The sequence below is a fragment of the Leifsonia sp. EB34 genome, from assembly GCF_041260585.1.
GTDB lineage: Bacteria > Actinomycetota > Actinomycetes > Actinomycetales > Microbacteriaceae > Leifsonia.
In genome coordinates this window covers 1,179,816-1,234,944 of sequence record NZ_JBGCCV010000001.1, presented here as the reverse complement: position 1 = coordinate 1,234,944, position 55,129 = coordinate 1,179,816, and the positions used below count along the sequence as shown (strand labels likewise).

Below are 55,129 nucleotides of genomic sequence, written 5' to 3'. Positions count from 1 at the left end.
CGCGCGACGGCCGGGTGGAGGTCGACGGGGTCACCTTCGGCTACCCTGGCGCCGAGAAGCCGGTGCTCAGCGACGTGAGCTTCACGGCCGAGCCCGGACGGGTGACCGCGATCGTGGGCTCGACCGGATCGGGCAAGTCGACCCTCGTCTCCGTCATCGCCGACCTGTTCACCCCGCAGAGCGGGCGGGTGCGCATCGGCGGCGTCCCGGTCGACTCGCTGAGCCGGGAGCAGCTCTCCGGCGTGCTGGGCCTCGTGCCGCAGAAGCCCTACCTCTTCTCGGGCACGGTCGCCAGCAACCTGCGGTTCGGTCGGCCCGACGCCACGGACGACGAGCTCTGGGAGGCCCTGCGGGTCGCCCAGGCCGAGGACTTCGTCCGGGCCAAGGAGCACGGCCTCGACGAGCGCATCGCCCAGGGCGGCACCAACGTCTCCGGCGGACAGCGCCAGCGGCTCTGCATCGCCCGGGCACTCGTGGCAGAGCCGCGGGTGCTGCTGTTCGACGACTCCTTCTCGGCACTCGACGTCGCGACCGACGCCCGGCTGCGCAGCGCCCTGGCGCAGTCCACGGGCGACGCCACCGTGATCGTCGTGGCGCAGCGCGTCTCCACGATCCGGGAGGCCGACCAGATCATCGTGCTCGACGACGGCAGAGTCGTCGGGCACGGCACCCATGACGAGTTGCTGGAGACGAGCGAGACGTATCGCGAGATCGTCGAGTCCCAGCTCAGCCTGGAGGTGGCCTGAGATGGCGCGCCAGAAGAAGAACCGCACCGCCGCCGGCCGCGCAGCCGCCGCGGAGCAGGACGGCGTTCTCACCGAGGCCGGCGTCCAGACGGCGATCGACGAGCTCGAGCTCGAATACGAGTACGAGTACGAGCCCACCGAGGGCGACGGCGACATGTTCGGCGGCACGCCCGCCAAGAAGGCCGAGCACTTCTGGCCGTCGTTCAAGCGACTGATGGGGCTGCTCAAGCCCGAGTGGCTCGCCATGTCGTTCGTGACCCTGCTGGTCGTGATCTCGGTGGCGCTCATCGTGATCGCGCCGAAGATCCTCGGCAACGCGACCGATGTCATCTTCAAGGGGGCCGTCGGCACGATCACCTCCCACGGCCTTGTTCCCGGCCACGGGATCGACTTCGTCGCGCTCGGCCGTCTGCTCATGATCGTGCTCGCGATGTACGTCGCCGCATCGCTGCTGCAATGGTGGCAGGGCTACCTCCTGAACGCGCTCGTGATGCGCGTCATCTACCGCCTGCGCGCCGACGTGGAGAGCAAGCTCAACCGGCTGCCGCTCAGCTACTTCGACACCCGCCAGCGCGGCGACCTCATGTCGCGCGTGACCAACGACGTCGACAACATCCAGACGGCGCTGCAGCAGGCGTTCTCGCAGCTCATCCAGTCGGTGCTGACGGTGATCGGCATCGGCATCATGATGTTCATCGTCTCGTGGCAGCTCGCGCTCATCGCGCTCATCTCGATCCCGCTCTCCGGAGTGATCGCAGGGGTGATCGGCACCCGGTCGCAGAAGCTGTTCAAGCAGCAGTGGAACTCGACCGGCGCGCTCAACGGGCACATCGAGGAGTCCTACTCGGGCCTCGACCTGGTGCGCGCCTTCGGCCGTGACGCCGTGATGCTCGAGGAGTTCGACCAGCGCAACGAGAAGCTCTGGAAGTCGACGGTCGGCGCCCAGTTCGTGTCCGGGATGATCATGCCGGCCATGAACTTCGTCTCCTACCTGTCGTACGTCCTGATCGCGGTCGTCGGCGGCCTCCGGGTCGCCTCCGGTCAGATGACGATCGGCGACGCGACGGCGTTCATCCAGTACTCGCGCGAGTTCTCGCAGCCGATCGGCCAGATCGCGGGCATGGCGAACATGCTGCAATCCGGTGTCGCCTCGGCGGAGCGCACCTTCGAGTTCCTCGACGCGGAGGAGCAGTCGGCCGACACCGCGTCTCAGCACCTGCCCGAGCGGGCCGACGGCCGCGTCGAGCTGGAGGGCGTGGAGTTCTCCTACGACCCGCAGACCGAGCTGATCCGCGACCTGTCGCTGTCGGTCGCGCCGGGCCACACGGTCGCGATCGTCGGGCCGACCGGCGCGGGCAAGACGACGCTGGTCAACCTGATCATGCGGTTCTACGAGCTGAACGGCGGCAGCATCCGCCTCGACGGCATCGACACGACGGACCTGTCGCGCGCAGAGCTGCGCGGCCAGGTCGGCATGGTGCTCCAGGACGCCTGGCTGTTCTCGGGCACGATCCGCGAGAACATCCGCTACGGCCGGCTCGACGCGACGGACGAGGAGGTCGTGGCGGCCGCCAAGGCGACGATGGTCGACCGGTTCGTCCGCCAGCTTCCGGACGGCTACGACACGAAGATCGAGGCCGACGGCAGCAATGTCTCCGCCGGAGAGCGCCAGCTCCTGACGATCGCCCGCGCGTTCATCGCGAACCCCTCGCTGCTCATCCTCGACGAGGCGACCTCGTCGGTGGACACCCGCACCGAGCTGTTGGTGCAGCACGCGATGGCCGCGCTGCGGAGCGACCGCACGTCGTTCGTCATCGCGCACCGGCTCTCCACGATCCGGGATGCGCACACCATCCTGGTGATGGAGCACGGCCGCATCGTGGAGCAGGGCGACCACGCGACCCTCCTCGCGCGGAAGGGCGCGTACTACGAGCTGTACATGACCCAGTTCCGGGGCGCGGCCGCCGAGCAGGAGACCGAGGCCGGCTCGGAGTCCGCGGAGGTCCCGACCGCGTAGTCCGCCGACGCATACTCCGGATCGTTCGAAAAGTGAACGAGTTGAGGCGGCGGGGGAGCAGGACGTACAACAGCAGTATGACGATCGACTCCCGCGCCGCGCTCCCGCCCGGTCCGACCTACGATTACGGCGGCCACAGCGTGTGGATCGTCCCCGAGCCGGACTCCACCACACGCTGGCGGGTGATGGAGGATGAGGGCTACTTGGGGACCATCACCACGGCCGATCCGGTGAAGGGCGAGCCGGAGGTCCACTTCGCTGTGCACTTCGCGGGCGAGGAGGACATCCCGCCCACCAAGATCGTCCCGCTGTGGACGACAGCCGTCGAGTTCCTCATCGACGCGGGCGAGCCGCACGAGCCGCCCGAGGCCTGACGCCGTCGCGGCGCCCTGACTCCCCTCAGAGCTGACTCCCCCCGGAGGGTGGGTGTGCGGGCGGCATTCGGGGTTGAAACCGCCGCCCGCACCTCATCCACGAAAACACGGGGCACGAAATCGGTCGACGCGATTGACAACCGCGCTCCGGTGTGCCGGTTGCGCGCACGACTCGGCCCCGGCGCGTAACGCACCGGGGCCGGGGAAACGGGCGTCGATGGGACGCCGGCTTCGGGTAGTCGCTCGTCGGCTCTCGCTAGGCGAGCGCACCGATCGCGAAGCTCACTGCGCCCTGGTCGTCGACCTGGGCGTCGAGCACCTTGTCGTCGAGCGCGACAGCGGCTCCCTGCTCGAGGAAGAGCCGTGCCCCGGCGGACTCGACCACCTGGTCCGCGGGCTCCGGAGCGGGCGTGACGGCAGCGGCGAACGCGGTGTTCTGCGGGTTGCTGCTGCTGATGCGCAGGCCGGCGTCGTCCTCCGGCGCCTGGTCCGTGAGGGTCTTGACGATCGTGCTGGCGTTCTCGGTCAGGGTGAGCACGTGCTCTCCTTTCGTTGTTCCTCCAGGAGTCGCCTACGTTCCCGCGGTCCGCGCCGGAGTGCAACCCCGCTCTCCGCCATTGCCAGGAAACGTCCACGCAGCGCGGAGGCGGGGCGCAGCCGCGCTCAGGCGATGAGCTTCAGGAGCTCGCGGTTGAATGCGGGGAGGTCGTCCGGCTTGCGGGAGGACACCAGCGCGAACGGGCCCGAATCCACCACGACCTCCTCGTCGACCCAGGTCGCGCCGGCGTTCCGGTAGTCGGTCTGCAGGCTCGGCCAGCTCGTCAGCGTGCGCCCGTCGACGACGCCCGCTTCGATGAGCACCCACCCGCCGTGGCAGATCACCGCGATCGGCTTTCCGGCGTCCGCGAACGCCTTCGTGAGCGCGACCGCCTCCGGGAACGTGCGCACCTGGTCGCCGTTCGCGACGCCGCCGGGCAGCACCAGCACGTCGAAGTCGTCCGCCGAGGCGGCGTCGAATGTGAGGTCCACCGGGAACTCGTCCGCCGGGGTCAGGTGATTGAACGCCTGCACGGTCCCGGAGTCCTTCGAGATCAGTTTCGCGGTCGCACCCGCATCGGTGACCGCCTTCCACGGGTCCGCCAGCTCCGCTTGCTCGATCCCCTCGGGACCCACCAGGAATGCCACCCGCTTGTCGTCATAGGCCATTTCGGCTCCTTTCGTCTTCCTCATCTCTACGCCTGGCCCGGGGGAGAATGAACCCATGGCGAACATCCCCGAGGTCTCCCTCAACGACGGCAACCGCATCCCGCAGCTCGGTTTCGGCGTCTACAAGATCCCGGAGGCCGAGACGGTGGACGCTGTGCTGACCGCTCTCGAGGCCGGATACCGCCACATCGACACCGCGACCTTCTACGAGAACGAGCGCGCCGTCGGCGAGGCCGTGCGGCGCAGCGGGCTGCCGCGCGACGAGGTGTTCGTGACGACGAAGGTGTGGTGGACGGACAATGGCTACGACTCGACGCTGCGCTCGTTCGACGCCAGCCTCGAGCGGCTGGGTTTCGAGGCGGTCGACCTGTACCTCATCCATTGGCCGGCGCCCAAGCACGACAAGTACGTGGAGACGTGGCGCGCACTGGAGCGCCTGAAGGCCGAGGGCCGCGCCCACTCGATCGGCGTCGCCAACTTCCACATCCACCATCTCGATCGCCTCGCCGCCGAGACCGGGACGGTGCCCGCCGTGAACCAGATCGAGCTGCACCCGTGGCTGCCGCAGCGCGAGGTCCGTGCGTACGACGAGGCGCATGGCATCGTGACCGAGGCCTGGTCGCCCCTCGCCCGCGGCCGCGTGCTGGACGACCCGGTGCTCGCCGGGCTCGCCGCGAAGCACGGGGTGACGCCGGCGCAGGTGGTCATCCGCTGGCAGCTCCAGCTCGGCAACGTGGTCATCCCCAAGTCGTCCACACCGGAGCGCATCCGCGCCAACCTCGACGTCTTCGACTTCACCCTCGACGCCACCGACCTCGCCGCCATCGCGGCCCTCGAGTCCGGCGAGCGCACCGGCAAAGACCCCGACGACCTGGGCTGACCGCGCCCGCGTCGGCGCGGATCTCCTCCGCTACCGCCGCGTCACTCCCCGGTCGGGTGCGCCCCCACCACGTCGAGCAGCCACGCCAGGGAGAACGCCCGTTCGCGCCAGGCCGCGTACCGCCCGGACACCCCGCCGTGGCCCGCCGCCATCTCCGTCTTCAGCAGCGCGTCGGCGCCCACCTCCCGCAGCTTCGCCACCCACTTCGCCGGCTCGACGTACAGCACGCGGGTGTCGTTGAGGCTCGTGACGGCGAGGATGCGCGGGTACACGCTGTGGTGGACGTTCTCCACCGGCGCGTACGACTTCATGTAGAAGTACACGTCCTCGTCGTGCAGCGGGTCGCCCCACTCGTCCCACTCGATCACCGTCAGCGGGAGCGACGGGTCCAGGATCGTCGTCAGCGGGTCCACGAACGGCACCTCCGCCAGCACACCGGCGAACAGGCGCGGCGCGAGGTTGGCGACGGCGCCCATCAGGAGGCCTCCCGCACTGCCACCCTGGGCGGCGAGCTGCGCGGGCGTGGTCCAGCCCTGGTCGACGAGGTGCTCCGCCGCGGCCACGAAGTCGCTGAAGGTGTTCTTCTTGTGCAGCTTCTTGCCGTGCTCGTACCAGAGCCTCCCGAGCTCGCCGCCGCCGCGCACGTGCGCGATCGCGAACACCACGCCGCGGTCGAGGAGGCTGAGGCGTGCGATGCCGAACGACGGGTCCATGCTCGCCTCGTATGAGCCGTACCCGTACAGCACGAGCGGCGCCGGCTCACCGGGCGTCACGAGGTCGCGCCGGTAGACGAGCGAGATCGGGACGCGCGTGCCGTCCGCGGCGGTCGCCCACTCCCTGCGCTGCTCGAACAGCTCCGGCTCGAACTCCCCGAGGACCGGCTGCTGCTTGCGCAGGGTGAGTTCGCGAGTGCGTACGTCGTAGTCGTACACGCTCGACGGGGTGACGAAGCTGCCGTAGCCGAGCCGCAGGAAGGGCTGCGTCCACTCGGGGTTGCCGCCCGCGCCGACGGTGAACAGCTCCTCGTCGAACTGCAGCTCGTGGAGGATGTCGTCCACCTCGCCGACGACGCTGCCCTCGGTCGGCGACGGGAGGCACGCGACCGCGAGCCGGGTCATCCCCTCGCGGCGGTACTCCAGCGCGACGAAGTCGCGGAACGCGTCCACCCCCTCGATCCGCACAGCCGGGTCGTGGGGGAGCAGGGTCCGTCGCGGCCCCTGCGGGTCGTCGGCCGCGACGCTGACCAGCTCGAAGTTGACCGCGCCGTCGTTGTGCACGATGAGCAGCCGGTCGCGGCCTCCCGCGACGACGTGCTCGATGTCGTACTCGACGCCCTCCTTGCGCGGCCAGACGACACGGAACTCGCCCGTGGGGTCACCCGCGTCCAGCAGCCAGCTCTCGCTGGTGATGTTGGAGCCCGCCTCGATGACCAGGTACCGGCGGCTGCGGGTGAGGCCGACGCCGATCCAGTACTTCTCGTCGGGCTCGTGGAAGACCTGCGCGTCGGGCTCGCCGTCCGGCCCCTGACCGACCCGGTGCCGCCACACGGTGTCCGGTCGCCAGGCGTCGTCCACCGTCGTGTAGAAGAGGTACTCTCCGCTCGGGTCGAAGAGCGCGCCGGCGCCGGTCCCCGCGATCTCGTCGGGGAAGGCGGCGCCGTCGCCGGTCAGCGACCGCACCCGGATCGTGTACCGTTCGTCGCCCTCGGTGTCGACGGCGTAGAGCAGCCGGCTGCCGTCGGCGCTGACGTCGAAGCTGCCGAGCGCGTAGAAGTCGTGCCCCTCGGCCTCCGCGTTGTCGTCCAGCAGGATCTGCTCGCCCGGGAGGCCGTGCTGCTGCGCGTGCTCGTCCAGCGCCGGCGGCTCCCAGTCGTCGGGGCCGTCGATGGGGGCGCGGCAGTGGATGCCGTACTGCTTCCCCTCGACGGTGCGGGTGTAGTACCACCAGTCGCCCTCGCGGGTGGGGACGCTCAGGTCGGTCTCCCGGGTGCGGGACTTGATCTCGTCGAAGATCTGCTCGCGCAGCACGGCGAGCTTCTCGGTGCGCGCGTTCGTGTAGGCGTTCTCCTCGTGGAGGTGCGCGATGACCGCCGGATCGTCCTTGTCGCGCAGCCACTCGTAGTCGTCGACGACGACGTCCCCGTGGTGCGTGCGCTCGGTCGGCTTCTTCGCGGTGATCGGCGGCGTGAGCATCCCACCAGGCTACCCAACGCGGGTGCGCGGCGGGGCTGTGTGCGCGGCCCCCGCCGGTAAGGTGGGCCCGTGAACGAGACATGGTGGAAGTCGGCGGTCGTGTATCAGGTCTACCCGCGCAGCTTCGCGGACAGCGACGGCGACGGCATCGGCGACCTCCGGGGGATCATCCAGCATCTCGACTATCTGCAGGAGCTCGGCGTCGACGTCGTCTGGCTCTCGCCCATCTACGCCTCCCCGCACGACGACAACGGCTACGACATCAGCGACTACCGGGCGATCGACCCGCTGTTCGGCACCTTCGACGACTTCGACGAACTGCTCGCCGGCCTCCACTCCCGCGGCATCAAGCTGGTCATGGACCTCGTGGTCAACCACACCTCCGACGAGCACCCGTGGTTCGTGGAGTCCGCCTCCTCGCTCGACAACCCGAAGCGCGACTGGTACTGGTGGCGGAAGCCGCGCGACGGCCGTCAGCCCGGCGAGCACGGCGCCGAGCCCAACAACTGGGGGTCGGCCTTCTCCGGCCCCGCCTGGCAGCTCGATCCGGCCACCGGCGAGTACTACCTCCACCTGTTCTCGCGCAAGCAGCCCGACCTCAACTGGGAGAACCCGGAGGTGCGCGAGGCCGTCTACGACATGATGAACTGGTGGCTCGACCGCGGCGTCGACGGCTTCCGCATGGACGTCATCAACTTCATCTCGAAGGTGGTGGAGCTCCCCGACGGCGAGGTCCCTCCCGGGCGGCTGTACGGCGACGGCTACCCGTTCTACGCTCAGGGTCCGCGCCTCCACGAGTTCCTGCAGGAGATGCACGAACGGGTGTTCGCCGGGCGCTCCGGCGACTTCCTCACCGTCGGCGAGATGCCGGGGGTGACGATCGAGGAGGCGCAGCTGTTCACCGACCCCGCACGCGCGGAGGTCGACATGGTCTTCCAGTTCGAGCACGTCGACCTCGACCACGGTCCCGGCGGCAAGTGGGACGACCGGCCGGTGAGCGTGCTCGACCTCAAGCGCAACCTCGCCAAGTGGCAGGAGGGCCTGGCCCGGACCGGCTGGAACAGCCTGTACTGGAACAACCACGACCAGCCGCGCGTCGTCAGCCGGTTCGGCGACGACCGGCCGGAGCACCGCGCCGCGTCGGCGAAGGCGCTCGGCACGGTGCTCCACCTGATGCGCGGCACGCCGTACGTCTACCAGGGCGAGGAGCTCGGCATGGCCAACGTGCCCTTCGAGTCCATCGACGACTTCCGCGACATCGAGACCCTCAACCACTACGCGGAGGCCGTCGACATCCAGGGCCAGGACGCCGCGGCGGTCATGGCGGCGCTGCGCCGCACGAGCCGGGACAACGCCCGCACGCCGATGCAGTGGTCGGCCGCGCCCGCCGCCGGGTTCACCACGGGCACGCCGTGGATCGAGGCCAACCCGGACTATGTGCTGGTGAACGCGGAGGCCGAGATCCATGCCCCCGACTCGGTGTTCGCCCACTACCGCCGGCTCATCGACGTCCGGCACCGGTCGGAGGTGGTCGCCGACGGCGACTTCACCCTGGTGCTCGCTGACCATCCCCAGCTCTTCGCGTACGTGCGCGCGCACAACGGCCGCCGGTTGCTGGTCCTCGCCAACCTCTCCGGCGAGCCTGCCCGCTACGACGCGTCGGAGCTCGCGGGCTGGGAGGACGCGGCCCTCGTGCTCGGCAACCTCGACGACTCGGTGGACCGTGGCGTGTCCGGCTCCGTGGAGCCCTGGGAGGCGCTGGTCTTCGAGCAGGCCTGAGCGCCGGGGTTGTGCTCCCCGCTCCCCGGGGTGTGTGATGGGCGTCGAACGTCGCCCGAGGCGGCGACGGGAGCGGGAGTGGCGCGTCATGGGCAACTACGTCGCGAGGGCCGAGGCCGACATCCGTGCGCCTCGACGGGAGGTCTGGAACCTGCTGACGTCGAGCGGTTCCCATCCCGAGATCCTGTTCGGCGCGGAGATCGTCTCCGACTGGCGGCTCGGCTCGCGCATCGTGTGGCGCGGCGAGTGGCAGGGGAAGACCTTCGAGGATCACGGCCGGGTGATCGAGCTGGACGACCGTGACGAGCCGTGGCGGATCGTGCTCACGCACTTCAGTCCGCTGAGCGGCCTGCCCGACGTCCCGGAGAACTACCACGCGCTGCACTTCGAGCTCGACGCGACATCCGAGGGCACTCACGTCACGCTCGATCAGGACAACAACCCCACGGTCGAGGCGGCCCGGCACTCCCGGGACAACTGGATCGCCATGCTGGAGGGCGTCAAGGCGGTCGCCGAGCGCTCAGCGGCTCGACGCCCGGCCTGACCGAGGCTGGCGGAGCCGGAACGGGTCCGGTCGATCAGGCCATCGGCTGATCAGCCGTGGCCCTTGCCCTTGCCCGCGGGCGGTCCCGGGGCCGGGGCCGGGGCCGGAGGCGCGGCCGGGGCTCCGGGCTTCGCCGGCGTGGCCGCTTTCGGCGGTGCGGAGACGCCGAGGAACTTCGGGAGCGGAGCGGGGAAGGCCGTGCCGCCGTACGCGGCGTCGAGCGCGGTCTGGATGCGCTTGACGATCGAGAACTTGACGTTGCCGCCGCCGACGCCCTGGAAGGTCTGGCTGCGGAGGGCGACGCCGCCCGAGATGTTGCCCACCCAGGTGGCCTGCGCGACCTTCGTCGTGGAGGTCACCAGCCAGTTCTCCACCGAGTTGTCCGTCGTTCCGGTCTTGCCGAAGATCGGGACCCCGTCGTTCGGGTTCGCGGAGGCCGCAGTGCCGCCCCCGCGCAGCACGCCCTGCAGGGCGTAGATCGCGGCGGCCGCGACGCCCGGGTCGATGGGTGTCGTCGAGCACTGGGTCTTGGGCACGGCGTGCGGGACGCCGTCGTTGGTGACGATCTTGTCGATGGCGATCGGGGTGCAGGCCTGGCCGTGGTTGGCGATCCCGGCGTACGCCGTCGCCATCGTGAGCGGGGCGATATAGTTCGTGCCGAGCACGGACGACGGGTTCGCGCGGAACGGGTTGGTCGCCTCGTCGGCGCCGTGCACCCCGAGGGCCTGGGCGCCTTCCTTGATGCCGCAGAGGTCGATCTTGGTGGCCATCATGGCGAAGATCGAGTTGATGGACGCTGCCGTCGCGTTCATCACCGACGTCGACGTCACCGTCTCGCCCTCGTCGTTCGCGACGTTCCACGGTGAACCGCCGATGTCGTTGCAGGGGTCGCTCTCGTGGAACGCGGTCTGCGGGAAGACGTGCTGCGTCCCGTTCACCACCTCGTTGAGGGTGTGGCCCTCCTTCAGCCATTCGAGCAGGTCGAACGCCTTGTACGACGAACCGGTCTGGAAGCCCTCCGAGCCCCCGTAGTCGTAGTCGGTGTTGTAGTTGACCGCCGTGGTGCCGGCGGCGGGCGCGGCCGTGTTGTCGTACGGCCTGTTCTGCACCATCGTGACGATCCGCCCGGTGCCGACCTCAACGGCGACGTTGGACGACCCGAGGTCGAGTGCGGGGCTGGTCGGCGGGATGTACGACGACACCGCCTGCTGCGCCTGCGATTGGAGGTCGAGGTTGAGCGTCGTGTAGATCTTGAGGCCGCCGCGCGTCAGGAAGCTGGACCGCTCGTCGGCGGTCTTGCCGAAGATCGGGTCCTGCTCGATGGTGCGCTCGACGTAGTCGCAGAAGAACGCCGCGTTGAACTGCTGCGCCGTCATGCAGCCGTTCGACATCTGGCTGATCTTAGGCTCCACCTTGGTCGCCTTCGCGGCGTCGTGCTCCGCTTTGGTGATCTTGCCGTTCACCAGCATGCGGTCGAGCACGTAGTTGCGCCGGGCGAGGGTCTGCGCGTAGCCGTTCGCCGCGCCGTTGTCCTTGTTGGCCGGCTGATCGATGCGCAGGTTGTCCGGGTTGTTCAGGATGGCGATGAGGGTCGCGGCCTGGGGGAGCGAGATGGCCGCAGCCGAGACCCCGAAGTAGTACTCGGCCGCCGACTGGACACCGTAGACCCGGCCTCCGAACAGAGCGATGTTGAGGTAGCTCTGCAGGATGTTGTTCTTCGAGTACTCCTTCTCGAGCCCGATCGCGTAGCGCATCTCCTTGAGCTTGCGCACCGGGTCGACCGCGGTCGCGTCGTTGTAGCACGCCTGGTAGGCCTTGTACTGCTTCTTCTGGACGGCGTCCGTCGCGGTCGGGTCGGGCTGCTTGTTCTCGCAGCGCTGCACCAGGATGTTCTTGACGTACTGCTGCGTGATGGACGAGCCGCCCTGCACCGACTTGTGCAGCGCGGTCAGCACCGCACCGCGGAGGGTGCCGGTGACGTCGACGCCGCCGTGTTCGTAGAAGCGCGGGTCCTCGGTCGCGATGGCCGCGTCTTTGAGGTTCTGGGAGATGGCGTCCCAGCCGACCTCGACGCGGTTCTGCGAGTAGAACGAGGCGATCGGCACCGGCTTGCCGCCGGCGGTCGCGTACATGGTGGACGCCTGTGCCAGCGGCTCCACCTTCATGTACTCCGGGAGGCCGTCGAAGACGCTGATGGTCGAGTCAGCGGCCGTCCCGGTGAGGGCGACGGCGGGTGTGACGGCGGCGGCGGCGAGGAGTCCGGCGACAGCGCTCAGTGCCACGAATCCGAGCAGCGCGGGCGCCCACTTCCATCTTCTGCGTCCGTCAGCCGTCATGCGCGCAATGATACGCGTGCCCGATGTCGGGTCCCCGAGGGTACGCCCGCGTTGTGGAGAACTTATTCAGGAACGGGAATGTGGAGGAGTTGCCGTCAGTCCTCGCCGCGCAGCTTGTCGCAGAGAGTGGCGAGCAGCTCCAGCTCCTCCGTGTCGAGCCGGGTGCCGACACGCTCGGCGATCGAGCGCATGTGGTCGAGAGCGACGCGACGGAACATCTCGAACCCGGTGTCGGTCATCGTGATGATCGTCCCGCGCGCGTCGGACGGCTCCGGGCCTTTGACGACGAGCCCGCGGTCGACCAGCCGGTCGACGAGCCGGCTCACGCTCGGCTGGGTGAGGAGGACGTGCTTGTTGAGGTCGCGGAGCCGCAGCGAGCGATCGGGCTGGCGGGAGAGGTTGAAGAGGACGTCGTACTCGTTGAAGGAGATGTCCCTGGTCGGGAACTCTGCGGCAAGCGTCCGCATCACGGCGACCTGCGCGCGGAACAGCGATTCCCACGCCGAGACCGCGGTCGCCCTGGATCGCTTGACCGGACCGGCCGCAGTCGTGCCCGTGCTCATGACGCCACCCCTTCGCGCTCGAGTAGTCGATGCGTTCGCATCTTCTCATCATGCGCCGACAGCGCTCATCCGTGCCAGCACGGCATCCGGGGGAGGGCAGCGATTTCAGGGGCGCGTTAAAAAGATTGAGGGCCGGCCGCAGAGGCTAGCGGCCGGCCCTCTCCCTTGCACCAAGAGTGTCCTGCAATCACATTCCGCGATGGCTGCCACAGCAAACAACCATTGCTCTTGAACTATATAACGAAGAGGTAACGGGTGCTAGTTATCAAGTCGTTATTTTTGCTGCGAATTGGCTATGGACCGGTTATCCCCCCGCTGAGGGTGGACAAATCGGTCTGAAAACGGTGGGGCGAGGGTCGACTCGGAATAGGGCGGACGCGAACGCTGTTCGCCTCAAGGGCCGCCCCTGGCGGCACAGTGGTCTGCGTCCCCGACCGGACGCATCCCTCCCAGCTACCGAAAGGCATCCCCTCGATGGATCTGTTCTCCCCCGTCTCACTCGGCGACCTGCACCTTCCCAACCGCGTCGTGATGGCGCCGCTCACCCGCACGCGTTCGGGCGAGGCCGGCATCCCGGGGCCGCTGGTGGTGGAACACTACGCGCAGCGGGCGAGCGTCGGCCTGATCATCTCCGAGGGCACCTACCCGAGCCACGAGTCGCGTGCGTACCCCGGCCAGCCGGGCATCGTCACGGAGGAGCAGATCGCCGGCTGGCGCGCCGTCGCCGACGCCGTGCACGCCGAGGGCGGCCGCATCGTGATGCAGCTCATGCACAGCGGTCGCGTCTCGCACCCGCTGATCACCGGGACGGACCGGATCGTCGCCCCGAGCGCCGTCGCGATCGACGGCGAGACGCGCACCACCACCGGCAAGGTCGCCTACCCGGTGCCGCACGCGCTCACCGCCGACGAGCTCGCGACGGTGCGCGACGAGTTCGTCACGGCGGCGAAGAACGCCATCGCGGCCGGCCTCGACGGGGTGGAGGTGCACGGTGCCAACGGGTACCTGTTGCACCAGTTCCTCTCGCCTGTCTCCAACGTCCGTGACGACCAGTACGGCGGCTCCCCGGAGGCGCGGGCGCGTTTCGTCGTCGAGGTGACCACGGCGATCGCCGAGGCCGTGGGCTCCGGGCGGGTGGGCATCCGGCTGTCGCCGATGCACAACATCCAGGACGTCTTCGAGACCGACCTGGCCGACGCGACCGCGACCTACCAGGCCGTGGTCGACGGCCTCGCGCCGCTCGGCCTCGCCTATGTGAGCGTGCTGCACAGCGACCCCACGGGCCCGCTCGTCCAGGACCTGCGTCAGCGCTTCGGCGGCCCGTTCATCGTGAACAGCGGATTCGCTTCGGTCACGACGCGCGACGAGGCGATCACGCTGGTCGAGGACGCGCACGCAGACGCGGTGGCCGTGGGGCGTCTCGTCATCGCGAACCCCGACCTGGTCGAGCGCTGGAAGGGCGAGCACCCGGAGAACGAGCCCAACGCGGCGACCTTCTACGGGCCCGGCGCAGAGGGCTACACGGACTACCCGCGCCTGAGCGCCTAGTCGCAACAACATCAAGCCTCCCGGTCTTCGGCCGGGAGGCTTGACTTTTGCGTATCCGAAGCCGAATACTCTAATCAGAGTATTCGGAGGTGAGCGATGGTCAAGCGAGCGGTGTCCAACCCCCTGGCGCTGGCCGTCCTGGCCTGCCTCTGGGAGAAGCCGATGTACCCGTACGAGATGACGACCACGATGCGGGAGCGCGGCAAAGAGGACAGCATCCGCCTCAACTTCGGCTCCCTCTACGCCGTCATCAAGTCCCTCGAGAAGCACGGTTTCATCCGGGTGGCGCAGACCGAGCGCGAGGGCAACCGGCCGGAGCGCGTCGTCTACGAGATCACGGAGACCGGCCGCGCGGAGGCCGACGACTGGATGCGGGAGCTCATCGCCGTCCCGGTCAAGGAGTACCCCGCCATCGAGACCGGGCTGTCGCTGCTGCCCATGCTCGCCCCCGAGGTCGCCGCCGAGCTGCTGGAGCGCCGGCGCGACCTGCTGGACGCCGAACTGGTCGAGCGGGCCGGCTTGTACGAACGCGCGCTCGCCCTCCCGCTGCCCGAGCTGTTCATGATCGAGTCGCGCTACCGCGTCGCGATCATGGAGGCGGAGCGCGCCTTCGTCGCCGACCTCGCCGCGCGCATCCGCGACCGGTCCCTCGGCGGCGTCGACTGGTGGGAGCGGCTCTGGGAGCTGTTCGGCCAGGGCCACGACATGGCGGAGATCCGCGACCGGATCGCCGCAGGAGACTTCGGACAGGAGGTGGCCGACCTGTTCGGCCCGGCGGAAGCGCCGAGCCCGGCGGGAACCTGAGCGCCGCACAGCAAGAACGATGGCCGGAGAGCGGCAACTCTCCGGCCATCCACACCTTCGATTCGTTCCTTGCGGAACCTGCGTCAACAGTCACCGAGGGCTTTCTCCATGATATGCCCGCGCCGGTGGCTGCCCGAGATGAAAGGAAGCCACCCGTGGCACCACACACCGGCTCGGCGATCGCCGCCGAGCACCTCGTCAAGTCCTACAGCGGAGGCCGGGGCAAGCCCGCCGTCCGCGCCGTCGACGACCTCGGCTTCGAGGTCGCCGCCGGCACCGTCTTCGGACTCCTCGGCCCCAACGGCGCCGGTAAGTCCACCACCATGAAGATCCTGTCCACGCTGACGCGCGCCGACGCCGGCGCCGCCTTCGTCGCTGGCATCGACGTGAGCCGCAACCCCGGCCGGGTGCGGCGGGCGATCGGCTTCGTGGCCCAGAAGCCGGTCTCCGACCCCAACGACACCGGAGCCGAGAACCTCGTCCTCGCCGGGCGCCTCCAGGGGATGACCGGCCGGGACGCCAAGGCCCGCGCCCGGGAGCTCCTCGACCGGTTCGGGCTCACCGACCACGCCAAACGTCAGGTGAAGGCCTACTCCGGCGGCATGGCGCGCAAGCTGGATGTCGCCATCGGGCTCATGCACCGCCCCGAGGTGCTCTTCCTGGACGAGCCGACCACGGGCCTCGATCCGGAGGCCCGCGCCGAGCTGTGGGCGGAGCTGGAGCGGATGACCGGCGCAGAGAAACTCACCGTGCTGCTGACGACGCACTACCTGGACGAAGCCGACCGCCTCGCCGACCGGCTCGCGATCGTCGACCACGGCCGCATCGTCACGGGCGGGACGCCGGAGGAGCTGAAGAACGGCCTCCGCGGCGACGCCGTGATCGTGGAGCTGGCTCCCGACGCCGACCCGTTCGCCGCCCTCACGGCGCTCGAGCGCGTGGAGGCCCTGCGCGAGGTCGGCGGGGACGGCCGGACGCTCCGGGCCCGCGCGGACAACGGCGCGGCGACTCTCCCCGCCGCGCTCGCCGCCCTGGAGGCCGCGGCCGTCGCCGTCGCCTCCGCCACGGTCGCCCGGCCGAGCCTGGACGACGTCTACCTGCGGCACACCGGCCGCACTTTCACGCGGGCGCAGGAGTCCGCCGAGCATGTTCTGGAGACCGCATCATGACCGCCATCGCGACCGTCCCGCCGCGTGCTACGCGCCGCCCGGGCCCGACCTTCCTCACCCACACGCTGCTGCTCACAGGGCGGCAGCTTCGCTGGGCGATGCGGATGCCTGCCTTCCTGGTGATGAACCTGGTGCAGCCGGTGATCTGGCTTCTGCTCTTCGGGCAGCTCTTCAAGTCCGTCATCGAGATCCCCGGCTTCGGCGTCGGCCAGAGCTACCTGGAGTACCTGACGCCGGGCGTCGTGATGATGCTCGCGCTGTTCGGGAGCGCGTGGTCGGGCACCGTGTACATCCAGGACATGGACCGCGGCGTGATGGACCGGTTCCTCACCTCGCCGACCAACCGCGGCGCGATGATCGTGGCCACGCTGGTCTACCAGTCGATCCTCGCCGTCGTGCAGTCGCTGATCGTGGTCGGGATCGCCTTCTGGGCGGGCGCGCGCTTCGACGGCGGACCGGGCGGGATGCTGCTCCTGCTGCTCGGGGTGGTGCTGCTCACTGCGGTGTTCTGCTCGTTCTCGAATGCTGTGGCGCTGCTCGCCCGGGATCAGACCGCGCTGATCGGCATCTCGCAGCTCATCACGCTGCCGCTGATGTTCCTCAGCTCGGCGATCATGAACACGACGCTGTCGCCGGAGTGGGTGCGGAACGTCGCCGCCTACAACCCGTTCGAGTGGGCCGTGATCGTCGGCCGCGAGGCCCTGAGCGCGACCCCCGACTGGGCGTCCCTCTGGGGCCACGCCGGCCTCTTGGCCGCGCTGGCCGTCCTCATGGCCGCCCTCGCCACCAGCGCCTTCCGCAGCTACCAGCGCTCCGCCTGACGCCCAGCCATCGCTTCCTCAGTTTCTCCCGCCTCCGCTCGGCGTGTCGCGGGAGAAACTGAGGAACAGACAGCTGCCCAGCGGCTCAGAAGAGGTCGGGGGAGGGGGCGCTGGCGTGGCGGATGGAGACGTCCGCGTGGCGGTCGAAGCGGTAGCCGACGCCGCGCACGGTGCGCACGATGTCCTCGTAACGGCCCAGCTTGGCGCGCAGGCGGCGGACGTGGACATCGATGGTGCGCTCGTTCGGGATCTCGTCCTCGTCGGCGTTCGACCAGAGCGACGAGATGAGCTCGGCGCGCTCGATGGTGCGGCCTTCGCGCAGCACCAGGTACTGCAGCAGCTCGAACTCCTTGTAGGTGAGGGAGACCGTCTGGTTGTCGAGGATGAGGCGCTTGCGCGAGATGTCGACCACGACACCGGAGGCGGCGCGGTCCTCGTCCTCATCGACCGCCGGTGCGTGGCGGTGCTTCGCGATGGCGGCCGGGTCCTGGAGGGCGAGGCGCACGACGTCCACGTCGCGTCCGCCGGCGCCGGCCGGGGCCAGGGCGACGGCGGCGTAGGTCTCGGAGGCCGGGGCCAGCTCGGCGGTGAGTTGCTTGAGCGCCTCGACGATGCGGCCGAGGTCGGTGCCGGCGGCGGCGGCCTTCAGCTCGTCGATGCCGACGTAGAGGACGAAGCCGCGGGCCTCGGTCCCCTCGGGGACGGCGCGGAGGCGGGGCGCCGGCGTGGCGGCGACGATGGGGGCGGCGGGGCGGAGGGTGTCGACGGTTGCAAGAGACATGGGAGGGAGAGCCCTTCGGTGATGATGATGCGTCCGGACCCGGGTGCGGCTGTTCTCCTGCGGTGAGCTCCGGTCGGAGCGGCTGCGGAGGTGCGCCGGATGGCGGGTTTTCCGGTGTGACGAGGTGTCCCTGTTCAGAAAGGGACTGATGCACGGGTGCGTTCGTGTGGCGCGCCCGGGGAGCTGTGCCCGGAGCCGACGCTCGTCTGCGTCGGAGGGCGACCGCTCGGCGAAAGGGTCGTCAGATTAGCGACACATTCGGCAACACATGACCGAGTCGCGGCCGGGCATCATCATGCCGGCATCCCCAGGGGCCTCGAAGGAGGTCAGGGTGCGCGAGTTGTCAGTCATGTTGAGAAGTAAACCGCCCCGTGACACGTCGTGTCAAATCGTTACGGAATGTTGCAGGGGTGCTCGACACCCTACACAGTGCCGTACAAACGGTCCCCAGCGTCGCCGAGACCGGGCACAATGTATCCGTTCTCGTTCAGCCGCTCGTCCAGCGCGCCGAGCACGATGGTGACGTCGCGGCCCTCCGTCGCCTTCTCCAGGGCCGCCAGACCCTCGGGCGCGGCGAGCAGGCAGATCGCGGTGACATCCACCGCGTTGCGGGTGAACAGGAACTCGATCGCGGCGCCCAGCGAGCCTCCGGTGGCGAGCATCGGGTCGAGCACGAAGCACTGGCGGTCGGAGAGGTCCATCGGCAGGCGCTCGGCGTACGTGGTCGGCTCGAGGGTCTCCTCGTTGCGCACCATGCCCAGGAAGCCGACCTCGGCGGTCGGCATCAGCTTGACCATGCCCTCCAGCATCCCGAGTCCGGCACGCAGGATCGGCACGACCAGCGGCCGCGGCTGGCTGAGGGTGACGCCCATCGTGGTGGTCACCGGCGTCTGGATCTCCACCGGCTCCACACGCACGGCGCGGGTGGCCTCGTAGGCCAGCAGGGTGACGAGCTCCTCCGTGAGCGCCCGGAACACGGGCGACGGGGTCTCCTTGTTGCGGAGCACGGAGAGCTTGTGGGTGATCAGGGGGTGGTTCGCTACGTGCACTCGCATAGGCTCAAGGCTAGCCGAACGCGCCCCCGCCGGGGGTCGACCCAGGAGCCGCTGTGACCCTTCCCGTGCCCGCCGACTACGAGCGGTGGATGCGCCGCGCCGTCGCGGACGCCCGGCTCGCGTTCGACACCGGAGACGTGCCGGTCGCGGCGCTCGTGCTGGACGCGAACGGCACGGTCATCGGCACGGGACGCAACGAGCGCGAGCTGCACCGGGACCCGACCGCGCACGCCGAGGTCCTGGCGCTGCGGGCGGCCGCTGCGACGCGCAGCGACTGGCACCTGGAGGGCTGCACCCTGGTCGTGACGCTGGAGCCGTGCGTGATGTGCGCCGGCGCGGTGCTGGCGGCGCGGGTGCCGACCGTCGTGTTCGGGGCGTGGGACGAGAAGGCCGGCGCGGCGGGGTCGGTGTACGACGTCCTCCGCGACCGGCGGCTCAATCACCAAGTCGCCGTCTATCCCGGCGTCCTCGCCGAGGAGTGCGCAGACCTGTTGCTCGACTTCTTCCGCGCGAAGCGCTGACCGCTCAGCGGGGGAGCGCCTGCAGCCACTCGGAGAAGGCGGCGTGGGAGGCCCGCTGCATCTGCGCGGAGTACAGCGTGCGGTCCTCGCGCATGGCCTCCGGGTCGATGGCGTGCTCGTCCAGCTCGTTGTAGCCGTCGGCGACCCAGTGTTCGTGCATCTCGTCCGTCACCTCGGGGTGGAACTGCACCGCCAGCGCGAAGTCGCCGATCGCGAACGCCTCGTTGGAGTAGTCGCTGGAGGACGCCAGCCGGGTCGCCCGCTCCGGCAGCTCGAACGTGTCGCCGTGCCACTCCACCACGGGCACGCCGTCGAAGTGCCGGATCGGCGAGTTCGCGCCCTCCTCGGTCGGCTCGACGCGCCGGAAACCGATCTGCATGGTGTCGCCCCGGTAGACGCGCTCGCCGAGGGCGCCGGCCATGAGCTGCGCGCCCAGGCACACGCCGAGCGTCGGACGCTCGGCCTCGAGGCGGCTGCGCAGGAGGTCCCGCTCGGCGGCCAGGAACGGGAACTCCTCGGTCTGGTAGGCGCCCATCTCGCCGCCGAGCACGACGACGAGGTCGGCCTCGTGCGGGTCGAGGGCAGAGACGTCCTCCGTGGTCACGTCGACGATGCGCAGGTCGTAGCCGTGCTCCACGAGGACCGGGCCGATGTTGCCGAGGTGGATGGACGGGTCGTGCTGCAGGATCAGCGCGGTGCGGGTCACTCGAGTCCTTTGACGATGATGGTGTCGGTGGCGGGGTGCTGCTCGTTCGGGTCGACCCAGACGTCGGGCTCGATGTAGATGACCCGGGCGACGGGGACGGCGGCGCGGATACGGCGTTCGATCGCGTCGATCGTGGCCGAGACCTCCAGCATGGTCTGCTGACCGGCGACGGCGAGCTTGGCGCCGACGAGCAGCTCGTCCGGCCCCAGGTAGAGCGTGCGCATGTGGATGATGCGCTCGACCTCGTCGCCGGCCAGGATGGCCCGCTCGATCGCGGCGACATCCGCGTCCGAAGCGCCCTCGCCGACCAGGAGGCTCTTGGTCTCGATGCCGAGCACAATCGCGACCGCGACCAGCAGCAAGCCGATCAGCACGGTGCCGACGCCGTCCCAGACGCCGTTGCCGGTGATGATCGTGAGCCCTACGCCGATGAGGGCGAAGACCAGGCCGGTGAGCGCGGCGACGTCCTCCAGCAGCACGACCGGCAGCTCCGGCGCCTTCGCGCGCCGGATGAACTGCGGCCACGACATCCCCTTGCGGAGCGGGTTCGACTCGTGCACCGCGGTCCGCAGCGAGAACGACTCCAACCCGATCGCGATGAAGAGCACCAGCAGCGGCAGCCACCAGTTCTCCAGCGGGTGCGGATGGGTCAGCTTCTCCACGCCCTCGTACAGTGAGAACACGCCGCCGACCGAGAACAGGATGATCGAGACGACGAACGCGTACACGTACCGCTCGCGTCCGTAGCCGAACGGGTGCTCCTTGTCGGCCTTCTTCCTGGCCTGGCGTCCGCCGAGCAGCAGCAGAAGCTGATTGCCCGAGTCCGCGACCGAGTGCACGCCCTCAGCGAGCATCGAGGAGGAGCCCGAGAACGCCCACGCGATGAACTTCGTCAGGGCGATCCCCAGGTTGGCGGCGAAGGCCGCGACGATCGCCCTTGTGCCGCCTTCTGCGCTCATGACCTCATCCTAGGATGGGCCCATGAGCGACACGCAGAACGTCACGCTGCCCACCATCGCGATGCTCGGGGCGGGCTCGATGGGGCGCGCCATCCTCTCTGGGCTGACCGCGCCGGGAGTGACCGTGTCCGGCGGCATCCGGGTGACCAACCGATCCAAGGCGCGGGCGTTCGAGCTCGCCGGCATCCCCGGCGTGACCGCGTACGCGACCGAGCACGACGGGGACGCGAACCGGCTCGCTGTGGACGGCGCCGAGCTCGTCATCGTCGCCGTGAAGCCCGGGATGGTGCCCGACCTCCTGCGCGAGATCGCCGACTCCCTGACGCCCGGCGCCGTCGTCGTGAGCGTGGCGGCCGGCGTCACCATCGCGACCTTCGAGTCGCTGCTGCCCTCGTCGGTGGTCGTGGTCCGCTCGATGCCGAACACCCCCGCGGTCGTCCGCAAGGCCGTCACCGGGATCAGCCCCGGCACCCGCACCGAGCCCGACGACCTGGCGCTCGTCCGCGCGCTGTTCGAGACCGTCGGGGAGGTCGTGGAGGTGCCCGAGTCGCAGCTCGACGCGCTCAGTACCATCTCCGGCTCTGGCCCGGCCTACGTGTTCCTGCTGGTCGAGGCGCTGACCGCGGCGGCCATCGAGAAGGGCTTCACCCCTGAGCAGGCGCGCACACTCGTCAACGGAACGTTCCTCGGCGCGTCCGAGCTCCTGGTCTCCTCCGGCGAGGACCCCGCCGAGCTCCGCCGCCGCGTCACCAGCCCCAACGGCACCACCGAGCGCGCCATCGCGGTGCTCGCCGACGCCGACCTCCCGGCCCTCTTCACCCGCGCCACCGACGCCGCCCTCGCCCGAGCCCGCGAACTCGCCGCCCACTGACCCGCCGCCGCCATCCATCCCGGAGTTCTGTACGCAACACGCCGATGCGGCGCGTGCATTACTCCGGAACGGATCGATGGAGGGCCCGGCGGACGGCGAGCAGCGCTCGGGGGACAGGGGGCCTGAGGTCGTCGGCGGTGAGGAAGATGACGTCCCAACCGCACTCGGTAAGTCTTTCGCGGCGCGCGACGTCGTCGCGGAACGCCTTCTGATCGGTGCGGTGAAGGTCGCCGAGGTACTCGATGGCGATCCGCCTGGCGGGATAGGCCAGGTCGACCATTGCGATCAGGCGTCCGTCGCGGTGCACTCGATAGTTGAGTTCGGGTTCGGGTAGCCCAGCGTCCACGAGAAGAAGTCTCAAGCGCGTCTCCTGCGGTGAGAGCGGGCCGTAGCGGACCGCTTCGAACGCCAGCCGCAGGCGTCGTATCCCAGGTCGTCTCGCGTGATGGCGCACCGCTCGATCCAGGTCTGAGCGCGTCCAGGCGGACGGAACGCGCGAATAGGGCTCGTCGCCGGTGATGAGCCAGTCGCCGATCACGATGAGGTCGTCGACGGACAGTACGGATGACATCTGGGCCCACGCGTCCTCCGCAGCGATCACGCGAAGCCCGTCCACGACGACCACCTTGTGCCCCGTCGCCTTCAGCTCATGGCCGATGACCCCCTCCATTTGCGGAGGTTTCATGGGGGCGAAGACGGAGACGTGGACCTCGTTCGGCACCGCCCGGTGCGGCAGAGGAAAGCCGTGGATCATCGCCGCCGACGCGTGACTGAACGCGTGCCGGCCACGCTCGAGAGCCGAATAGGCGCGACAGCGGTCCCGGTGGTCGTCGTACCCGACGCCGATCGTCCGGATACCCCGGAACGGCCGCTGCATCCCGGCGCCGTCGAGCTGCCGCCGCGTCATCCCGATCGCCCGCCCCTGCTCTATCGTGAAGCCCGTCTCATCGACCAGCCAATGCACCGTTTCCATCCCACGACTCTGCCCTCCCTCACCCTGCCTCCCCGAGTTCTCCACAGCCCCTCAATCCGTTCCGGAGTTTTGCACGCAACACGCCGCGCGAGCCCGTGCATAAGTCCGGAATGGATGGCGACGGGGGTGGACGTGGTACTGGGGGAGTCGTACGACTAGCCTGGGGGAATGGCCGACATCTTCGACGTGATCGCCGACCCGACGCGGCGCGACATCCTCAAAGTGCTGCTCGACCGCAACTCGGATGACGCGCGTCCCGTCGGGGAGATCTCGGTGTCGGAGATCGTGGCCACCCTGGAGCTCAGCCAGCCCACCGTCTCCAAGCATCTCAAGGTGCTGCGCGAGGCGTCGCTGGTGTCGGTCCGCGAGGAGGGCCAGCATCGCTACTACCGGCTCGACCCGACCCCGCTGGAGGCCGTGGAGGACTGGGTCATCCCGTTCACCGCGTCCGATGTCGACCTGTCCGACTATTCGGCGCAGCTCGCCGACGAGACGCGCGAGTTCGCCAGCACGGTCGGCAAGGTGCTCGCAGACACCCGTCGCCGGGTCGAGCGGGTCACGCCGAAGAAGTGGCGCAGGGACTGACCCGGCATTGAAGCCCGGCCTCGCGGCGACGAGAGTTCGCTAGTTCCCCGTCGGCACGACCCGAGTACGATGACGGGCAGAAAGGGACACCGCATGGTTCACGATGGGAGCTCGAACGCTCTGCGCGAGGTGCGTTTCCTGACGGTCGCCGAGGTGGCCGACATGATGCGCGTCTCCCGGATGACCGTCTACCGGCTCGTCCACTCGGGTGAGCTCCCGGCGATCCGTTTCGGCCGGTCGTTCCGTGTTCCGGAGTCCGCTGTGGCGCAGGCGTTGGAGGTCGTGAGGCCCCACCTGGAGGGCGGCGTCGCAGACTCGGCATGAAGTCGGGTAGACTGGCTGCTTGTGTCGCCGCGTTCACCGCGGCAAACCGTTAACTTTGTGAGGTCTACGTGGGTTCCGTTATCAAGAAGCGTCGCAAGCGTATGGCGAAGAAGAAGCACCGCAAGCTTCTTCGCAAGACGCGCCACCAGCGTCGCAACAAGAAGTAGACCTCAGCGTCTGCTGCTCGAGCGCCGGTCCGTGAGGTCCGGCGCTTTCTGCTGTCCGCGCGCGGCCGGGCCGCGGGTTAGGCTGGATCCCGTGTCCACCGTCACCGTCACGCTCATCGGCAAGCCGGGCTGTCACCTGTGCGACGACGCGCGGGAGGCGATCCGCTCCGTGATCGACGGCCTCCCTTCTGGCGCCCCCGAGGTGCGCGTGGAGGAGCTCAGCATCCTGGAGGACGCCGGGCTGCACGAGCGCTACGTGGAGGACATCCCGGTCGTGCTCGTGGACGGCCGGCAGCACACCTATTGGCGCGTCGACCAGGCGCGCCTGCGCACCGCCCTGCTGGAGGAGGCCCGTTGACCCTGCGTCACGTCGTCATGTGGAAGCTCGCGTCGACCGATGAGGCGGAGCGCGCCGATCAGGCCGCCCGCATCAAGGCGGGGCTGGAGTCGCTCCCCGCGGTCGTCCCGGAGATCCTGCGCTTCGAGGTGGGGATCAACTCCCTGCCTGTGAACGAGTTCGACGTCGTGCTCGTGAGCGACTTCGCGGACGAGGCCGCCCTGCAGCGCTACGTCGTGCACCCCGAGCACGAGAAGGTCGCGTCCTACATCCGGTCCGTGGTCTCCGGCCGCGCGGCGGTCGACGCGGAGTACTGAGCCGTAACGCACGCGTGCCCGGCGCCTGAGGCAGGCGCCGGGCACGAACGTACGGGTCGTGACTAGACCACGGGGCTCTCTTCGATGTCCTCGTCGCTGCGGCGGTACTCCGAGAGGAACTGCGCGAGCGTCGGCGCGTACAGCGCGCGGACGAGGTCGCCGGCCTTCTCGCCGTCGTGGGCCTTGGCGGCGTCGTAGATCGCGCCGACGAGCGCGGGCAGCTCGTCGGTGTCGAACGGGCGCTTCCACACCGCGATGTAGCGCAGCACCTGCGGGCTGAGCCCCTCGCTGATCGCGAGCAGCACGTCGTTTCCGCTGTTGCGCTCGAACTCCAGGAAGAAGTCGTTCACCGCGCGGCCGAGGGCCGGGAGGTTGCTCGACTTGGCGGCCTTGCGGATCTCCTTGAGCGCCTTGTCCTGACGCCCGAGCGCCGCGCTGTCGAGGTTCGGGACCGACGTCCGGGCCGCGTACTCGTGCAGGAGACCGGTCGTGTAGATCGCCTCGTCGATGGCGCGGAGGTCGATGGGGGCGACGCGCGTGTAGCGGTTCGGCGCCATCTCGACCAGGCCGATGTCGGCGAGCTTCATCAGCGCCTCGCGGATCGGCGTGCGGGAGACGCCGAGCCAGGCGGTGAGCTTCTCGTCGAGCAGGGTCTCGCCCGGCTCGAGCGTGCCGTCGAGGATGCCCTCGTACAGGCGGTTGTAGACGACGTCGCGCAGGAGCTGGCGCTCGACGGGTGCGGAGTCTTTGACGGGGAGCGGCATCAGCGCCCCTCCTTCCCAGTGAGTGCGGCCTTCGTTCCGAACTCGTCGACGACGGTGACGAGCCCCTTGTTCCAGAAGTCGGCCACGCCCTTGGCGGCCTTGGCGCCGTTGCCGGCGATGGCCGCGTCGACGGCGGACTTCAGGTGCGGAGCGCCCTTCGTGAACGCCTTCGAGGACGGCGCCGCGATCAGCGCCCGGCGCACCTCGGGGAGGTGGCGCGTGAAGAGCTTCGCGAGCGTGCGATTGTCTAGGCGGCGGAGGAAGACGTTGACGAAGCCGTCGGTGAGCACGCGCTCCTTGACGAGCTCCGCCATGCCGTCGCCGTCGCCGAAGCGCTCCGTGAAGGCACGGAGCGCGTCCTTGTCGTCCTCGGTGAGGAGCGGCGTCGTGTCGCGCACGATGCCGACGAGGAGGCTGCCGACGGTGTCGATGAGCGCACGGAGGCGCTCCGGGTCGATCGGGGTCACGCGGGTGCGCTTCTGGGGCATGATCTCCACGAGCCCCATGGCCGCGAGCTGGTTGAGGGCTTCGCGGACGGGGGTTCGGGAGACCCCGACCCACTTCTCGATCTCAGCGTCGTAGAGCTGTTCTCCTGGCGTGAGGTCCCCGTCGACGATTGCGTCGAGTAGACGAACGAATACTTCGTCCCGGATGAGCCGTCGGGGACTGACGGCCTCTGCGATGGGTACAGGCATACATGAATATTACATCCACCCGCGTCGGATGCAAGGCCATTGCGTTATGAAGTTACGCGTGTCGTATCGCAGGATAGCCTGCCGCCCGCTCAAAACCCTCCGAATGGCGCTCAGAAACGGTTTCCGAGCGCCTTCGCCTTGAGCGCGTCGAACTCGTTCTGACTGATCACACCCTTGTCCAGGAGCGCCTTGGCCTGCTCGATGTCGGCGGCAGGGGTCGCGGACGGTGTGGGGTGCGTGTAGTAGTCGGTGTCCTCCGGGACAGTCCGGCGGTCCCGCGCGTTGCGCTCCGCCATTCCACGGCCGCGCGCGATCAGGTAGACGAGCGCGGTGAGGAAGGGCACGAAGATGAGGAAGATCACCCACACGGCCTTCCACCAGCCGTTCAGCGACTCGTCGCGGAACAGGTCGACCAGGATCGTGAACAGGGCCATCAGATACGCGACGAAGGCGAACGCCCAGAAGACCAGCCAGATGACGTTCCAGAAACCGCTCACGATGGGCTCCTCCCGCTCGGTGTGCACACGGTAGCGGTGCCGCGGCGCGTGTGGCTAGACGGCAGTGCTCGGCCGTGGCGACGGCGGTCGCGGTTAGGCTGACCGCATGCTCAGCCAGCTCCCACCTCGCGTCTGGCGGGGCAGGACGCCCGGCGGCTGGGCCGCCCTCGTCGCCGGCCTGATCGTCGGCGTCCCCGTCGCGCTCGCAGCCGGACTGGTGCTGCTCGCGCTCGGCGCCCTCGCGGTCGTCGTCGGAGCCGTCGCCGGCCTGCTGGCGCTCGCCGCCGAGTGGAGCTGGTTCGCCGTCCAGCGCGTGTCGCGCACGCGGTACCCGTTCCCCGTGCCGGCGCCGCGCCGCCGCCGTGCCCGGCGCACGGCCCTGAGCGCGCTCTACCTCACGGGAGCGCCGCGGCTGACCGGGGGCCTCGCCCGGGTCGCCGGCTGGGTGCTCGGGCCGGTCGCCCTCCTGATCGGGCTGGTCGGGATCGTGCTGCCGCGCTGGCGCGCCCGCCCCTACGTCGCCGTCTTCACCCTGCCGGCGCTGCTGCGCAAGACGGTCGCCCTGGGACGCAGGCGCGGGCTGCTGCGCGACGGGCACGACGCCGTGCTGCTCGGCTACGACGACCTCCTGGAGCGCCGGTTCCCGCTCCTGCACGACTTCCTCGCCTGGTGGGGGGACCCGGGACGCGGAGACGACTACACCCCGACGCCCGGGCTCCCCGATGTGCCGGCCGGGCTGCTCGGCCTGGAGCTCGGGCCGTCCCCGGACCCGCTCGGTCAGCCCGGGCTCGCCGCCGGGGCGATGCGCCGCCGCTCCGTGCACACCCTCCGCGACCTTCTGCTCAGCCAGCGAGAGATCGACGACCTCTGCGACCCCGACCTGGACGAGCGCATCGACACGGCCGTCATCCGGCTGGTGGAACGCGAGCACGAGGGCGTCCGGCACTGGATCGTGCAGTTCCCGAGCACGAAGTCCTGGGGCCCGCGGCCCGGCCTCGCCCCCAACGACCTGACCGCCGATCTCGTCATCGGCGGCGAGCACGAGGCGACCATCACGCGGGCGGCGCTGGAGGCGATGCGGGAGGCCGGCATCCGACCGGACGAGCCCGTCGTGCTGGCGGGGTTCAGCCTCGGCGGGATGGTCGCGGCGCAGGTCGCGGTGCGCGCGCACGCCGCCGGGTTCGCGGTCACGCACCTGGTCGCCGCCGGCACCCCGCTCGGGCGGCTGCCCGTCCCGGCCGGCATCCGCACCCTGGCGATCGAGCATGTGCTCGACCTCGTGCCGCGCATCGACGGCCGGGAGAACCCGGTGCGCCTGGACCTCGACGGCTCGCGGGTGCTGGTCACCGTCAAAGCCGGGCCCGCGCTCGCCCCGGGCTTCCGCCTCGGCGCCCTGCACCAGGCCATCGCGTACGCCGACACCGCCGGCGCGATCGAGACGGACCCGCCGGACGACGCGGTGGCGGCGCTCCTGGCCGAGTTGCGGCCGTTCTTCGGCCCGGGGCAGCGCGTCCACGACCGTGCGGCGCTCCGGGCGGGCAGCCTGACGGCGCAGCCCGCCGTCCCGCTGTACCTGCACAGCACCGTGGATGAGGGCATCACGCGCGGCGCCCTGCGCCAGTCGCTGCGCCGGCTCGCGGGCGTCTACGCCGTGGACGTGTACCAGTCGCGCGGCGGCCTCGCCACGACGATCCTGTGGAGCGCCGACGTGCTGGTGCGCGCGCTCGAGCCGTGGCTCGCCCCGACCAGGCGCGCGGCGATCTACCGCGGCCTGCTCTCGCTGCTCGGCCGGCGGCGCGCGGTCGGCATCCACCTGCGGCTGCAGGCCCGCGAGACGCCGGGACTGACCTGGGAGGCCACCCTGCAGCGCCTGCCGGACGGGCGCTGGCGGGAGACCATCGACGTCATCGTGGACGATCGCGCCCGGCCGCGGGACGTGTCCCGGCTGTTCCCGGACGGTGTGAGGACGCGGGTGGTCGTGCACCGGCCGGACGCCTTCGAGCCCGTGCTCGACGCGGCCGGGGTGTGATCGGAGGGTGTGATCGGGTCGTACCATCGGCGGTACGGTCCACCGTGGAGTCGCGACCAGAGGGCGCGACCGGCGGGCGAGGAGGCGACATGGGACGCGAGACGTTTTGGGCCGAGGATCCCGACCCGCTGCTGCGGGTCGGCGAGGGCTTCCTGCTCGGCGACCAGGACACCGCGGGGACGCCGGGGTTCGATGGGCGCAAGAAGGACGGCCAGGCTGCGCTCGCCGAGGGCGCCGCGATCCTCGCCGACCTCCAGGAGCGATTGTTCGCGGCGGGCACGCTCGGTGACCCGCGCAGTGTGCTGCTCGTCCTGCAGGCGATGGACACGGCAGGCAAGGGCGGCATCGTGACCCACGTCGTCGGGCAGATGAACCTCGGCGGCGTGCGCTACGCGGGCTTCAAGAAGCCGACGCCGCTCGAACTCGCCCACGACTTCCTCTGGCGGATCTGGAACCACGTGCCGGCGGCGGGCGAGGTCGGTGTCTTCGACCGCTCGCACTACGAGGACGTCCTCATCGGCCGGGTCCGGAAGCTGGCGTCCGAGGAGGAGATCGAGCGTCGCTACGACGCGATCAACAAGTTCGAGCTGGAGTTGGCGGAGTCGGGGACGACGATCGTCAAGGTGATGCTGCACCTGGGCAAGAGCGAGCAGAAGAAGCGCCTGGCCGACCGGCTGAAGCGCGTCGACAAGCAGTGGAAGTACACCACAGGCGACGTGGACGAGCGGCTGCTCTGGGACAGCTACCAGGACGCGTACCAGGTGGTGTTCGACCGGACGTCGACGGCGTACGCGCCCTGGAACGTCGTGCCCGCCGACCGCAAGTGGTACGCGCGGCTCGCGGTGCAGCACCTGCTCATCCACGCCCTGGAGGAGCTGGAGCTGGAGTGGCCGGCGCCGGACTACGACGTGCAGGTCGAGAAGGCGCGGCTGGCAGCGAGCTAGGGGCCGGTCAGCCGAAGGCTTCGACGATCGGCCGGAACTTCATGGTCGTCTCCGCATACTCCCGGGCGGGGTCGGAGTCGGCCACGATGCCCGCGCCCGCGTAGGCGGTGAGATCGCCGGTCTCGTCGAGCTGTGCGCAGCGCAGGGCGATCGCCCACTCGCCGTCGCCGTCGCCGCCGACCCAGCCCACCGGGCCGGCGTAGCGACCGCGGTCGAACGGCTCCAGCTCGCGGATCAGCGCGAGCGCCTCCGGCGTCGGCGTCCCGGCCACGGCGGCCGTCGGGTGCAGGGCGTCCGCGAGGTCGAGCGAGCTCGACCCGTCGCTGAGCGTGCCCGCGATGTCGGTGGCGAGGTGCCAGAGGTTCGGCAGCTTGAGGGTGAACGGCTCGTCGCTCGCGGCGAGGTCCGCGCTGTGCGGGCGGAGCGCGTCGAGCACGCTGGACACCGCGAAGCGGTGCTCGCCCTGGTCCTTCGCCGAGCCGGCGAGGGCCAGCGCCGACGCGCGGTCGCTGTCGGCGTCGCGGCCGCGGGACATCGTCCCGGCCAGCACGCGGGCCGTCACCGTGCCGTGGTGGACCCGTACGAGCGTCTCGGGGGAGGACCCCACCAGCCCGTCGACGGCGAAGGTCCAGCAATCGGGGTAGCCGAGGGCCAGCTCCAGCAGCGCACGCCGCACGTCGGACTCCAGCGGCAGGTGCGCGGACAGCTCCCGGGCCAGGACCACCTTGGAGAGGTCGTGCTCGCGGATCCGCTCCACCGCCGTCGCGACGGCGGACTCGTAGCCGCCCTCGTCCAGGCCGTGCGGGAGGAGGCTGAGCCGGTACTCGTCCCCGAACGCGGTCGGCCGCGGGAGCCCGCTGCGCGCCGTTCCGGCCTGCGCTCGCTGGTCGGCGGCGTTCGCGGCCGCGGGGGAGTCCTCCACGGGCGTGATCCGGGTGATCCAGCTCCGGCCGCCGCGGCGCCCCAGAACGATCTGCGGCACGATCAGGACGCTTGTCGCCGCGCTCTCGTCGTCGAACGCGAAGGTCCCGAACGCGACCAGTCCGGTGCCCGGCGTGCGCACGGAGTCCGTCACCGTCGCTGCCCGCACGGTCTCCCGCCATGCCGCCGACGCCTGACGGATCCGGTCCGGCCCGCGGAACTCCAGTCGCAGCACCTCGCCGATACCGGCGATCCCCTCGCCTTTGCGGATCCACAGGAGGGGCCGTCGGGAGTCGAGGAAGGGAACGAGATGCCGGACGTCGTCGAGGGGGGTGGTCTCGACCGACAGGGCGGTCACGCCCGTAGCCCGGCGGGTGGTCGAGGGTGCGGTCACCGGACCAGCCTACGCCCGGGCCGCTGGGCGCCGGATGCGCGGCGGCTGGGCGTTGGCCCGGTGCCGGATGCGCAGGACGGGGCCGCGAAATGCACGGCATGTCGGCGCAGCCTAAGCTGGGGGGGTGAGTAAGGCCGACCTCAGCAAGCAGCCCTCCCAGGTCGCCGCCATGTTCGATGAGGTGTCGACCCATTACGACCGGACCAACACCGTCCTCTCGATGGGCAACGCGACGCTCTGGCGGCTGGCGACGACCCGAGCCGTCGGGCCGCGCGCCGGCGAGACGATCCTCGACGTCGCGGCCGGCACCGGGACGTCCAGCGCGTCCCTGGCGCGCAACGGGGCCAGCGTGGTCGCGGCCGACTTCTCGGAAGGCATGATCGAGGTCGGGCGGCGCAGGCAGGCCGGCAACCCGTTCGTCACGTTCGTGCAGGCGGACGCCACGAAGCTCCCGTTCGACGACGACACGTTCGACGCGGTCACGATCTCGTTCGGCCTGCGCAACATCGTCGACCCCCGCGCGGCGCTCGCCGAGTTCTACCGGGTGACCAAGCCCGGCGGCCGGGTCGTGGTGTGCGAGTTCTCCCAGCCGCCGCTGGCCGCGATCCGTGCGGGCTACGGCGCGTACCTGCGCTACGGGATGCCCGTGCTGGCGCGGGTGGCGAGCTCCAACCCGGCGGCGTACGAGTACCTCATGGAGTCCATCGAGGCGTGGCCGAACCAGCCGGCGCTGGCAGCGTGGCTGCGGGAGGCCGGCTTCGAGCGGGTGGCCTGGCGCAACCTGACCGCGGGCATCGTGGCGCTCCACCGCGGGTGGAAGCCGGCGGAGGTGGCGAAGCCGGTGGAGGTGGCGAAGCCCGAGGTGGCGGCGAAGCCCGCCGCGAAGAAGCCCACTGCCGCGACGCCTGCCGCGACCACGGCGGAGAACGCCTCGGAGAAGCCCGCCGAGAAGCCCGCTGCCGAGAAGCCCGCTGCCGAGAAGCCCGCTGCCGAGAAGCCTGCCGCCAGCAAGGCGCAGAAGCCTGCCGCGAAGAAGCCCGCTGCCGCCACACCTCCCGCGACCAAGCCAGCGAAGCCTGCCGCGACCAAGCCAGCGAAGCCTGCTGCGACCAAGGCTGAGAGGCCTGCCCCGACGAAGGCCGCGAAGTCCGCCCCGGCCGAGCGCGCCGCCGCGCAGGCTCGATCCGACCGCCGCGTCGGCTCCGAAGATTCCACGACCGCCGTCCCATCCGAGGGGGAGTAAGTGCCACGCAGCGTTCCGGCCGTGCGGCGACCCGCGTCGCTCAGCAGCCAGCTCGGCCTCACCGAGCGGATCTTCGTCCGCGGCGAGGATCGCCAGGTCGCGAACGCCGTCGACGACGGTCTCGCGCAGGTCGAGGAGGCGCTGCACCGCGAGATGCGGTTCGCCGACAACCTCGCCGACGTCACCACCCGCTACCTCCTGGAGGCCGGCGGCAAGCGCGTCCGTCCCATGCTCACCCTCCTCACCGCGCAGCTCGGCGACGGCAACACCGCGCGGGTGCTGCAGGCCGCGCAGGCGGTCGAGATCACCCACCTCGCGTCGCTCTACCACGACGACGTGATGGACGACTCGCAGATGCGCCGCGGTGTCCCCACCGCCCAGTTCGTGTGGGGCAACTCCGTCGCGGTCCTCACCGGCGACCTCCTGTTCGCGCGGGCCAGCAAGCTGGTCTCGGCCCTGGGCGAGCGCGCCATCCAACTCCAGGCCGACACCTTCGAGCGACTCTGCCTGGGCCAGCTCCACGAGACGATCGGGCCGCAGGACGGCGAGGACCCGATCGCCCACTACATCCGCGTGCTCGAGGACAAGACCGGCTCCCTCATCGCCGTGGCCGCCCAGATGGGCGTCGCGTTCTCGAACGCCGACACCGCCTACGAGCAGCCCGTCGTGACGTTCGGCGAGAAGATCGGCGTGGCGTTCCAGCTCATCGACGACGTCATCGACCTCTCCTCGGTCGGCGTCGCCGAGACGGGCAAGACCCCGGGCAACGACCTCCGCGCCGGCGTCGCCACGCTCCCCGTGCTGAAGCTGCGGGAGAGCGCCGGGGCCGACCCCGAGGCGCGTGCGCTGCTGGAGCGGCTCGAGCGCGACGTCATCGGCACGGCCGAGGAGGGCGAGATCACCCCGGAGGCCACCGCGGCCATCGCCGCCCTCCGGGAGCACCCCGTCACCGCGGAGACCCTGCAGGAGGCCCACCGCTGGGCCCGTGAGGCCGTGGAGGCGCTCGCGCCGCTGCCCGACGGCCCCGTGAAGAAGGCGCTCGTGCGGTTCGCCGACACGATCGTCGAACGTTCGAGCTGAGCACGAAGGAATCAACGCATGACCAAACTGCGACTGGCGATCGTCGGCGCCGGCCCGGCCGGGATCTACGCCGCTGACATCCTGCTCAAGGCGGAGCGCGGCTTCGACGTCTCGATCGACCTGTTCGAGGCGCTCCCCGCCCCGTACGGGCTCGTGCGGTACGGCGTCGCCCCCGACCACCCGCGCATCAAGGGCATCATCACCGCGCTGCGGGAGGTGCTCGACCGCGGCGACATCCGCATCTTCGGCAATGTCACCTACGGCGTCGACATCACGCTCGACGACCTCAAGAACCACTACAACGCGGTGATCTTCGCCACCGGAGCGGTGCGCGACTCGGACCTCGACATCCCTGGCATCGACCTCCGCGGCTCGTACGGCGCCGCCGAGTTCGTGAGCTGGTTCGACGGCCACCCCGACGTGCCGCGCACCTGGCCGCTGGAGGCGAAGTCGGTCGCCGTGATCGGCAACGGCAACGTGGCGCTCGACGTCTCCCGCATTCTGGCGAAGCACGCCGACGACCTGCTGCCGACCGAGATCCCGGACAACGTCTACGAGATCCTGAAGAACTCGCCGGTGACCGACGTGCACGTCTTCGGGCGCCGCGGCCCCGCGCAGGTCAAGTTCACCCCGCTGGAGCTGCGGGAGCTCGGCGAGCTGCGCGACGTCGACATGATCCTGTACGACGAGGACTTCGAGTACGACGAGCACTCCAAGGACGCCATCGCCAGCAACAAGCAGGTGATGGTCATCGACCGCGTGCTGCAGCAGTGGCGGCAGCGCGAGGTGGGCACCGCCTCCCGCCGCCTGCACCTGCACTTCTACGCCAAGCCGCTGGAGGTGCTCGGCGACGAGGACGGCAACGTGCGCGCGTTCCGGTACGAGCGCACCGAGTCGGACGGCGCCGGCGGCGTGCGCGGCACCGGCGAGATCCGGGAGCTGGAGATCCAGGCGCTCTACCGCGCGGTCGGCTACTTCGGCTCGCCGCTGCCGGGGATCCCGTTCGACAAGAAGCACGGCGTGATCCCGAACCACGAGGGCCAGGTGCTGCGCAACCGCGACAACGAGCGCATGTACGGCGTGTATGCGACGGGGTGGATCAAGCGGGGCCCGGTGGGCCTCATCGGTCACACCAAGTCGGATGCGATGGAGACGATCAAGCATGTGATCAACGATCAGGGCAACTGGTGGTCTCCCGCAGACCCCTCCGAGGAATCTGTGGAGAACCTGCTGCGCGAGCGAGGTGTGGAGTACACGAACCTGGACGGCTGGCACAACCTCGACACCCACGAGCAGGCGCTCGGCGCCGAGCGCGGCCGCGCCCGGATCAAGGTCGTCCCGCGCGACGAGATGATCCGCGCGTCGAAGGGCGCTGCTGTGGAGGCCACGGCGGCGGAGTAGCGCCGCGGTCCGGCCTCGCGCCGGACGCCCCTCGCGTCGCGCGCCACCGGTCTGGCACCCTGGTGTCATGGTCGGCCCAGTGGAGTGGCGCCCCGACGTCCTCGGCGGCGGGTTCCAGCAGGCGACGCTCCCGCTCGGCCACGACGCCGAGGGCGAGGTCGTCGCGACGCTGGTGCGCTACGAGCCGTGGCCGCACCTGGCCGACCTCCGGCCGGGGCGCCCCGCCGAGGAGACCGACGTGCTGTACGTGCACGGCTGGTCGGACTACTTCTTCCAGACCGGGCTCGCCCGCTTCTGGCACGAGCAGGGGGCGCGGTTCTTCGCGCTGGACCTGCGCAAGTACGGCCGCAGCCTCCGCCCCGGCCAGACCCCCGGGTTCGTCGACTCGCTGAACACGTACGACGACGACATCGAGGCGGCGCTGAGCGCGATGGGCCACGCCGAGCGCTCGCACCGCCGGCTGATCCTGCTGGGCCACTCGACGGGAGGCCTCACGCTGAGCCTGTGGGCGGACCGGCACCCCGGCCGCGCGTCGGCGCTCATCCTCAACAGCCCGTGGCTGGAGTTCCAGGCGCACTCGGCCGGCCGGGCGATGCTCGCCCCGCTGGTGGACCTCCAGTCCCGGATCGAGCCGAAGGCCGCCATGCCGAACGTCGACCTCGGCTTCTACACGCGCTCGGTGTCGCGGACGCTGGACGGGGAGTGGGACTACGACCTCGCGTGGCGTCCGGTGCGCGGCTTCACCGTGTATCCCGCCTGGCTCACCGCCGTCCTCGCCGGACACACCCGCGTCGCGGCCGGCCTCGCCATCGACGTCCCGGTGCTGACTCTGCTGTCGGCGCGCTCGACGCTGCTGCCGTACTGGACGCCCGACATGCTGGGCTCGGACGTGGTACTGCTCGTGCAGGACATCGCCGTGCGCTCGCTCCGGCTCGCACCGACCGTCACCGTCGCGCGCATCGACGGCGCGCTCCACGACGTGTTCCTCTCGCGGGAACCGGCGCGGTCGGCGGCCTACGGGCAGGTCGCCCGCTGGCTGCGCGGTGCGCTCAGCGGAAGTTCACGAACTGCACCGCCACGTCCAGGTCGGCGCCCTTCAAGAGGGCCATTGTCGCCTGAAGGTCGTCCCGGCTCTTTGAGCTGACGCGGAGCTCGTCACCCTGGATCTGCGACTTGACCGACTTGGGAGCCTCGTCACGGATCAGCTTATTGATCTTCTTGGCGGCGTCCTGCTCGATGCCGTTCTTGAGCCCGACCTCGATGCGGAACTCCTTACCCGACGGGTACGGCTTGCCGGTGTCGAGCGACTTGAGGGTGATGCCGCGCTTGATGAACTTGGACTCGAGCACCTCGAGCACCGCCTTCACCCGCTCCTCGGTGTTGGCCTTGAGCAGCACCTGCTCGCCGCTCCACTCGACCGAGGCGCCGACGTTCTTGAAGTCGTAACGCTGCTCGACCTCCTTGCGGGCCTGGTTGACGGCGTTGTCCGCCTCCATCTTGTCGACCTTGCTGACGACGTCGAACGAGGAGTCTGCCATGGTGCTGTCCCTTCCCGCGCACGGGTCCGGCGAGCGGGAGCAGGCCGGACGTCCTCCAGTCTATGGGCGACGCGTCGGGCTCGAAACGGGCCTTGACCGGGCGCTGCCAGGCAGCGGCAGATCAGGCCGTCTGCTGCAGCTCGGCGTAGTAGGTGACGTGGCAGCCGTCACCGTTGCACTCGACGCAGAGGACGATCTCCTCGGTGTGCTGGCGGGGGTCGGCGCCCGTCCCGTCGCACCGTTCGCAAATCTCCAACGTTCTCATGCCCCCGATTGTGCGCGCAGCCACCGACATCGGCGGCAGGCGTCGGGGAGTGTCGCGAAGTCGCGAGGGTCCCGGCGAATTCTGCTGTGGGCGGAATCAGATGATCGGATCGGCGCGGAGCCGGGCCCCCGGCTTAGGCTTCAGGCATGTTGATGCGGCACGCGATCGGCTCCGTGCTCCGCCGGCTGCGGACGGAGCGCGGCGCGACGCTGCGCGAACTGTCGGAGAGCTCGCGAATCAGCATCCCGTACCTGTCGGAGATCGAACGCGGCCGCAAGGAGGCGTCGTCCGAGATCCTGGCGGCGCTCTGCCGGGTGCTCGACGTGACCGAGCGGGAACTGCTGGCGCAGGTGGTCTCGGAGTTCGCCGAGGCCGAGGTCCTGACCCTGGTGCGCGACGGTGTCGAAGCGCGCCCGGCCGACGCGCCCACGGTGCTCCTCGCGGCCTGACCGCCCCGATTTCGCTCGGCGGCGCGCGCCGAGTATCCTTACATGGCGCCTCCGGGCGCGAATGGCGAGTTACCCAAGCGGCCAAAGGGATCTGACTGTAAATCAGCCGGCGTAGCCTTCGGGGGTTCGAATCCCTCACTCGCCACACCAGTAAAACGAAGGGGACTCGGCTCAGAGCCGGGTCCCCTTCGCTGCACCTTGTCGCTACTCCTGCAACTCCTCCACGGTGTAGTGGAATGCATACGTCCTGCCAGGGATTGGCGCGGTCGCGAAGGCGACCTGGAACGATGTCGAGTAGACGTTCTTGAGCATCGGGTCGACTGAGGGGTATAGGACTCCGACGTTCTCCTGGGTCAGAGTGACGACTGGCCGTTTCCTGAATGTCCGATTGAATTGGAAGGTGAATTGCGTCCCGGTCGTCGCCTTTTCTCCCGGAACGAACTCGATTCTTCCCCGGCGATCCGTGCCTTCAACGGTTGCTTTCGCGCCAGTTCCCGATGGGCTCTCCACCTTCGGCGTCGGCGCGACCCCGGTCCGGGCGTCACTGGCCAGCGTGAGCCGACCGGCAGACCCATCCTTCGCGTAGGCGCCCCACTGCCGGAACAGCGGCTGCAGCTGTACGTCCGGTCCGTACTTCTCCCCGATCCGAACGGCTACACCGTCGTTGTTGTACCCGGTCACGCGGGTGCCGTGCATCGCGAAACCGTTACCCGATTGCAGGTCGATCATGAACGGGTTCGTCCGATTCTCCGCGGTGGTGTTCTTGGCAGGCGCGCGATACCGGCCGGCTACTGATCCGCCGATGACAGTGATGCCACCCGTATCGAGGCGCGACGCACCCGTCCGAGGGGCCTCCAGATGTGCGACGGCACCGCCCGGCCCTGCGACGAGCGTAGGCGAGACGATATCGAGGTTGTAGACGTTTCCGACCTGAATCAGGGCGTCCTTGACACCGGCTTGAGCGTCCGTCTCGAAGTGCGGCGAGGTCAGCCGTGTGAACTCCGCCGATACCTGGTTCCACGAGCCCATTCCGATCGACATCCCGACGTTAGGGGCGCGCTCCACTCGAAGTCGGTCGAAGTCGTTGGTGTTGCTCATGCTGAAGCCGCCGGTGCGCCAGGGGTGGTCGCCGTGGTTCATCATGACGGCGGGCCATTCGGCGGTGCCGCAGAGCTGGACTTGGAGGTCGACGTACCGGCAGTTGGATGCGGCGTCGATGATAAAGCCGGGCCCGTGCCAGTTCTTCAGCAGTTGGATGTTGTCGAGCTGGACTTCGAACCCGGAGCGCTGGTGCAGGAGGGGACCGGTGACGGCGGCCATGCCGCCCCAGAAGGTCAGGCCCTCGATGCGGATTCCGTGGGCGGCGACTCCCTCGCCGCCCCACCAGAACGTCGGAGTGTCGGCCCTGTCCGCGTTGTTGATCTGCACTGGACTGCGCGGATCGTCTGCCAACGAATGGGGGGCGCCGATGCTTCCGATCCAGCTGTTGGCCGGGATATGGATATTGGTGCAGTTGTAGACGCCGTTCTGAAAGACGAGTCGAGCTCCTGCCGCGGCCGCTTCGTTGACCGCTGCCTGAATCTGTTTCGACTGGTCGCCCTCCCAGCTCGAGCCGATCGACCGATCCCGCGCCCGGATGACGAGGGACTCCACCGACGCAGGCGCCTTTCCGTCGGCGGTGGGGATGTGCTCGACAGGAACCTTCTTCTTCGCGTCGAGCGGGGCGACGCCGTTCGCCGCCCCCTTCTGGCTGGCCGGGATGCTGTCCTCGACAGCGGCGGCGGGTGTTGCGGTGGCGACGGAGGCTGCGGCCCCGGCGACGCCGGCGGCGGCTGCGCCGAGGAAGGCGCGCCTTCGTGTGGTGCTGGATTTCATATGGAAGATGTTACAGCGAATGACGCACGCGAGAAATAGTGTTCGTGCCCGATCGATGCCAGGCTTGCCCCATGCCCGCCCCCACCGAGCTTCTCGAGATCGCCACCACCGTCGCCCGTCGTGCGGCCGCGCTCGCGTTGCAGCGGCGGCGGGACGGGGTGGAGATCGCGGCCTCCAAGTCGACCATCACCGACATCGTCACCCGCGCCGACCGGGAGGCCGAGGATCTGATCCGCGGAGCGCTCCGGGCGTCGCGGCCGCGGGACGGGTTCCTCGGGGAGGAGTCGGGCGGCGAGCGGGGGAGCAGTGGTCTGACCTGGGTGGTCGATCCGATCGACGGGACGGTCAACTACTTCTACGACATCCCCGCGTGGGCGGTCAGCGTCGCCGTGGTGGAGGGCGACCCCGACCCGGCGACGTGGCGGACGCTGGCCGGGGCGGTCGTGAATCCGTCGACCGGTGAGGTGTTCACGGCGGCGGTGGGAGGCGGTGCGCGGCTGAACGGCGAGCCGATCCGGGTCAATCACGGGGTGGAGTTGCCGGTCGCGCTGGTCGGCACCGGATTCGGGTACGACCCGGAGATCCGGCGGAAGCAGGCGGCGTTCGTGACCGAGCTGATCCCGCAGGTGCGGGACATCCGGCGGATCGGCGCGGCCTCCCTCGACCTGTGCTCTGTCGCGTGCGGGCGGCTCGACGCGTACTACGAGCGCGGGCTGAACCCGTGGGATCACGCGGCAGGCGCGCTCATCGCGCAGGAGGCGGGGGCGACGCTCGGCGGGCTGGGGGACGCTCCGGCGGGCAAGCGGCTGCTGGTCGCGGCGGCGCCCGAGCTGTACGCGCAGCTCGACCCGCTGGTGCAGGCGTACTACCAGCGCTGGGAGTGACCGGCGGCCTCCGCGGGCAAGGCAGTTACCGTTTCGTTATATATTGGGTCGGGTGCGCAACGGACCCAGACCTCGGACGGGTATCGGCGCGCCCCGGGACCAGAACCTCACCCGCCGCGAGCTCCGGCAGCGCGAGCAGGCGGCCCAGCGGGCGCGGGAGCCGCGCTTCGGCCGCGGGGTGAGTCTGTTCGCGATGCTCTCGGTGCTCGGGATCGCGGTCGCCACCACCGTCCCGGCGATGGCCCTCCTGACGGAGGACGAGGTTCGCGCGCGCGTCGCCTCGGCGCACTTCGCGGGCGCTCCGGCGTCGGAGGCGGACGTCCAGGCCCTCGACCGCATCACGTCGGCGGAGCGGGAGGCGATCGTCCGCGACGGGGGCGCGGCGACGTCCGGCGACCAGCTCGCCGCGCTGCGCTCGATGCGGATCGCGGACACGTTCCGCAACAACCCGGCCGGCGCCATCCAGTGGCCGTTCCCGGTGGGTGTGCCGATCACGTCCGGGTTCGGGCCGCGCGAGGCGCCGACCGAGGGCGCCTCCACAGACCATCTCGGCGTGGACTTCGCACCGGGCGCCGGCGTCCCGATCCAGATCATCGCCGACGGCGTGGTGCGGGAGGTCGTCACCGGCGACCGCGGCGGGTGCGGCGTGAACGTCACCATCGACCACCTCATCGGCGGCCGGCTGATCAGCAGCAGGTACTGCCACCTGGAGTCCGGGTCGGTGCGGGTCGCCGAGGGTCAGCAGGTGCGCGTCGCGGACATCGTGGGCAGGGTCGGCAACACGGGCGTCTCGACCGGGCCGCACCTCCACTTCGAGATCCGGCTGGACGGCACCGAAGCGGTCGACCCGGTGGCGTGGCTGCGGGCCAACGCGAGTTGACACGCCGCCGCTAGCGGAGGACATCCTGGCCGACACGCGGGGCGGAAGCAGCGAACGGAGGAGACCCGGCCCGACAGGGCGGCGGATCTCCTCCGTTGCGTGGTGCTGGGGGTTGGCCGGTGGGGTCAGACCAGCCAGGCGGTGGTGTCCTGCGGGAGCATGCCGTTCTCGAGCGGGCCGCTCGCCAGGATGACGGTGCCCTCGGGCAGCGGCAGCGGGGCCTTGCCGAAGTTCACGGCGACCGTGACGTCCCCGGAGCGGAACCGCAGCGCGTCCTCGCCGGCGTTCGACCACTGCAGCTCGCCGAACGCGAGGTCGTGCTCGCGGCGGGCAGCCAGCGCCTCCTGGTACATCGTCAGCGTCGAGTCGGGCACGCCCTCCTGCGACGAACGGGTGTAGTCCGCCCACGTCGCCGGCTGCGGGAGCCAGCTCTTCGGGCCGGGGCCGAAGCCGTACGACGGGTCGGCGCCCTCCCACGGGATGGGCACGCGGCAGCCGTCGCGGCCGTAGCGCTCGCCGTTCGTGCGGATCCAGGTGGGGTCCTGACGCGCCTCGTCGGGGAGGTCGATGGCCTCCGGGAGGCCGAGCTCCTCGCCCTGGTAGAGGTAGGCCGAACCGGGGAGCGCGAGCATGAGGGCGGTCGCGGCACGGGCGCGGCGCAGGGCGAAGGCGGTGTCGGGGATGCCGGTCGACTTCGGGCCGATGCCGTGGCCCTGCGGGTTGTCACCGGTGAGGGCCAGTCGGGTCGCGTGGCGGACCACGTCGTGGTTGGAGAGCACCCAGGTGCTCGGGGCGCCGACGCTCCCGAACACGGCGATCGAGCGGTCGATCACCGAGCGGAGGGCGACCGCGTCCCACGGCGTCTCCAGGTAGCCGAAGTTGAAGGTCTGCTGCATCTCGTCGGGGCGGACCCAGTTGGCGAGCTTCTCCAGCGGCTCCACCCAGGCCTCGCCGCAGAGCACGCGGTCACCCTCGTACTCCTCGAGGACTTTGTGCCAGTCGCGGTAGATGTCGTGGACGCCGTCCTGCCCGAAGTAGGGAGGGAGGACGGGCTCGCCCTCGGCGTGCGCGCTGATCTCCGGCTCCAGCACGATGCCGCCGGTGGTGGCCGCGATGGCGCCGCCGCCCATGCTGCCGGCGTTCGCGGGCGGGATGTAGTCGGGGAGGCCGGCCTCCTTGATCATGCCGTGGGCGACATCCACCCGGAAACCGTCGACGCCGCGGTCGAGCCAGAACCGCAGGATGTCGCGGAACTGCTCCCGCACCCACGGGTTCTCCCAGTCGAAGTCGGGCTGCGACTTGTCGAACAGGTGCAGGTACCACTGGCCGGGGGTGCCGTCGGGCTCGGTGATGCGGGTCCACGCGGAACCGCCGAAGATGGACTCCCAGTTGTTGGGGGCCTCGTCGCCGTTCGCGCCCTTGCCGTCGCGGAACAGGTACCGCGCACGCTCGGGGCTGCCGGGGGCGGCGGCGAGGGCCTCCTGGAACCAGACGTGGTGGCTGGAGGAGTGGTTCGGGACGATGTCGATGATGACGCGCAGCCCCAGGTCGTGCGCCGTCTTCAGCATCGCGTCGAAGTCGGCGAGGGTGCCGAAGCTGGGGTCGACGTCGCGGTAGTCGGCCACGTCGTAGCCCGCGTCGTTCTGAGGGGACGTGAAGAACGGCGACAGCCAGACAGCGTCGACGCCCAGGTCGCGGAGGGCGGGGAGGCGGCGGGTGATGCCGGGGAGGTCGCCCATCCCGTCGCCGTCGGCGTCCGCGAACGACCGCGGGTACACCTGGTAGATGACGGCGGAGCGCCACCACTCGCGGCCGGGAGTGCTGGGCGCGGGCGTGCGGGAGGATTCGGAAGTCGAAATGGGGATCACCTGTCTTGGCGGAGGACGGGGCGCCGCTGCGGGCGCACGTGGCGGGAACGATCGGGGGCGTCGTCGTTCCTCGCACGCCGCCGCTCGCGGCACCGGGATCGGCGCGCCGTCGTCGGCGCTGGCAGCAATGCTAGCCCTCTCGACCGAGCGGCGGGCTGTGTGACGGCAATCTGCGGCGGTGCAGGGGGTCTCAGTGCGACGCGGAGGCCCAGTGCGACGGGCGGCTGAGGACGGCGGGCAGGACCGTGCTGGCATCGCCCCGGGCCGCATCGACCTGCGGCTGAGTGAGGTAGAGGGCGCGGTCGAGGACGGCCCCGTCGAGCCGGGCGTCGCGGAGGTCGGCACCGATGAGCTCGGCGCCGGTGAGGTCGGCGTCGCGGAGGTCGGCGCCGATCAGGAGGGCGCCGCGCAGCTCGGCGCCGCGGAGGTCCGCGCCGCGCAGGTCGGCGCCCAGGAGGTCGGCTCCGGGGGAGAGGCGGGAGCGCTTGACGCGGAGCGGGGTTGCGGCAGCGCGGGTGGCGGGCTCGTTGGTCAGTGCCTCGCGGGTGAGGGCCTGGCGGGTCAGGGCCTCGCGGGTCAGCCGGGCGGCCTCCCGGAGCAGGGCGGCCGCGGGGGCGCGCAGCTCGTCGATGTCCAGTTCGAGGATGAGCGCGGGGTCGGCGTCGGCCGCCTCCGTGACCTCGTCCCAGGAGGCGCGCAGCGCATCGTGGAGGGTCGCTGCGGCGGGCATCGCGAGGGCCTCCCGGAGGTACCAGAGCAGTTCGTGGAGCTGGCGGACGATCGGGAAGACGGCGAACATCCCGGCGCGCGCTCCCGCGTCGTCGCGCCAGGACCCCCCGCCGAAGGTGTGCCGGGTGACGTGCTGCCCCGCGCCGAAGCAGTCGAACACGGTGCAGCCCTTGAAGCCGCGCTCGCGGAGCTGCGGGTGGATGCGGCAGCCGAAGCCGTCGTCCAGGTTCACGCACTCCTCGCCCGCGGCCTTGTCGAACGCGAAGTCCGCCGAGCGCGCGAAGGCGAGCGCGACGCAGCAGAGCCCCGAGCAGGAGGCGCAGTCGGCGGCGAGGGCGCGCTCGGGTGCGGCGGTGGCGGACATTCCTCCACAGTAGGGCCGCACGTGTGAGCTCTCCACATCTTCGACACATTCGGAATAGCCGTTGCGACGCCGCGTTAGCGTGGAAGGACAGCCACGAAAGGATCACGGAATGACTTCACCGCGCCGCACCATCGGAACCTCCGACCTCCAGGTCGCGCCTCTCTCGTTGGGTGGAAACGTCTTCGGCTGGACGGCCGATCGCGACACCTCGTTCGCTGTGCTCGACGCCTACACGGCGGCGGGGGGCAACTTCGTCGACACCGCGGACGGCTACTCCGCCTGGGTGCCGGGCAACACCGGCGGCGACTCGGAGCGCATCCTCGGCGAGTGGTTCACGGCGCGCGGCCGCCGCGACGACGTCGTGCTCGCGACCAAGGTCAGCCAGCACCCCGACTTCAAGGGTCTCGCCGCCGACAACATCCGCCGCGCCGCCGACGCCTCGCTCGAGCGCCTGCAGAGCGACTACATCGACCTCTACTACGCGCACTTCGACGACCCGTCGGTGCCGCTGGAGGAGACCGTCGCCGCGCTCTCGGAGCTCGTGGACGCGGGCAAGGTCCGCCACATCGGAATCTCGAACTACTCGCCAGAGCGCATCGAGGAGTGGTTCGCGATCACCGAGCGCGACGGCCTCCACCGCGCTGTCGCCCTCCAGCCGCACTACAACCTGGTCGAGCGCGCCTACGAGCAGCAGTACCGCCCGATCGCCGAGCGCGAGGGCCTCGGCGTGATGCCGTACTTCGCGCTCGCCGCCGGCTTCCTGACCGGCAAGTACCGCGACGGCGTGACCGTCGACAGCCCGCGCGCCGGCGGCGCCGCCAAGTACCTGGACGAGACGGGCCGCAGCGTGCTCGCCGCCCTGGACGAGGTCTCGGCCGCGCACGGCGTCTCGGTCGCGACCACCGCGCTCGCCTGGCTCGCCGCCCAGCCGACCATCACCGCGCCGATCGCGAGCGCGCGCACCCTGGAGCAGCTCCCCGACCTCCTGGCGTCGATCGACCTCGTGCTGACGGCCGACGAGCTGGACGCGCTCGACGGCGCCTCGGAGGCCGCGAAGGCGGCGTGAGCCGGCGCTGATCCGGGGTGATCCCGGAGCCGATCCGGGGGGCCGGGTGGTACGAAGCACCCGCGCGGGGATGGTATCCTCGTACGGTTGCCGAAAACGGCCCGGACCCTTCCGGATGCCCGGCTTCGCCCCCTTAGCTCATTGGTAGAGCACTTCCTTGGTAAGGAAGAGGTAGTGGGTCCGATTCCCACAGGGGGCTCCGTCTCCCGGTCGCGACACCGGGAGGCTACGGCGGGGTAGCTCAGGTGGTTAGAGCACACGGCTCATAATCGTGGTGTCGCGGGTTCGAGTCCCGCCCTCGCTACATAGCTTGAAAACACTGGGAACGGCGGCTGATGATCAGCCGCCGTTTCGTCGTTGTCGGGGCGATTTGGACACAATTTGGACACACTCCGAATCACCGAGACTCACCTGGATTGCTTCTCGTGATGCTCTGGCGCCGTCTTACGTGACAATGCGCTGGTGTGATCGAGTGCCATCGAGGCGGCCTCATCGAGCCGCTGTGCGACGTCGTCGAGGTCATCGTTGAACAGGTCCGCGTAGACGTCCAACGTCATCGCCGCGGACGCGTGACCGAGCATGCGTTGGACCGCTTTGACGTTGGCGCCGGCAGACACGGCGAGACTCGCGGTCGTGTGCCGCAGGTCGTGGATGGTCATCGGTGACAGCTCCGCCCTGACCAGCGCCTTGTCGAACCACGAGTTCTCACGGATCGTAGGCGTCCTCTGGTGCTCGCCGAACCGACCCGGAAAGACTAGCTCCGTCTCGGTCTTGCCAGTGGTCGCCGCCCTAAGCCGCTCTGCTAGGAAGGCCGGGAACGGAACGCTGCGGCGCTTGTGGGTTTTCGGGGATCCGACGATTACTTCGCCCCGTACGAATACGGCGTTCTCCACGATGTGGAGGCGCCGCTTCTCAAGGTCGATGTCTTTGACCCGGAGCGCTGAGGCTTCGCCCCAGCGCAGCCCGGTGTAGCCGAGCAGGAGGATCAGAGTCGCGTTCTCCCCGCTGGCCTCAGCGAGTTTATGGAGTTGCTCGTGCGTGAGGTAGCGGTGCTCCTTGGAGACCTTCCTTGGTAGGGAGACACCACGGGCCGGGTTGGACGCGAGGCGGTGGTCGCGCACCGCGACGTCGAGGATCCCCGCCAGGATGCCGTAGCAGCGGTGCACGAGTGCAGGAGATTTCGGTTTTCCGATTCTTTCCCCGCCTGCGCTGAGATGCGACACCCACTGCTGCACATCGCTGTGCCGAATCTCGCCGATCGATCTGGTGCCCCAGGCGGGGCGGACATGCAGCCGCCAGGCCGATTCGATGACCGCAACAGAGGAGGGTTTGAGGTGCGTCTGCGAGCTCATCCACTGTTCGCCGAGGTCGCCGACAGTGGCGCGCGCCTCTGCGGCGTCGATGTAATCGCCTCGAGCCTTCTTGATCTCCACCGAGGCGAGGTACAGTTCGGCTTCGCGTTTCGTGCGGAAGCCGCGCTTGTTGGCCTGACTGTGGTCCGGCTTGCGATAGCGAACTCGGTACCGTCGTCCGGCGGCGCTCTCATACGCTTCGATGCTTCCCATCTCTGCTCCTTCCGCCCTGACCGCAGGGTGCTGTAGCCCCGGTTACGACTCAGCGGCTTCGGCGATCCCTGTCAGACCCGCGCTCGTGAGTAGCTGGGCGATGTCGGCTACTTCCTTCGTGATTCGGTCGAGGCGCTTTTCTACGTCTGCGTCAGACGCGATCAGGTCGGGGTCGCCTGAGGCCTTATCCGCGTCGAGCACGATGTGCAGTCGCTCGAGTTCACGTCGGAGAGTGCCCAGCTCACGTAGGGAGCTCAAGATTGCGATGTCGGCGCGTTCGGATGCGAGGCGCGGTCGATAGGAGCTTGCGGAGGTCGCAGATAGCCAGCTGTCGAACTCGGCCACCGTCATCCCGGTGAAGTCCTCGCTGAGGTTCGCAAGATCTAGTTGGGCATCGGGCTTGCCGATGGGGGCCAGAAGCATGCTGATGGGAACGTTCAGCCCGCGCGCGATATTGAGCAGTTGGCTGATGCTGATATCGGCTTTCCTGCCTGACTCGATGTTCTCGAGGATCGCCTCGGTTACGTTGCCGCCGGGAATGGCGCTCGCCAGCTCCGCCGTTGTTCGGTACCCACGCTCCCGCCGCGCCAAACGGATGCGGGTGCCGATGCTGTCGCCGGATCGAAAGTCTGCCATTTCGACAGCCTAGCCGTTGCATTGTTGTCAAGCTAGCGATCAAGTGCTACCGTTACTGCAACAACTCAAACGCTCCTAGGTTGTCGAAGCGGAGGAGACATGATGACAGGAGAATTCATTCAGCCCGCGGAAGTCGTTGAACTCACCGGACTGTCCATCGCAGCACTCGCCCAGTTGCGCTACCACGGCAAGGGGCCGCGGTTCTACAAGCCCACCCCGCGCACCGTGCTCTACAAGCGGTCGGAGGTGTTGGCATGGCTGGAAGCGAGCGCCCAGACGAAGACCGGAGTGTACGCTTAGGAGCTCCAGCTCCTGCTAGCCCTGGCGTCGTCCAGGATTTCGTAGACGGCTATCTGGTCCCCGTCGACCCGGCGGACTCGCTCCAGTGCGAGAGCTGTCAGTAGAACCGGCGGTTCACCCGGCGTGCCACCCAAGCGCGGCCCCTGTTCGGGGGTAGCGTGCGGCACCAAATGGAGCGGCTGATTCTTACCCAATCATCCATCCTCACGGCGCTCCCGCGCGCCCATTCGCGCTGACCCAGCGCACTCTGACGAGCCCTCCCGGCTCGAACCCGGTCCTTCGCATAGCCACCTCCGTCCCAGGAAGGTTGTGATCTCGTGGCTGGAGGAACCCAAGTCCGCACGCGGCCGGATGCTGTTCTCACGGAGTTGCTCCGTGAAGTCGACACGTTGCGACCGTACGTCCGCTTTCAACTGCGGGGCTGGCCCAATGAGGTCGACGCCGTTCTACAGGTCGCCCGGGAGACGGTGTGGCGCCGGTCCTCGACGTTTGACCCCCAGCGCGGTTCGCCGCACGCTTTCGTGTTCGGCATCACTCGCCGCGTCGTGCTTCGGGAGATCGAGCGGAAGCATGTCCCGATGGACGAGGTGCCGGACGACGTCGAGTCCGGCTCGGACATTGACCCACTGGAGGTGATGATCCGCCGGTTCGACGCGCATCGGTGGATGCTGCTGGTGGCCGATTTCGTCGGCCCATCCGACTGGCACGTGATGAGCGACCTGAGCCTGGCAGACGGCGACGCAGATCGGGTGGCAAGCGCCCATCAGCTGTCCAAGCGTGGGGTCCGTACGATCCATGACCGCGTGTGCCAGACCGCACGCACTGTGCTCGCCGCGCTTGCGGCCGCAGACGCCGGGCTGCCGCTTACGGGGTCCGTGATCGTGTCGTGCGTTCCCGAGATCGGTGGGTTGCGTGAGGTCGCAGGGATGGTCGGCGAAGATGCGGGCACCATCGCCGAGACCCTGCGCATCCATCCCGGCTCTGCGAGGGCGCGGATCGCGACCGCGAAACGGTTGCTGATGATCGCCCGGACCGTCCTGGAGCGAGAGGTGACGGCGTGATCAGCGTCGGCGCGGCTGCCGCTCACGCGGTGTCGCATCCGAAGACGACCCGGAACCTGCTGATCGTCGCGGCGGTCATCGTCCTGGACGTTCCTGTCGCGCTCGTCGCCGTCCCGGTGTCGCTCGTCCTCGCGATGGGCGCGAGCGGCTTCGGTGGTGGTGGGGGAGTGTGCGGCGGATCCGCCCCGTCGGTCGAGGCCGGCGAGAACGTGGACGGGTACGGGCCAGACCAGTTGAAGATCGCGGCGACAATCATCACCGTCGGCCAGCAGATGAGCGTGCCCCCGCATGGTCAGACTCTCGCGTTGATGGTCGCCATCGGCGAGTCCGGGCTACGGAACCTCGATCACGGTGACGCCGTTGACAACACCACCATCGGCGTCTTTCAACAAGGCGCCAGCTACGGCACTCCGGCGCAGCGAAGGAACCCGGCGACCGCGGCCGCCGCCTTCTACACCCGCATGCTGCACGTCCCGGACTGGCAGACGCTCGCGCCCACCCTGGTCGCCCACGCGGTCCAGATCAACGCCGACCCGAACCACTATGCCCCGTTCTGGACATCGGCCGAGCACGTCTTGGCGGCTCTGACCGGCGCGAGTGCGGGTACCTGTCAGGTGCCAGCGGACGCGCGCGCAGCCGCCGCCGTCCTGGTCGATGCGATCCAGGCGAAGAAGCTGAACTTCCTCGAGTCCCGCTACCAGCAGCAGGTCATCAACATGGCCGACGGGACGGCGACACCGGCCTGCACGATCGACGCGCACGTTCTCCAGCTGATCGTCGTCGCCGTCCAGTCGTTCCAACAGGTCGGCGTCAGCGACCTGAACCGGCGCTGCACCGGCATGACCCCCGGCGCAGGCACCGCGTCGGCGCACTGGAAGGGCAAGGCGGTCGACTTCTACGCGATCAACCGGCAGTCCCTCACTGGCGCGGACACGCTATCGGTCCAGCTGATCCACGTGCTGTACCCGTACGCCCCACACGGGTCATCGGCCGGGCAAAGCGACTGCCGCGCACGCGCCCACGTGTCGTTGGGCGTCTTGGCGAACATCACCAGCGACTTCCCCGACACCTGCAACCACCAACACATCCAGGTGCCCTGACCAACGAAGTCCGGAAGGTGCGCGCCAAAAGCTGCGTCGAACCGGAAGTTCCAAGTGAAGGCGCTTACGAAACCGAGGTGAATCGAGATGAACAAGAAGCTGATCGCAATCGCGGCTCTCTTCCCATTCCTTGCCCTGACGGGCTGTGCAGCAGCAAGTACTTCAGTGCCCAAGCCTTCGTTCACGACCGTCGCACTGGCCACACCGACCGCGACTCCGTCCAGCGACGCGACTCCCGCAGCTGACGGCATCGTCGACACCGTCTACGTGCAGGTGTTCCCCGGGAAGACCTTCAAGGCGAAGCACGGCTGCCGATGCACCCTCCCGGGATCGAACCAAGAACTTTTCCCGATGGGGACGCCAGTGCTCCTTGTGAAGTTCACGATGACCGGTGAATGGAAGCCCTCGCAAGGAAACCTGACCTACCAGGACGTCACCGGCACAACCCTGAAGGGGACCCAGTTCGATGGTCGGCCTGAGCCCGCTGTCCTGGACGCCGCCGACGGACCTGCCGTCGCCAAGGCCGCGGGGCTCGCGTGGCTGCCGAGCGGGCTCTTCCACGGCAAGTCGACCTGGAGGGTCCCGAACGACAAGGAACGCTCCTTCGCCGCCGCCTGGTATCTGCCTGCCGGCGTCGACCGGCTTCTCCTCACGATGGACGTCCCCTCCGAGGGGCAGCCCCTTCGTCTCACCGTCCCGCTGCCAGCGTCCGCGACGGACGCAGCGAATGCGAGCGGGGAGTAACCCCATGAACCTCCTGCTGAACGTGCTCGGCCTCCTGCTCGTCGTCGGCATCACCCTGCTCGGAATCGTCGGTTCCGGGCTGCTGGCGGCGAGCCGAATGGCTGAGACCGAAGAACCCGTGTCGAGAACAGATACCGCCGAAAGGAAGACCCAATCATGAACGCACTCAACGAAGCGCTCGTCACCGCGCATTCTCGCGCGGTCAACGTGTTGACGGTGAACAACCCGTCACCCGACTTCTCCGGTCCTGGCGTTGGCGCCCTCCAGTCGATCGCGAACGTCGTGTTCGCCATCGTGCTCACCCTCGGCGTGATCGGTGGCCTGATCGCGGCCGGGTTCATCGTCGTCGGCCACGTCTCCAGCAACGGACGTGTTCAGAAGATGGGCATCGTCGGCGTGGTGAGCTGCGTCGCGGGTGTTGCCGTCGCCGCCGGGATCGCGGGGCTGATCAACTGGGGCCAGTCACTTCACGTGGCGTGACATCATGCTCGCCATTGCTGCTGCTGCTCCTCCGGACCCGTTCTCGCCGAACTACGGCTGCTTCATGACCGACTTCGGCTGCCAAGCCTCACAAACCGTCGCCCAGTTCATGGGCTCCACCATCCGCAACCTTGGCGACTTCATCGCCACCATGGTCGCCGGCTCGTTCAACACCAACATCGACCCGAGCAGCTGGGAGATCGCCCACTCGCAGTTCCTGTTCTGGATCGCGGTCACCGCCCCCGTCATCCTCATCGTCGCCCTTGTGCAGATCGGGATAGCGATGATCCTGCAGGATTGGGCACGCATCGGGCGCACCGCCGCCGGCGCCGCCCTCGCCATCCCGTTCTCCGCCATCTGCGTATGGGGGATGCAGAAGGCATCGGGAGTGACCGACGCCGTGACCAGCAGCCTCACCTCCACCGTCCAAGGCGGCGACCTGAGCAGAGGGCTGCTGCGGGTGGTGGGGCTCTTGGACATCACCAAGCAAGCGCCCAACGCGGTCATGCACAACGCCCAATTCACCCAAAGCGGCGTCATCTTCACCATCGCCGCCCAAGGCGCCCAAGGTCCGGGCGCGGTCGGCGAATACGTGACGGCCTTGCTCGTGGTCGGGCTGATGATGATCGCTTCGCTCTTCCTCTTCATCGCCATGTCGATCCGCGAATTCGGGCTCCTCGCCCTCGCGGCGATGGCCCCGGTCGGGCTGATGATGATCGGCCAGCCCAAGCTCACCGCGTGGGCGCAACGATGGATGAACCTGACCATCGGCTTGCTGATCGCCAAACCCCTTGCCGCCGGCGTCGTCCTTCTCGCCGTCGAACTGACGAAAGGCAGCCTCAGCATCGGGGTCATCCTCGTCGCTGCCGGGGCCGTGATCGCTGCCTCGTTCAGTCCGTTGTGGGCGACGAAGCTCGTGTCCTTCGCCGGCGCGGAAGTCGGCACAGCTCTTCACCATCGGTTCTCGGTCCGCGACCAGTTCTCGCGCGTGAACACCGCCGCCGCTCCGGTCCGCTCCGCCGCCCGGGTCATCAAGGTTGGGAGATAGCCCATGACCACCTTCACCGCCGACCAGATCCTCACCGACGAAGGCGCACCCCGCGTCCGCTTTGCCGCCCGGGAACGACGAGGTATTTTCCTTGGCCTCACCTTCCTGCAGCTTGTCGTCATCGGCGCCGCTGTCGCCATCTTGCTGGCGACGCTGTTCATCAACGCCAACGCGTTCTGGGTGATGCTCCCGCTCATCGCGATGGTGATGTTTTTCGCGCTCGCTACCTACCGGCGTGAGCCCGTGCTCGTCATCGCCGCGCAGGCCGCCCGCTACGCCTACCGCAGTCTCAGCGGCCAGACCTCCTTCCGTCGCGACGTCTGGCTCCGGGTGACCATGGCATCACTGAGCGTCGGCCACGCCCAGGTCGCCGCGGTCGCACCCGTCGTCACCTCCAAGTTCCTTCTCCCCGGCGCCCTCGGCGACGTGCAGGTGATCCAGATCCCGGGCGCGGGCGGATTCATCTATAACGCTCGCGGCCGACTCGCATCCGTGACGGTCCGAGTTGGCTCCAGAGCGTGGGCGCTGCGAGACAAGGGCACCCAAGAGGCTGCCTACGACGGATTCGTCGAGTGGCTCAGTTCCTTGGAGAACCTCCCAGGTGTGCGGGAGACCACGATCCGCATCCGAGTTGACCGTGCGTCGTCGACCCAGCTGAAGGACTACCTCGTCGCTCGCGAGGATGAGTTTGGCCCGCAGGTGAGCGCGGAGTTGCGCGAGCAGTATTGGGCGCTGACGCGGGCGGCCTCCAAGCGATCCATGGGGTTCACCAGCTACATCACCCTCACCTTCGACACCGCCGCCCTCAACGGCGCCATCCGCGACGCCGGCAAGGGGCTCACTGGTCTGGCTGCGGTTCTCAAGGAACGCGTCGCGGGTATCGAAACCTCGATGGAGCACGCCCGGCTCACTCCGGCCGGCTGGCTCACCGCTGACGAGCTCGACGAGTTGAACGCGCTGTCCTCCGATCCGGTCGCTGCAGCGACGCGGCGCGAGCAGGACTCCGACGTCGTCTCGGTGCCGTCGCCGGTGATGGGGATAGACGAGGGCTGGGATTCGATGCGGGTCGACCAGTCCTGGCATCAAACGTTCTGGGTCGCTGAATGGCCGCGCACCGACGTCCGCACCGGCTTCCTTGAGCCCCTGCTCTACGCCGGGGATGCGACGCGGGTGATCACGCTGCAGGTTCGCCCGGTGGCCACGCACAAGGCGCTGGCCCAGCTGAACCGCGCCCAGTCGGATATGGAGACCGCCGCGACGATCCGGATGAAGCTGTCCTCCCGGATCCCGCTCACCCACCTCCGCGAAGAAGAAGACCTCGCTGTGCGCGAGCACGACCTCGTCGACGGATTCGGCGACGTCCAGTACCGCGGCTTCGTCACCATCTCCGCCGAATCAAAAGACGCCCTCGCCAAAGCCCGGACGGACATCGAGCAGGCCTCGCACCCCGCCCGCCTCGTCCTCGCATCAATGTCCGGCCAACAAGCGGCCGGGTTCGTCACCACGGCGCTGCCGGTCCCGCTGGAAGGGGAATGAGATGAAGCAGTCAGCCGTCATCGGCCGCATCCCAGCGAACGAGAAGCCCGGCGCCAACAGCCGCAACCGCCAGTCCACCCTTTCGGACAAGAACCCAAGCTGGAAGCTCCAGTCCGCGGAGCTGCCGGCGTCGAAAATGCCGACCTGGGGGTGGAAGCGGCCCCACAACCTGCGTGGCCCACTACGCGCCACCCCACCCGCACACCGGTGCTCCTCCAAAGTCCTCGGCGGCGCGTATCCATTCCTCGCTGAGACTGGGGACATTCTCACTGGGGCGTACATCGGGGAGAACCTCCTCTCGCGTGCCCCGTTTTGCTTCGACCCATGGGACGCCTACTCCGCCGAAGCCGTCCGCTCTCACTCTGTTGCCATCCTCGGAGTGAAGGGCACCGGCAAGTCGATGCTCGCAAAATCCTGGTCCTCCCGCCTCGCCCGGCTGGGACGCAAGGTCGCGGTCCCGCACGACCCGAACGGGGAGTGGGTGCGCGTCGCCTCCTATGTCGGTGGCACCTCCATCTCCGTCGGCCCAGGCAAGGCCGCCCGAATCAACCTGCTCGACGAGGGACCGCGGGACCCGTCGTTCTCGCATGAGGACTGGAACCAGAACGTCCTCCAATACCGGCGCGCCACCGTGAAGACGATCATCCGCCGCCTCCGCGAAGGCGGGAACCTGGAACCGGTCGAGCACACCGCTCTCGACGTCGCCCTCGACGCGCTTCGAGGCCAGTCCACGGTCACCATCACCCACGTGTATGACCGCCTCGTCGATCCCCACCAAATCCAGCCGCTCGAGGTGGTCGAGGCTGGCCACCGGCTCGCGCATTCGCTGCGCCGGATGGTCTCCGGCGACCTCACCGGGTTTTTCGACGGACCTTCCACTGTCCGTTTCGACGCCGACGCCCCGATGATGGTCGTCGACACCTCCGCCCTGAAAGGAGCCTCACCCGAAGCGCAGGCGCTGGCCCGGCTCGCGACGGCGAACTGGATTCGCCGATCCTCCTTGGGTGCGAACCGGCAGGCGCGGGTGATCATTCACGAGGAGGCTGCCGTCGAGCTGCTCAACGACGTCTCCGGAGGCGACGGCCTCGCAGACCGCGTCGAGGATGAGAAGGTAGCCCGCCATCTCGGCATCTCTAACTGGTACCTCTTGCACCGGGTTGCCGACCTCGACGCGCTTGGCGACCACAACAGTGCTCTCCACTCTCGAGCACTTGGTCTCCTTGCGGACTGCGAGACCCGGATCTCATACGCGCAGCACTCGGGGGAGATTGCGCGGTCGCGGGAGATCTTGGGCTGGAACGACACTCAGGCCGACCTCGTCCGCAAACTCCACAAGGGCGAAGGGCTCTGGCAGATCGGCCAGGACCGCGTCGCCAAGGTGCGCAACATCTGCACCGACTACGAACTCGGCATCTTCCGCACCGACGCCATGGGCGGCGAACGCGCATGAGAACCCACGGCTCCTCCTGGACGCACGTTGCCCTCTACAGCCTGTTCGCGATCGTCGTCGCGGGCGCATTAGCTACCGGCGTCGCGAGCGCGACCATCACCACGACTTGTGACGGTGGCGGCCAGCCGGGCAGCGTCTTCGCTGGCCTGCAACTGGCAATAAGCGGCGACCCGAGCGGGTTCGCCCTAGTGCCCGGATGCACGGCACCCGTGATAATGATCCGCGTCCTCGATCTGCTTACTGTCTTCCTTCTTCTCAGCGCGACTGCAGGCGGGGTGGTCTGGTGGCTTCGTTACCGGCAGTCAGACCGGTACTTCATCCGCGATCTCCGGGGGCGGGACGGGCTCGCCAAGCCCGGCGAAGTCCGCAAGCACACGTCCGCGCGTACAGCCCTCCACCGGGCCAAAACGCTTCGCCCGTCGCTGGTCGATCCGTCGCCAGCTGCGGCGGGGTGGAAAGTCGGCAGCGCCCATGGGCAGGACGTCTATGTCTCGATCGAGGACTCGATCGTCGTCGAGGGCGCGCCCCGTTCCGGGAAGGGGTACCGGTTCATCATCAACGCCATCCTCGACTGGGACGGTCCGCTGATCACCACCTCCACGCGGAACGACAACCTCTCCGCCACGATGCGCGAACGCGCTCGGGTCGGCGAGGTCACCGTCTTTGACCCTCAAGAGCTCACCGGTGTTCGCTCCGGCCTGCGAATCTCGCCGGTAGCCGGTTGCGAGGATCCGCTCGTCGCGGACCA

The 55,129-nt window shown here is 69.3% G+C and carries 58 protein-coding genes and 3 tRNA genes (2 of these 61 only partly in view); 40 read left to right on the top strand and 21 right to left on the bottom strand.

Annotation, left to right across the window (positions count from 1 at the left end; translation table 11 throughout):
• From ABIA36_RS05855 to ABIA36_RS05845, 3 genes are all read left to right on the top strand, one after another.
• Positions 1-746, top strand: the end of a protein-coding gene (locus tag ABIA36_RS05855) for an ABC transporter ATP-binding protein (protein ID WP_369961336.1). It extends 985 nt beyond the left edge of the window; only the last 746 of its 1,731 coding nucleotides appear in the window; the start codon falls outside the window, past its left edge; the stop codon is at positions 744-746.
• 1 nt (position 747) lies between these two features.
• Positions 748-2,763, top strand: a complete 2,016-nt coding sequence (locus ABIA36_RS05850; protein ID WP_369961335.1) for an ABC transporter ATP-binding protein — start codon at positions 748-750, stop codon at positions 2,761-2,763.
• 77 nt (positions 2,764-2,840) lie between these two features.
• The gene (locus ABIA36_RS05845; protein WP_369961334.1) at positions 2,841-3,137 is read left to right on the top strand and encodes a hypothetical protein; all 297 of its coding nucleotides are present in this window, start codon (positions 2,841-2,843) and stop codon (positions 3,135-3,137) included.
• Positions 3,138-3,393: 256 nt separating this feature from the next.
• Here the strand turns inward: ABIA36_RS05845 and ABIA36_RS05840 are convergent, their stop codons facing one another.
• Positions 3,394-3,675 (bottom strand): Fe-S cluster assembly protein HesB, encoded by a 282-nt coding sequence (locus tag ABIA36_RS05840; RefSeq protein WP_369961333.1) that lies wholly within the window; start codon positions 3,673-3,675, stop codon positions 3,394-3,396.
• Between the two features lie 125 nt (positions 3,676-3,800).
• A complete protein-coding gene (locus ABIA36_RS05835; protein ID WP_369961332.1) occupies positions 3,801-4,343 on the bottom strand; it encodes a type 1 glutamine amidotransferase domain-containing protein in 543 nt (180 codons plus the stop codon).
• A 55-nt stretch (positions 4,344-4,398) separates the two neighbouring features.
• Here ABIA36_RS05835 and ABIA36_RS05830 point away from each other — a divergent pair, with 55 nt between their 5' ends.
• Positions 4,399-5,223: an aldo/keto reductase gene (locus ABIA36_RS05830; RefSeq protein ID WP_369961331.1), complete on the top strand. Its 825-nt coding sequence runs from the start codon at positions 4,399-4,401 to the stop codon at positions 5,221-5,223.
• Between the two features lie 41 nt (positions 5,224-5,264).
• On the opposite strand, the gene ABIA36_RS05825 is transcribed toward ABIA36_RS05830, so the two are convergent.
• On the bottom strand, positions 5,265-7,415 hold the full coding sequence (locus ABIA36_RS05825; RefSeq protein WP_369961329.1) for a S9 family peptidase: 2,151 nt from the start codon (positions 7,413-7,415) through the stop codon (positions 5,265-5,267).
• A gap of 69 nt (positions 7,416-7,484) precedes the next feature.
• Here ABIA36_RS05825 and ABIA36_RS05820 point away from each other — a divergent pair, with 69 nt between their 5' ends.
• Together ABIA36_RS05820 and ABIA36_RS05815 are read left to right on the top strand one after the other, a co-directional pair.
• A complete protein-coding gene (locus ABIA36_RS05820) occupies positions 7,485-9,194 on the top strand; it encodes an alpha-glucosidase (RefSeq protein WP_369961328.1) in 1,710 nt (569 codons plus the stop codon).
• A gap of 88 nt (positions 9,195-9,282) precedes the next feature.
• Positions 9,283-9,738: an SRPBCC family protein gene (locus ABIA36_RS05815; RefSeq protein ID WP_369961327.1), complete on the top strand. Its 456-nt coding sequence runs from the start codon at positions 9,283-9,285 to the stop codon at positions 9,736-9,738.
• Between the two features lie 50 nt (positions 9,739-9,788).
• On the opposite strand, the gene ABIA36_RS05810 is transcribed toward ABIA36_RS05815, so the two are convergent.
• Positions 9,789-12,074, bottom strand: a complete 2,286-nt coding sequence (locus tag ABIA36_RS05810; RefSeq protein ID WP_369961326.1) for a transglycosylase domain-containing protein — start codon at positions 12,072-12,074, stop codon at positions 9,789-9,791.
• A gap of 95 nt (positions 12,075-12,169) precedes the next feature.
• Positions 12,170-12,637, bottom strand: a complete 468-nt coding sequence (locus ABIA36_RS05805; RefSeq protein WP_369961325.1) for a MarR family winged helix-turn-helix transcriptional regulator — start codon at positions 12,635-12,637, stop codon at positions 12,170-12,172.
• A gap of 474 nt (positions 12,638-13,111) precedes the next feature.
• Here ABIA36_RS05805 and ABIA36_RS05800 point away from each other — a divergent pair, with 474 nt between their 5' ends.
• From ABIA36_RS05800 to ABIA36_RS05785, 4 genes are all read left to right on the top strand, one after another.
• A complete protein-coding gene (locus ABIA36_RS05800) occupies positions 13,112-14,185 on the top strand; it encodes an alkene reductase (protein ID WP_369961324.1) in 1,074 nt (357 codons plus the stop codon).
• Between the two features lie 96 nt (positions 14,186-14,281).
• Complete coding sequence (locus ABIA36_RS05795) at positions 14,282-14,989, top strand: PadR family transcriptional regulator (protein WP_369961323.1); 708 nt, start codon at positions 14,282-14,284, stop codon at positions 14,987-14,989.
• Positions 14,990-15,144: 155 nt separating this feature from the next.
• The gene (locus ABIA36_RS05790) at positions 15,145-16,158 is read left to right on the top strand and encodes an ABC transporter ATP-binding protein (RefSeq protein ID WP_369961322.1); all 1,014 of its coding nucleotides are present in this window, start codon (positions 15,145-15,147) and stop codon (positions 16,156-16,158) included.
• Positions 16,155-16,979, top strand: a complete 825-nt coding sequence (locus ABIA36_RS05785) for an ABC transporter permease (protein WP_369961321.1) — start codon at positions 16,155-16,157, stop codon at positions 16,977-16,979. The genes ABIA36_RS05790 and ABIA36_RS05785 overlap by 4 nt, the downstream gene beginning before the upstream one ends.
• A gap of 85 nt (positions 16,980-17,064) precedes the next feature.
• Here ABIA36_RS05785 and ABIA36_RS05780 read toward each other — a convergent pair whose 3' ends face one another.
• Together ABIA36_RS05780 and upp are read right to left on the bottom strand one after the other, a co-directional pair.
• The gene (locus ABIA36_RS05780) at positions 17,065-17,760 is read right to left on the bottom strand and encodes a winged helix-turn-helix domain-containing protein (RefSeq protein ID WP_369961320.1); all 696 of its coding nucleotides are present in this window, start codon (positions 17,758-17,760) and stop codon (positions 17,065-17,067) included.
• 422 nt (positions 17,761-18,182) lie between these two features.
• Entirely contained in the window at positions 18,183-18,815 is a 633-nt protein-coding gene (gene upp, locus ABIA36_RS05775; RefSeq protein ID WP_369961319.1) for a uracil phosphoribosyltransferase, read from the bottom strand.
• A 53-nt stretch (positions 18,816-18,868) separates the two neighbouring features.
• Here upp and tadA point away from each other — a divergent pair, with 53 nt between their 5' ends.
• Complete coding sequence (tadA, locus tag ABIA36_RS05770) at positions 18,869-19,336, top strand: tRNA adenosine(34) deaminase TadA (RefSeq protein ID WP_369961318.1); 468 nt, start codon at positions 18,869-18,871, stop codon at positions 19,334-19,336.
• A 4-nt stretch (positions 19,337-19,340) separates the two neighbouring features.
• Here the strand turns inward: tadA and ABIA36_RS05765 are convergent, their stop codons facing one another.
• A complete protein-coding gene (locus tag ABIA36_RS05765) occupies positions 19,341-20,042 on the bottom strand; it encodes a glutamine amidotransferase (RefSeq protein ID WP_369961317.1) in 702 nt (233 codons plus the stop codon).
• Positions 20,039-21,001: a cation diffusion facilitator family transporter gene (locus tag ABIA36_RS05760; protein ID WP_369961316.1), complete on the bottom strand. Its 963-nt coding sequence runs from the start codon at positions 20,999-21,001 to the stop codon at positions 20,039-20,041. The genes ABIA36_RS05765 and ABIA36_RS05760 overlap by 4 nt, the downstream gene beginning before the upstream one ends.
• 22 nt (positions 21,002-21,023) lie before the next feature.
• Between ABIA36_RS05760 and proC the strand changes: the two genes are divergently transcribed.
• Entirely contained in the window at positions 21,024-21,872 is an 849-nt protein-coding gene (proC, locus tag ABIA36_RS05755; protein ID WP_369961315.1) for a pyrroline-5-carboxylate reductase, read from the top strand.
• Between the two features lie 58 nt (positions 21,873-21,930).
• Here the strand turns inward: proC and ABIA36_RS05750 are convergent, their stop codons facing one another.
• Complete coding sequence (locus tag ABIA36_RS05750; RefSeq protein ID WP_369961314.1) at positions 21,931-22,845, bottom strand: hypothetical protein; 915 nt, start codon at positions 22,843-22,845, stop codon at positions 21,931-21,933.
• Positions 22,846-23,013: 168 nt separating this feature from the next.
• Between ABIA36_RS05750 and ABIA36_RS05745 the strand changes: the two genes are divergently transcribed.
• The 5 genes from ABIA36_RS05745 to ABIA36_RS05725 all read left to right on the top strand — a co-directional run bounded on the left by ABIA36_RS05745 (position 23,014) and on the right by ABIA36_RS05725 (position 24,575).
• The gene (locus tag ABIA36_RS05745) at positions 23,014-23,430 is read left to right on the top strand and encodes an ArsR/SmtB family transcription factor (protein ID WP_369961313.1); all 417 of its coding nucleotides are present in this window, start codon (positions 23,014-23,016) and stop codon (positions 23,428-23,430) included.
• Between the two features lie 93 nt (positions 23,431-23,523).
• Positions 23,524-23,754 (top strand): helix-turn-helix domain-containing protein, encoded by a 231-nt coding sequence (locus ABIA36_RS05740; protein ID WP_369961312.1) that lies wholly within the window; start codon positions 23,524-23,526, stop codon positions 23,752-23,754.
• Positions 23,755-23,822: 68 nt separating this feature from the next.
• Entirely contained in the window at positions 23,823-23,921 is a 99-nt protein-coding gene (locus ABIA36_RS05735; protein WP_003792170.1) for a 30S ribosomal protein bS22, read from the top strand.
• A 91-nt stretch (positions 23,922-24,012) separates the two neighbouring features.
• On the top strand, positions 24,013-24,279 hold the full coding sequence (locus tag ABIA36_RS05730; protein WP_369961311.1) for a glutaredoxin family protein: 267 nt from the start codon (positions 24,013-24,015) through the stop codon (positions 24,277-24,279).
• Positions 24,276-24,575: a Dabb family protein gene (locus ABIA36_RS05725; protein ID WP_369961310.1), complete on the top strand. Its 300-nt coding sequence runs from the start codon at positions 24,276-24,278 to the stop codon at positions 24,573-24,575. Before ABIA36_RS05730 ends, ABIA36_RS05725 begins: the two co-directional genes overlap by 4 nt.
• Before the next feature lie 62 nt (positions 24,576-24,637).
• Here ABIA36_RS05725 and ABIA36_RS05720 read toward each other — a convergent pair whose 3' ends face one another.
• The 3 genes from ABIA36_RS05720 to ABIA36_RS05710 form a co-directional block, all read right to left on the bottom strand.
• Positions 24,638-25,339 carry a GntR family transcriptional regulator gene (locus ABIA36_RS05720; RefSeq protein WP_369961309.1) on the bottom strand — a complete coding sequence of 234 codons (702 nt, stop codon included), beginning with the start codon at positions 25,337-25,339 and terminating at the stop codon, positions 24,638-24,640.
• Positions 25,339-26,034, bottom strand: coding sequence for a GntR family transcriptional regulator (locus ABIA36_RS05715; RefSeq protein WP_369961308.1), 696 nt, complete (start codon positions 26,032-26,034; stop codon positions 25,339-25,341). The genes ABIA36_RS05720 and ABIA36_RS05715 overlap by 1 nt, the downstream gene beginning before the upstream one ends.
• 110 nt (positions 26,035-26,144) lie before the next feature.
• A complete protein-coding gene (locus tag ABIA36_RS05710) occupies positions 26,145-26,531 on the bottom strand; it encodes an SHOCT domain-containing protein (RefSeq protein ID WP_369961307.1) in 387 nt (128 codons plus the stop codon).
• Between the two features lie 106 nt (positions 26,532-26,637).
• On the opposite strand from ABIA36_RS05710, the gene ABIA36_RS05705 reads away from it, so the two are divergent.
• Positions 26,638-28,560: a thioesterase domain-containing protein gene (locus ABIA36_RS05705; RefSeq protein WP_369961306.1), complete on the top strand. Its 1,923-nt coding sequence runs from the start codon at positions 26,638-26,640 to the stop codon at positions 28,558-28,560.
• Positions 28,561-28,649: 89 nt separating this feature from the next.
• Positions 28,650-29,504: a PPK2 family polyphosphate kinase gene (locus ABIA36_RS05700; protein WP_369961305.1), complete on the top strand. Its 855-nt coding sequence runs from the start codon at positions 28,650-28,652 to the stop codon at positions 29,502-29,504.
• A gap of 7 nt (positions 29,505-29,511) precedes the next feature.
• Here ABIA36_RS05700 and ABIA36_RS05695 read toward each other — a convergent pair whose 3' ends face one another.
• Positions 29,512-30,819, bottom strand: coding sequence for an isochorismate synthase MenF (locus ABIA36_RS05695; RefSeq protein WP_369961304.1), 1,308 nt, complete (start codon positions 30,817-30,819; stop codon positions 29,512-29,514).
• Positions 30,820-30,943: 124 nt separating this feature from the next.
• On the opposite strand from ABIA36_RS05695, the gene ABIA36_RS05690 reads away from it, so the two are divergent.
• The 4 genes from ABIA36_RS05690 to ABIA36_RS05675 all read left to right on the top strand — a co-directional run bounded on the left by ABIA36_RS05690 (position 30,944) and on the right by ABIA36_RS05675 (position 35,687).
• Positions 30,944-32,062 carry a demethylmenaquinone methyltransferase gene (locus ABIA36_RS05690; RefSeq protein ID WP_369961303.1) on the top strand — a complete coding sequence of 373 codons (1,119 nt, stop codon included), beginning with the start codon at positions 30,944-30,946 and terminating at the stop codon, positions 32,060-32,062.
• A gap of 21 nt (positions 32,063-32,083) precedes the next feature.
• Positions 32,084-33,142, top strand: coding sequence for a polyprenyl synthetase family protein (locus ABIA36_RS05685; RefSeq protein WP_369962083.1), 1,059 nt, complete (start codon positions 32,084-32,086; stop codon positions 33,140-33,142).
• Between the two features lie 18 nt (positions 33,143-33,160).
• On the top strand, positions 33,161-34,543 hold the full coding sequence (locus ABIA36_RS05680; protein ID WP_369961302.1) for an FAD-dependent oxidoreductase: 1,383 nt from the start codon (positions 33,161-33,163) through the stop codon (positions 34,541-34,543).
• A gap of 67 nt (positions 34,544-34,610) precedes the next feature.
• The gene (locus ABIA36_RS05675) at positions 34,611-35,687 is read left to right on the top strand and encodes an alpha/beta hydrolase (RefSeq protein ID WP_369961301.1); all 1,077 of its coding nucleotides are present in this window, start codon (positions 34,611-34,613) and stop codon (positions 35,685-35,687) included.
• On the opposite strand, the gene ABIA36_RS05670 is transcribed toward ABIA36_RS05675, so the two are convergent.
• Both ABIA36_RS05670 and ABIA36_RS05665 read right to left on the bottom strand, forming a co-directional pair.
• Positions 35,593-36,081 (bottom strand): YajQ family cyclic di-GMP-binding protein, encoded by a 489-nt coding sequence (locus tag ABIA36_RS05670; protein ID WP_369961300.1) that lies wholly within the window; start codon positions 36,079-36,081, stop codon positions 35,593-35,595. The two genes, ABIA36_RS05675 and ABIA36_RS05670, sit on opposite strands and share 95 nt — an antisense overlap.
• A gap of 121 nt (positions 36,082-36,202) precedes the next feature.
• Positions 36,203-36,346: a hypothetical protein gene (locus tag ABIA36_RS05665; RefSeq protein WP_369961299.1), complete on the bottom strand. Its 144-nt coding sequence runs from the start codon at positions 36,344-36,346 to the stop codon at positions 36,203-36,205.
• 146 nt (positions 36,347-36,492) lie between these two features.
• Here ABIA36_RS05665 and ABIA36_RS05660 point away from each other — a divergent pair, with 146 nt between their 5' ends.
• Together ABIA36_RS05660 and ABIA36_RS05655 are read left to right on the top strand one after the other, a co-directional pair.
• Complete coding sequence (locus ABIA36_RS05660) at positions 36,493-36,795, top strand: helix-turn-helix domain-containing protein (RefSeq protein ID WP_369961298.1); 303 nt, start codon at positions 36,493-36,495, stop codon at positions 36,793-36,795.
• Between the two features lie 63 nt (positions 36,796-36,858).
• Positions 36,859-36,940, top strand: a tRNA-Tyr gene (locus ABIA36_RS05655).
• Between the two features lie 59 nt (positions 36,941-36,999).
• Here the strand turns inward: ABIA36_RS05655 and ABIA36_RS05650 are convergent.
• On the bottom strand, positions 37,000-38,670 hold the full coding sequence (locus ABIA36_RS05650; RefSeq protein WP_369961297.1) for a hypothetical protein: 1,671 nt from the start codon (positions 38,668-38,670) through the stop codon (positions 37,000-37,002).
• 71 nt (positions 38,671-38,741) lie between these two features.
• Between ABIA36_RS05650 and ABIA36_RS05645 the strand changes: the two genes are divergently transcribed.
• Both ABIA36_RS05645 and ABIA36_RS05640 read left to right on the top strand, forming a co-directional pair.
• Entirely contained in the window at positions 38,742-39,554 is an 813-nt protein-coding gene (locus ABIA36_RS05645) for an inositol monophosphatase (RefSeq protein ID WP_369961296.1), read from the top strand.
• Positions 39,555-39,606: 52 nt separating this feature from the next.
• The gene (locus tag ABIA36_RS05640; RefSeq protein ID WP_369961295.1) at positions 39,607-40,434 is read left to right on the top strand and encodes a M23 family metallopeptidase; all 828 of its coding nucleotides are present in this window, start codon (positions 39,607-39,609) and stop codon (positions 40,432-40,434) included.
• Between the two features lie 125 nt (positions 40,435-40,559).
• Here the strand turns inward: ABIA36_RS05640 and ABIA36_RS05635 are convergent, their stop codons facing one another.
• Both ABIA36_RS05635 and ABIA36_RS05630 read right to left on the bottom strand, forming a co-directional pair.
• Positions 40,560-42,302 (bottom strand): glycoside hydrolase family 13 protein, encoded by a 1,743-nt coding sequence (locus ABIA36_RS05635; protein ID WP_369961294.1) that lies wholly within the window; start codon positions 42,300-42,302, stop codon positions 40,560-40,562.
• 190 nt (positions 42,303-42,492) lie between these two features.
• Positions 42,493-43,395, bottom strand: coding sequence for a pentapeptide repeat-containing protein (locus ABIA36_RS05630; protein WP_369961293.1), 903 nt, complete (start codon positions 43,393-43,395; stop codon positions 42,493-42,495).
• A gap of 109 nt (positions 43,396-43,504) precedes the next feature.
• On the opposite strand from ABIA36_RS05630, the gene ABIA36_RS05625 reads away from it, so the two are divergent.
• The 3 genes from ABIA36_RS05625 (at position 43,505) to ABIA36_RS05615 (ending at position 44,765) form a co-directional block, all read left to right on the top strand.
• Positions 43,505-44,461: an aldo/keto reductase gene (locus ABIA36_RS05625; protein ID WP_369961292.1), complete on the top strand. Its 957-nt coding sequence runs from the start codon at positions 43,505-43,507 to the stop codon at positions 44,459-44,461.
• Positions 44,462-44,588: 127 nt separating this feature from the next.
• Positions 44,589-44,660, top strand: a tRNA-Thr gene (locus ABIA36_RS05620).
• 31 nt (positions 44,661-44,691) lie between these two features.
• A tRNA-Met gene (locus ABIA36_RS05615) sits at positions 44,692-44,765 on the top strand.
• A gap of 103 nt (positions 44,766-44,868) precedes the next feature.
• Here the strand turns inward: ABIA36_RS05615 and ABIA36_RS05610 are convergent.
• Together ABIA36_RS05610 and ABIA36_RS05605 are read right to left on the bottom strand one after the other, a co-directional pair.
• Positions 44,869-46,026: a tyrosine-type recombinase/integrase gene (locus ABIA36_RS05610; RefSeq protein WP_369961291.1), complete on the bottom strand. Its 1,158-nt coding sequence runs from the start codon at positions 46,024-46,026 to the stop codon at positions 44,869-44,871.
• Between the two features lie 42 nt (positions 46,027-46,068).
• Positions 46,069-46,662, bottom strand: a complete 594-nt coding sequence (locus ABIA36_RS05605; protein ID WP_369961290.1) for a helix-turn-helix transcriptional regulator — start codon at positions 46,660-46,662, stop codon at positions 46,069-46,071.
• 99 nt (positions 46,663-46,761) lie between these two features.
• Here ABIA36_RS05605 and ABIA36_RS05600 point away from each other — a divergent pair, with 99 nt between their 5' ends.
• From ABIA36_RS05600 to ABIA36_RS05555, 10 genes are all read left to right on the top strand, one after another.
• The gene (locus ABIA36_RS05600) at positions 46,762-46,962 is read left to right on the top strand and encodes a helix-turn-helix transcriptional regulator (protein WP_369961289.1); all 201 of its coding nucleotides are present in this window, start codon (positions 46,762-46,764) and stop codon (positions 46,960-46,962) included.
• Between the two features lie 317 nt (positions 46,963-47,279).
• Positions 47,280-48,023: a sigma factor gene (locus tag ABIA36_RS05595; protein WP_369961288.1), complete on the top strand. Its 744-nt coding sequence runs from the start codon at positions 47,280-47,282 to the stop codon at positions 48,021-48,023.
• On the top strand, positions 48,020-49,123 hold the full coding sequence (locus tag ABIA36_RS05590) for a hypothetical protein (RefSeq protein ID WP_369961287.1): 1,104 nt from the start codon (positions 48,020-48,022) through the stop codon (positions 49,121-49,123). The genes ABIA36_RS05595 and ABIA36_RS05590 overlap by 4 nt, the downstream gene beginning before the upstream one ends.
• A gap of 165 nt (positions 49,124-49,288) precedes the next feature.
• Positions 49,289-49,867, top strand: a complete 579-nt coding sequence (locus ABIA36_RS05585) for a hypothetical protein (RefSeq protein ID WP_369961286.1) — start codon at positions 49,289-49,291, stop codon at positions 49,865-49,867.
• Between the two features lie 4 nt (positions 49,868-49,871).
• Complete coding sequence (locus tag ABIA36_RS05580) at positions 49,872-50,027, top strand: hypothetical protein (protein ID WP_369961285.1); 156 nt, start codon at positions 49,872-49,874, stop codon at positions 50,025-50,027.
• Positions 50,024-50,347, top strand: a complete 324-nt coding sequence (locus tag ABIA36_RS05575; RefSeq protein WP_369961284.1) for a hypothetical protein — start codon at positions 50,024-50,026, stop codon at positions 50,345-50,347. The genes ABIA36_RS05580 and ABIA36_RS05575 overlap by 4 nt, the downstream gene beginning before the upstream one ends.
• A gap of 4 nt (positions 50,348-50,351) precedes the next feature.
• The gene (locus ABIA36_RS05570) at positions 50,352-51,395 is read left to right on the top strand and encodes a hypothetical protein (RefSeq protein ID WP_369961283.1); all 1,044 of its coding nucleotides are present in this window, start codon (positions 50,352-50,354) and stop codon (positions 51,393-51,395) included.
• 3 nt (positions 51,396-51,398) lie between these two features.
• Positions 51,399-52,931 (top strand): SCO6880 family protein, encoded by a 1,533-nt coding sequence (locus tag ABIA36_RS05565; protein ID WP_369961282.1) that lies wholly within the window; start codon positions 51,399-51,401, stop codon positions 52,929-52,931.
• Between the two features lies 1 nt (position 52,932).
• Positions 52,933-54,381: a hypothetical protein gene (locus tag ABIA36_RS05560; RefSeq protein WP_369961281.1), complete on the top strand. Its 1,449-nt coding sequence runs from the start codon at positions 52,933-52,935 to the stop codon at positions 54,379-54,381.
• Positions 54,378-55,129 carry the 5' portion of a type IV secretory system conjugative DNA transfer family protein gene (locus ABIA36_RS05555; RefSeq protein WP_369961280.1) on the top strand. The gene runs 1,054 nt beyond the window's last position, so only the first 752 of its 1,806 coding nucleotides appear in the window; it begins with the start codon at positions 54,378-54,380; the stop codon falls past the right edge of the window. Before ABIA36_RS05560 ends, ABIA36_RS05555 begins: the two co-directional genes overlap by 4 nt.

Coding starts and splice junctions, on each gene's coding strand:
- ABIA36_RS05850 (WP_369961335.1), top strand. CDS start 748: ATGGCGCGCCAGAAGAAGAACCGCACCGCCGCCGGCCGCGCAGCCGCC.
- ABIA36_RS05845 (WP_369961334.1), top strand. CDS start 2,841: ATGACGATCGACTCCCGCGCCGCGCTCCCGCCCGGTCCGACCTACGAT.
- ABIA36_RS05835 (WP_369961332.1), bottom strand. CDS start 4,343: ATGGCCTATGACGACAAGCGGGTGGCATTCCTGGTGGGTCCCGAGGGG.
- ABIA36_RS05830 (WP_369961331.1), top strand. CDS start 4,399: ATGGCGAACATCCCCGAGGTCTCCCTCAACGACGGCAACCGCATCCCG.
- ABIA36_RS05825 (WP_369961329.1), bottom strand. CDS start 7,415: ATGCTCACGCCGCCGATCACCGCGAAGAAGCCGACCGAGCGCACGCAC.
- ABIA36_RS05815 (WP_369961327.1), top strand. CDS start 9,283: ATGGGCAACTACGTCGCGAGGGCCGAGGCCGACATCCGTGCGCCTCGA.
- ABIA36_RS05810 (WP_369961326.1), bottom strand. CDS start 12,074: ATGACGGCTGACGGACGCAGAAGATGGAAGTGGGCGCCCGCGCTGCTC.
- ABIA36_RS05805 (WP_369961325.1), bottom strand. CDS start 12,637: ATGAGCACGGGCACGACTGCGGCCGGTCCGGTCAAGCGATCCAGGGCG.
- ABIA36_RS05800 (WP_369961324.1), top strand. CDS start 13,112: ATGGATCTGTTCTCCCCCGTCTCACTCGGCGACCTGCACCTTCCCAAC.
- ABIA36_RS05795 (WP_369961323.1), top strand. CDS start 14,282: ATGGTCAAGCGAGCGGTGTCCAACCCCCTGGCGCTGGCCGTCCTGGCC.
- ABIA36_RS05785 (WP_369961321.1), top strand. CDS start 16,155: ATGACCGCCATCGCGACCGTCCCGCCGCGTGCTACGCGCCGCCCGGGC.
- ABIA36_RS05780 (WP_369961320.1), bottom strand. CDS start 17,760: ATGTCTCTTGCAACCGTCGACACCCTCCGCCCCGCCGCCCCCATCGTC.
- upp (WP_369961319.1), bottom strand. CDS start 18,815: ATGCGAGTGCACGTAGCGAACCACCCCCTGATCACCCACAAGCTCTCC.
- ABIA36_RS05760 (WP_369961316.1), bottom strand. CDS start 21,001: ATGAGCGCAGAAGGCGGCACAAGGGCGATCGTCGCGGCCTTCGCCGCC.
- proC (WP_369961315.1), top strand. CDS start 21,024: ATGAGCGACACGCAGAACGTCACGCTGCCCACCATCGCGATGCTCGGG.
- ABIA36_RS05750 (WP_369961314.1), bottom strand. CDS start 22,845: ATGGAAACGGTGCATTGGCTGGTCGATGAGACGGGCTTCACGATAGAG.
- ABIA36_RS05745 (WP_369961313.1), top strand. CDS start 23,014: ATGGCCGACATCTTCGACGTGATCGCCGACCCGACGCGGCGCGACATC.
- ABIA36_RS05740 (WP_369961312.1), top strand. CDS start 23,524: ATGGTTCACGATGGGAGCTCGAACGCTCTGCGCGAGGTGCGTTTCCTG.
- ABIA36_RS05720 (WP_369961309.1), bottom strand. CDS start 25,339: ATGCCGCTCCCCGTCAAAGACTCCGCACCCGTCGAGCGCCAGCTCCTG.
- ABIA36_RS05715 (WP_369961308.1), bottom strand. CDS start 26,034: ATGCCTGTACCCATCGCAGAGGCCGTCAGTCCCCGACGGCTCATCCGG.
- ABIA36_RS05705 (WP_369961306.1), top strand. CDS start 26,638: ATGCTCAGCCAGCTCCCACCTCGCGTCTGGCGGGGCAGGACGCCCGGC.
- ABIA36_RS05700 (WP_369961305.1), top strand. CDS start 28,650: ATGGGACGCGAGACGTTTTGGGCCGAGGATCCCGACCCGCTGCTGCGG.
- ABIA36_RS05680 (WP_369961302.1), top strand. CDS start 33,161: ATGACCAAACTGCGACTGGCGATCGTCGGCGCCGGCCCGGCCGGGATC.
- ABIA36_RS05675 (WP_369961301.1), top strand. CDS start 34,611: ATGGTCGGCCCAGTGGAGTGGCGCCCCGACGTCCTCGGCGGCGGGTTC.
- ABIA36_RS05670 (WP_369961300.1), bottom strand. CDS start 36,081: ATGGCAGACTCCTCGTTCGACGTCGTCAGCAAGGTCGACAAGATGGAG.
- ABIA36_RS05665 (WP_369961299.1), bottom strand. CDS start 36,346: ATGAGAACGTTGGAGATTTGCGAACGGTGCGACGGGACGGGCGCCGAC.
- ABIA36_RS05660 (WP_369961298.1), top strand. CDS start 36,493: ATGTTGATGCGGCACGCGATCGGCTCCGTGCTCCGCCGGCTGCGGACG.
- ABIA36_RS05650 (WP_369961297.1), bottom strand. CDS start 38,670: ATGAAATCCAGCACCACACGAAGGCGCGCCTTCCTCGGCGCAGCCGCC.
- ABIA36_RS05645 (WP_369961296.1), top strand. CDS start 38,742: ATGCCCGCCCCCACCGAGCTTCTCGAGATCGCCACCACCGTCGCCCGT.
- ABIA36_RS05630 (WP_369961293.1), bottom strand. CDS start 43,395: ATGTCCGCCACCGCCGCACCCGAGCGCGCCCTCGCCGCCGACTGCGCC.
- ABIA36_RS05625 (WP_369961292.1), top strand. CDS start 43,505: ATGACTTCACCGCGCCGCACCATCGGAACCTCCGACCTCCAGGTCGCG.
- ABIA36_RS05610 (WP_369961291.1), bottom strand. CDS start 46,026: ATGGGAAGCATCGAAGCGTATGAGAGCGCCGCCGGACGACGGTACCGA.
- ABIA36_RS05605 (WP_369961290.1), bottom strand. CDS start 46,662: ATGGCAGACTTTCGATCCGGCGACAGCATCGGCACCCGCATCCGTTTG.
- ABIA36_RS05600 (WP_369961289.1), top strand. CDS start 46,762: ATGATGACAGGAGAATTCATTCAGCCCGCGGAAGTCGTTGAACTCACC.
- ABIA36_RS05580 (WP_369961285.1), top strand. CDS start 49,872: ATGAACCTCCTGCTGAACGTGCTCGGCCTCCTGCTCGTCGTCGGCATC.
- ABIA36_RS05575 (WP_369961284.1), top strand. CDS start 50,024: ATGAACGCACTCAACGAAGCGCTCGTCACCGCGCATTCTCGCGCGGTC.
- ABIA36_RS05570 (WP_369961283.1), top strand. CDS start 50,352: ATGCTCGCCATTGCTGCTGCTGCTCCTCCGGACCCGTTCTCGCCGAAC.
- ABIA36_RS05565 (WP_369961282.1), top strand. CDS start 51,399: ATGACCACCTTCACCGCCGACCAGATCCTCACCGACGAAGGCGCACCC.
- ABIA36_RS05560 (WP_369961281.1), top strand. CDS start 52,933: ATGAAGCAGTCAGCCGTCATCGGCCGCATCCCAGCGAACGAGAAGCCC.